Annotated in this window: 51 protein-coding genes and 7 pseudogenes; 28 read left to right on the forward strand and 30 right to left on the reverse strand. The window is 68.7% G+C overall.

Features of this window, described 5'->3' with window-relative positions; all coding sequences use genetic code 11:
• Positions 1–356, forward strand: a 356-nt coding sequence (locus Y694_RS02875; protein ID WP_036229674.1) for a TonB family protein, incomplete at its 5' end; no start/stop codon positions are given.
• A 205-nt stretch (positions 357–561) separates the two neighbouring features.
• Here the strand turns inward: Y694_RS02875 and Y694_RS02880 are convergent.
• The 9 genes and pseudogenes from Y694_RS02880 to Y694_RS24640 form a co-directional block, all read right to left on the reverse strand.
• Positions 562–993, reverse strand: coding sequence for a group 1 truncated hemoglobin (locus Y694_RS02880; RefSeq protein ID WP_036229676.1), 432 nt, complete (start codon positions 991–993; stop codon positions 562–564).
• A 29-nt stretch (positions 994–1022) separates the two neighbouring features.
• On the reverse strand, positions 1023–1967 hold the full coding sequence (locus Y694_RS02885) for a DUF3034 family protein (protein WP_173402792.1): 945 nt from the start codon (positions 1965–1967) through the stop codon (positions 1023–1025).
• A gap of 141 nt (positions 1968–2108) precedes the next feature.
• Positions 2109–3298: pseudogene (dinB, locus tag Y694_RS02890) on the reverse strand (DNA polymerase IV).
• 39 nt (positions 3299–3337) lie between these two features.
• Positions 3338–3691 carry a TIGR01244 family sulfur transferase gene (locus tag Y694_RS02895; RefSeq protein ID WP_011828834.1) on the reverse strand — a complete coding sequence of 118 codons (354 nt, stop codon included), beginning with the start codon at positions 3689–3691 and terminating at the stop codon, positions 3338–3340.
• Between the two features lie 40 nt (positions 3692–3731).
• Positions 3732–4184 carry a GatB/YqeY domain-containing protein gene (locus Y694_RS02900; RefSeq protein ID WP_036229678.1) on the reverse strand — a complete coding sequence of 151 codons (453 nt, stop codon included), beginning with the start codon at positions 4182–4184 and terminating at the stop codon, positions 3732–3734.
• A gap of 83 nt (positions 4185–4267) precedes the next feature.
• Complete coding sequence (rpsU, locus tag Y694_RS02905) at positions 4268–4480, reverse strand: 30S ribosomal protein S21 (protein ID WP_011828836.1); 213 nt, start codon at positions 4478–4480, stop codon at positions 4268–4270.
• A 145-nt stretch (positions 4481–4625) separates the two neighbouring features.
• Complete coding sequence (locus tag Y694_RS02910; RefSeq protein WP_036229737.1) at positions 4626–5870, reverse strand: NAD(P)/FAD-dependent oxidoreductase; 1245 nt, start codon at positions 5868–5870, stop codon at positions 4626–4628.
• Between the two features lie 8 nt (positions 5871–5878).
• On the reverse strand, positions 5879–6484 hold the full coding sequence (locus Y694_RS24635) for a substrate binding domain-containing protein (protein WP_231497512.1): 606 nt from the start codon (positions 6482–6484) through the stop codon (positions 5879–5881).
• Entirely contained in the window at positions 6442–6807 is a 366-nt protein-coding gene (locus tag Y694_RS24640) for a LysR family transcriptional regulator (RefSeq protein ID WP_051495528.1), read from the reverse strand. Before Y694_RS24640 ends, Y694_RS24635 begins: the two co-directional genes overlap by 43 nt.
• A gap of 127 nt (positions 6808–6934) precedes the next feature.
• Here Y694_RS24640 and Y694_RS02920 point away from each other — a divergent pair, with 127 nt between their 5' ends.
• Positions 6935–7960 carry a zinc-binding alcohol dehydrogenase family protein gene (locus Y694_RS02920; protein WP_036229681.1) on the forward strand — a complete coding sequence of 342 codons (1026 nt, stop codon included), beginning with the start codon at positions 6935–6937 and terminating at the stop codon, positions 7958–7960.
• A gap of 39 nt (positions 7961–7999) precedes the next feature.
• Here Y694_RS02920 and Y694_RS02925 read toward each other — a convergent pair whose 3' ends face one another.
• From Y694_RS02925 to Y694_RS25380, 6 genes are all read right to left on the reverse strand, one after another.
• Positions 8000–9088 (reverse strand): mechanosensitive ion channel family protein, encoded by a 1089-nt coding sequence (locus tag Y694_RS02925; RefSeq protein WP_011828840.1) that lies wholly within the window; start codon positions 9086–9088, stop codon positions 8000–8002.
• A 46-nt stretch (positions 9089–9134) separates the two neighbouring features.
• Positions 9135–10190, reverse strand: coding sequence for a lytic murein transglycosylase B (gene mltB / locus Y694_RS02930; protein ID WP_051495529.1), 1056 nt, complete (start codon positions 10188–10190; stop codon positions 9135–9137).
• Between the two features lie 40 nt (positions 10191–10230).
• Positions 10231–12249 (reverse strand): DUF3488 and DUF4129 domain-containing transglutaminase family protein, encoded by a 2019-nt coding sequence (locus tag Y694_RS02935; protein WP_231497509.1) that lies wholly within the window; start codon positions 12247–12249, stop codon positions 10231–10233.
• Positions 12250–12328: 79 nt separating this feature from the next.
• The gene (locus Y694_RS02940) at positions 12329–13339 is read right to left on the reverse strand and encodes a DUF58 domain-containing protein (RefSeq protein ID WP_036229686.1); all 1011 of its coding nucleotides are present in this window, start codon (positions 13337–13339) and stop codon (positions 12329–12331) included.
• Positions 13340–13355: 16 nt separating this feature from the next.
• Positions 13356–14276: a MoxR family ATPase gene (locus tag Y694_RS02945; protein ID WP_036229688.1), complete on the reverse strand. Its 921-nt coding sequence runs from the start codon at positions 14274–14276 to the stop codon at positions 13356–13358.
• Positions 14277–14286: 10 nt separating this feature from the next.
• The gene (locus Y694_RS25380) at positions 14287–14511 is read right to left on the reverse strand and encodes a hypothetical protein (RefSeq protein ID WP_231497513.1); all 225 of its coding nucleotides are present in this window, start codon (positions 14509–14511) and stop codon (positions 14287–14289) included.
• Between Y694_RS25380 and Y694_RS02950 the strand changes: the two are divergent.
• Both Y694_RS02950 and Y694_RS02955 read left to right on the forward strand, forming a co-directional pair.
• A pseudogene (locus Y694_RS02950) lies at positions 14434–15272 on the forward strand (histone deacetylase family protein). The gene Y694_RS25380 and the pseudogene Y694_RS02950 sit on opposite strands and share 78 nt — an antisense overlap.
• Before the next feature lie 125 nt (positions 15273–15397).
• Positions 15398–16624 carry a mechanosensitive ion channel family protein gene (locus tag Y694_RS02955; protein WP_231497510.1) on the forward strand — a complete coding sequence of 409 codons (1227 nt, stop codon included), beginning with the start codon at positions 15398–15400 and terminating at the stop codon, positions 16622–16624.
• A 3-nt stretch (positions 16625–16627) separates the two neighbouring features.
• On the opposite strand, the gene Y694_RS02960 is transcribed toward Y694_RS02955, so the two are convergent.
• The 4 genes from Y694_RS02960 to Y694_RS02975 all read right to left on the reverse strand — a co-directional run bounded on the left by Y694_RS02960 (position 16628) and on the right by Y694_RS02975 (position 21839).
• Positions 16628–18934, reverse strand: coding sequence for an ATP-binding protein (locus Y694_RS02960; RefSeq protein ID WP_051495531.1), 2307 nt, complete (start codon positions 18932–18934; stop codon positions 16628–16630).
• 35 nt (positions 18935–18969) lie between these two features.
• Complete coding sequence (locus tag Y694_RS02965) at positions 18970–19707, reverse strand: response regulator transcription factor (protein ID WP_011828848.1); 738 nt, start codon at positions 19705–19707, stop codon at positions 18970–18972.
• Positions 19708–19753: 46 nt separating this feature from the next.
• On the reverse strand, positions 19754–20716 hold the full coding sequence (gene phnD, locus Y694_RS02970) for a phosphate/phosphite/phosphonate ABC transporter substrate-binding protein (RefSeq protein ID WP_152543388.1): 963 nt from the start codon (positions 20714–20716) through the stop codon (positions 19754–19756).
• Between the two features lie 145 nt (positions 20717–20861).
• A complete protein-coding gene (locus Y694_RS02975; RefSeq protein WP_036229696.1) occupies positions 20862–21839 on the reverse strand; it encodes an NADPH:quinone oxidoreductase family protein in 978 nt (325 codons plus the stop codon).
• Positions 21840–21943: 104 nt separating this feature from the next.
• On the opposite strand from Y694_RS02975, the gene surE reads away from it, so the two are divergent.
• Genes surE through rlmD form a run of 5 tightly spaced genes read left to right on the forward strand, consistent with a single transcriptional unit; the run spans position 21944 to position 26935 of the window.
• The gene (gene surE / locus Y694_RS02980; protein WP_036229698.1) at positions 21944–22708 is read left to right on the forward strand and encodes a 5'/3'-nucleotidase SurE; all 765 of its coding nucleotides are present in this window, start codon (positions 21944–21946) and stop codon (positions 22706–22708) included.
• Positions 22705–23514, forward strand: a complete 810-nt coding sequence (locus tag Y694_RS02985; protein ID WP_011828852.1) for a protein-L-isoaspartate(D-aspartate) O-methyltransferase — start codon at positions 22705–22707, stop codon at positions 23512–23514. Before surE ends, Y694_RS02985 begins: the two co-directional genes overlap by 4 nt.
• Before the next feature lie 19 nt (positions 23515–23533).
• On the forward strand, positions 23534–24472 hold the full coding sequence (locus Y694_RS02990) for a peptidoglycan DD-metalloendopeptidase family protein (RefSeq protein WP_231497511.1): 939 nt from the start codon (positions 23534–23536) through the stop codon (positions 24470–24472).
• A gap of 17 nt (positions 24473–24489) precedes the next feature.
• Positions 24490–25521, forward strand: a complete 1032-nt coding sequence (gene rpoS, locus Y694_RS02995) for an RNA polymerase sigma factor RpoS (RefSeq protein WP_011828854.1) — start codon at positions 24490–24492, stop codon at positions 25519–25521.
• A 49-nt stretch (positions 25522–25570) separates the two neighbouring features.
• On the forward strand, positions 25571–26935 hold the full coding sequence (rlmD, locus tag Y694_RS03000; RefSeq protein WP_036229704.1) for a 23S rRNA (uracil(1939)-C(5))-methyltransferase RlmD: 1365 nt from the start codon (positions 25571–25573) through the stop codon (positions 26933–26935).
• A gap of 107 nt (positions 26936–27042) precedes the next feature.
• Here rlmD and Y694_RS03005 read toward each other — a convergent pair whose 3' ends face one another.
• A complete protein-coding gene (locus tag Y694_RS03005; protein WP_011828856.1) occupies positions 27043–27738 on the reverse strand; it encodes a Bax inhibitor-1/YccA family protein in 696 nt (231 codons plus the stop codon).
• 185 nt (positions 27739–27923) lie between these two features.
• On the opposite strand from Y694_RS03005, the gene Y694_RS03010 reads away from it, so the two are divergent.
• On the forward strand, positions 27924–28328 hold the full coding sequence (locus Y694_RS03010) for a heme-binding protein (protein WP_036229706.1): 405 nt from the start codon (positions 27924–27926) through the stop codon (positions 28326–28328).
• Between the two features lie 41 nt (positions 28329–28369).
• Here Y694_RS03010 and hemP read toward each other — a convergent pair whose 3' ends face one another.
• From hemP to bfr, 3 genes are all read right to left on the reverse strand, one after another.
• Positions 28370–28582: a hemin uptake protein HemP gene (gene hemP / locus Y694_RS03015; RefSeq protein WP_049820777.1), complete on the reverse strand. Its 213-nt coding sequence runs from the start codon at positions 28580–28582 to the stop codon at positions 28370–28372.
• Positions 28583–28663: 81 nt separating this feature from the next.
• A complete protein-coding gene (locus Y694_RS22355; RefSeq protein ID WP_011828858.1) occupies positions 28664–28885 on the reverse strand; it encodes a bacterioferritin-associated ferredoxin in 222 nt (73 codons plus the stop codon).
• A 100-nt stretch (positions 28886–28985) separates the two neighbouring features.
• Positions 28986–29465 carry a bacterioferritin gene (gene bfr / locus Y694_RS03025; protein ID WP_011828859.1) on the reverse strand — a complete coding sequence of 160 codons (480 nt, stop codon included), beginning with the start codon at positions 29463–29465 and terminating at the stop codon, positions 28986–28988.
• Between the two features lie 252 nt (positions 29466–29717).
• Here bfr and carA point away from each other — a divergent pair, with 252 nt between their 5' ends.
• The 6 genes and pseudogenes from carA to Y694_RS23115 all read left to right on the forward strand — a co-directional run bounded on the left by carA (position 29718) and on the right by Y694_RS23115 (position 35894).
• On the forward strand, positions 29718–30869 hold the full coding sequence (carA, locus tag Y694_RS03030; RefSeq protein WP_011828860.1) for a glutamine-hydrolyzing carbamoyl-phosphate synthase small subunit: 1152 nt from the start codon (positions 29718–29720) through the stop codon (positions 30867–30869).
• 1 nt (position 30870) lies between these two features.
• Positions 30871–34141 (forward strand): annotated as a pseudogene (gene carB, locus Y694_RS03035) (carbamoyl-phosphate synthase large subunit).
• Positions 34142–34220: 79 nt separating this feature from the next.
• A pseudogene (gene greA, locus Y694_RS03040) lies at positions 34221–34695 on the forward strand (transcription elongation factor GreA).
• Entirely contained in the window at positions 34692–35150 is a 459-nt protein-coding gene (locus Y694_RS03045; protein WP_011828863.1) for a DUF4149 domain-containing protein, read from the forward strand. The pseudogene greA and the gene Y694_RS03045 overlap by 4 nt, the downstream one beginning before the upstream one ends.
• A 67-nt stretch (positions 35151–35217) precedes the next feature.
• A complete protein-coding gene (locus Y694_RS24645) occupies positions 35218–35523 on the forward strand; it encodes a hypothetical protein (protein ID WP_051495532.1) in 306 nt (101 codons plus the stop codon).
• Complete coding sequence (locus tag Y694_RS23115) at positions 35442–35894, forward strand: DUF502 domain-containing protein (RefSeq protein ID WP_197028720.1); 453 nt, start codon at positions 35442–35444, stop codon at positions 35892–35894. Before Y694_RS24645 ends, Y694_RS23115 begins: the two co-directional genes overlap by 82 nt.
• A 1-nt stretch (position 35895) precedes the next feature.
• Here Y694_RS23115 and Y694_RS03055 read toward each other — a convergent pair whose 3' ends face one another.
• Entirely contained in the window at positions 35896–36366 is a 471-nt protein-coding gene (locus Y694_RS03055) for a YhbY family RNA-binding protein (RefSeq protein ID WP_036229709.1), read from the reverse strand.
• A 20-nt stretch (positions 36367–36386) separates the two neighbouring features.
• Here Y694_RS03055 and Y694_RS03060 point away from each other — a divergent pair.
• The 4 genes and pseudogenes from Y694_RS03060 to glmM all read left to right on the forward strand — a co-directional run bounded on the left by Y694_RS03060 (position 36387) and on the right by glmM (position 41495).
• A pseudogene (locus Y694_RS03060) lies at positions 36387–37059 on the forward strand (RlmE family RNA methyltransferase).
• A gap of 177 nt (positions 37060–37236) precedes the next feature.
• Complete coding sequence (gene ftsH / locus Y694_RS03065) at positions 37237–39159, forward strand: ATP-dependent zinc metalloprotease FtsH (RefSeq protein WP_011828867.1); 1923 nt, start codon at positions 37237–37239, stop codon at positions 39157–39159.
• Between the two features lie 82 nt (positions 39160–39241).
• Positions 39242–40078 (forward strand): dihydropteroate synthase, encoded by an 837-nt coding sequence (folP, locus tag Y694_RS03070; RefSeq protein WP_036229710.1) that lies wholly within the window; start codon positions 39242–39244, stop codon positions 40076–40078.
• 43 nt (positions 40079–40121) lie between these two features.
• A complete protein-coding gene (glmM, locus tag Y694_RS03075; protein ID WP_036229713.1) occupies positions 40122–41495 on the forward strand; it encodes a phosphoglucosamine mutase in 1374 nt (457 codons plus the stop codon).
• Positions 41496–41538: 43 nt separating this feature from the next.
• Here the strand turns inward: glmM and Y694_RS03080 are convergent, their stop codons facing one another.
• Positions 41539–42024 carry a fasciclin domain-containing protein gene (locus Y694_RS03080; RefSeq protein ID WP_036229716.1) on the reverse strand — a complete coding sequence of 162 codons (486 nt, stop codon included), beginning with the start codon at positions 42022–42024 and terminating at the stop codon, positions 41539–41541.
• 219 nt (positions 42025–42243) lie between these two features.
• Between Y694_RS03080 and pstS the strand changes: the two genes are divergently transcribed.
• The 7 genes and pseudogenes from pstS to phoR all read left to right on the forward strand — a co-directional run bounded on the left by pstS (position 42244) and on the right by phoR (position 48927).
• Complete coding sequence (pstS, locus tag Y694_RS03085) at positions 42244–43284, forward strand: phosphate ABC transporter substrate-binding protein PstS (RefSeq protein WP_036229718.1); 1041 nt, start codon at positions 42244–42246, stop codon at positions 43282–43284.
• A gap of 129 nt (positions 43285–43413) precedes the next feature.
• Positions 43414–44391 carry a phosphate ABC transporter permease PstC gene (gene pstC, locus Y694_RS03090; RefSeq protein ID WP_049820778.1) on the forward strand — a complete coding sequence of 326 codons (978 nt, stop codon included), beginning with the start codon at positions 43414–43416 and terminating at the stop codon, positions 44389–44391.
• Positions 44388–45272 (forward strand): phosphate ABC transporter permease PstA, encoded by an 885-nt coding sequence (gene pstA / locus Y694_RS03095; protein WP_036229721.1) that lies wholly within the window; start codon positions 44388–44390, stop codon positions 45270–45272. Before pstC ends, pstA begins: the two co-directional genes overlap by 4 nt.
• A gap of 13 nt (positions 45273–45285) precedes the next feature.
• Positions 45286–46071 carry a phosphate ABC transporter ATP-binding protein PstB gene (gene pstB / locus Y694_RS03100; protein ID WP_011828874.1) on the forward strand — a complete coding sequence of 262 codons (786 nt, stop codon included), beginning with the start codon at positions 45286–45288 and terminating at the stop codon, positions 46069–46071.
• A gap of 16 nt (positions 46072–46087) precedes the next feature.
• Positions 46088–46795, forward strand: coding sequence for a phosphate signaling complex protein PhoU (gene phoU / locus Y694_RS03105; RefSeq protein ID WP_011828875.1), 708 nt, complete (start codon positions 46088–46090; stop codon positions 46793–46795).
• Positions 46796–46814: 19 nt separating this feature from the next.
• A pseudogene (gene phoB, locus Y694_RS03110) lies at positions 46815–47515 on the forward strand (phosphate regulon transcriptional regulator PhoB).
• 29 nt (positions 47516–47544) lie between these two features.
• Positions 47545–48927: a phosphate regulon sensor histidine kinase PhoR gene (phoR, locus tag Y694_RS03115; RefSeq protein WP_036229726.1), complete on the forward strand. Its 1383-nt coding sequence runs from the start codon at positions 47545–47547 to the stop codon at positions 48925–48927.
• Here the strand turns inward: phoR and Y694_RS03120 are convergent.
• From Y694_RS03120 to trxA, 5 genes are all read right to left on the reverse strand, one after another.
• Positions 48870–50249: an MATE family efflux transporter gene (locus tag Y694_RS03120; protein WP_051495534.1), complete on the reverse strand. Its 1380-nt coding sequence runs from the start codon at positions 50247–50249 to the stop codon at positions 48870–48872. The two genes, phoR and Y694_RS03120, sit on opposite strands and share 58 nt — an antisense overlap.
• A complete protein-coding gene (locus tag Y694_RS03125) occupies positions 50246–51913 on the reverse strand; it encodes a hypothetical protein (RefSeq protein ID WP_036229729.1) in 1668 nt (555 codons plus the stop codon). Before Y694_RS03125 ends, Y694_RS03120 begins: the two co-directional genes overlap by 4 nt.
• Positions 51914–52082: 169 nt before the next feature.
• Positions 52083–52343 (reverse strand): type B 50S ribosomal protein L31, encoded by a 261-nt coding sequence (locus Y694_RS03130; RefSeq protein WP_036229732.1) that lies wholly within the window; start codon positions 52341–52343, stop codon positions 52083–52085.
• 124 nt (positions 52344–52467) lie between these two features.
• On the reverse strand, positions 52468–53730 hold the full coding sequence (gene rho / locus Y694_RS03135) for a transcription termination factor Rho (protein ID WP_036229752.1): 1263 nt from the start codon (positions 53728–53730) through the stop codon (positions 52468–52470).
• A 238-nt stretch (positions 53731–53968) separates the two neighbouring features.
• Entirely contained in the window at positions 53969–54298 is a 330-nt protein-coding gene (gene trxA, locus Y694_RS03140) for a thioredoxin TrxA (protein WP_011828882.1), read from the reverse strand.
• Positions 54299–54468: 170 nt separating this feature from the next.
• Between trxA and Y694_RS03145 the strand changes: the two are divergent.
• Positions 54469–54907, forward strand: a pseudogene (locus Y694_RS03145) (hypothetical protein); the annotation flags it as partial.

Raw genomic sequence — 54907 nt, forward strand, 5'->3', positions numbered from 1 at the left:
GTGGGGGAGGCGGCGGCGGTGGGGCAGGGGCCGGCGGCACGCTCACCAAGAGCGGCAGCGGCAAGGCCTCGCGCTCGATCGAGGAGATCAAGCTCGTGTTCGAGCGCAACAAGGGCGCGATCTATGCGCTCTACAACCGCGCGCTGCGCGAGGACCCGTCGCTGCAGGGCAAGGTAGTGCTCGAACTGAAGATCGCGCCGGCCGGCGACGTGGTGGGCGTGCGCATCGTGTCGAGCGAACTGCATGCGAGCGAACTGGAAGGCAAGCTGCTGGCGCGCGTGCGGCAGTTCGATTTCGGCGCGAAGGATGTGGAGCAAATGGTGGTGTCCTGGCCGGTGGATTTCCTGCCGTCGTGACCTCGTTGCTCCGTGCGGAGGTCTGTCTGTCGAGTGGTGGAGGGGGCGCCGTGACGGGCCGCTGTGTTGCGCTCGTGTCCCCCGCGGTCCGCCCTGCGGGCCGACCGCTCCTCCTTTACCTCGCTCCACACAGCGGCCCGTCACGGCGCTTCGATACGCCCTGGTCAGCAGCGCGCAGTCAAAGCACGCAGGAGCAATGCGAACCTCAGCGTGTGTTGACGATGTCGCGATACATCGGCGCCAGCCGCGCGAGCAGGCGGTTCTGCACGGAGAAGGGGATGCCCTGCCGGTCCATCGACTCCTGAAGCACCTCGACCAGCGCGTTGAAGTCGGCCTTGCGGATCTTCATCTCGGCGTGGGAGTTCTTCATCGTCTCGCCCTCGTAGACACAGGAGCCGCCGGACACCACACAGAACTGGTCGACGAGCTGCTTCTGCAGCTCCGACAGCTTGGTTTCCTTGAAGAATTCGCCGATGCGCGGATCGGCCGCGAGACGGGGCACGAAGTCGGCCATCAGTTTCGTCAGACCAGGCGTGCCGCCGAGGGCACGGTAGAGCGCATCGTCGGGGGGCGTGGATTGCGCGGCGGCGGAGAGCGCCGCCATGGCGCAGCTCAGGGCGATCAGGAGACGCTTCATGGGGAGGCTCATGAGTACGGGCGGGGTTGTCAGAACGCCACCTGGGCCGACAGGTAGGCGCCGCTCTGGCGCCGGTCGACGACGGCCGGCACGATGCGGCCGAGATCGACCCAGGCCAGCGTCAGCGACAGGTTCTTGTCCGGGGCCCAGGCGATGAACAGGTCCTTCCAGTCGTCTTCGGCCAGGCCGTCGCCGAGCAGCGAGGGGTTCAGGTTGTCCGGCTTGAAGCGGTACTCGGCGCCGATCGCCAGATTGCGGCGCAGCAGCCAGGCCACGGAAAACTCCGGCAGCAGCTTGTAGCGGTCGCGCGCCGTGCCACCGAAGCCGAGCAGGCCGTTCTGGTTGGCCTTGGTGGCCCGCAGCGTCGTGTTGAGCAGCACCCCCTGCGCGAGCAGGAGCTTGGTGGCACTGAGGTAGACGTCGGTGCCTCGGTCGTCGGCGCCCAGGGCCTGCAGCGTCGGTGCCAGGCCGCCGGCGTCGAGCCGCTTGCGCTCGAGGCCGATGGCGATCTGCGGCATCCACGTGTCGCTGTCCAGCACGGCATCGCCGGCGATTCTGAGCTTCACCGCGAAGATGTCCTGCTTCAGCCTCAGGCCGGGCAGGCCGAGCGCGGTGCCAGTGCGTCCGGTGTCGAAGTCCTGGCGGGCCAGCGACAGTTCGATGCGCTCGTCGAAGCTGGCGGCCACGCCGTAGCCGGTGAGCCCGTAATCCTGCGTCCTCAGGCGCGTCAGGTAGGCGCTGGCGCCGAACTGTCCGACGCTGGCATAGCTGCCGGTCAATGCCCAGGGTGTCAGGCCGCCACCGGCGGCGCCATCGATGCTGCTGACGCCACCGGTCAACAGCAGCTTGCCCTCGCGCGCCGGTGCCGGGGCGGCAGCAGCCAGGGCCGATGCCGCCAGCAGGAACAGCGCGGTCACGCGGCCGCCGACCCCGACGGTCGATCGGAACTCGTGACTCAGGACTTCGAATGACATGGAGGCTCCCACCACCGACGAAAGAGGCCGCGCGGCGGCGGCGGTTCGTGACGTCCTGGGCACGGCGGTGCGTGCGGACGTCGCCGCGGACCCCCGGCTGCAAGTTGCGCGCCTGACAGGTTGCGGCATGTCAGTGGCGCCTCAGTCGTCGAACAGCGATCGCGTATGCGGCTGCGCGGCCGGCTTCGCTGCGGCGGGTGGGACAAGCTCGCCGGGGCGCGACAGCGAGCCGACCCGCACGCCCAGCAGGCGCAGGCGTCGCTCGAGCGGGGCGCGCTTGAGGCATTCGCCGGCCGCCCGACGGATCGCCGCGAGGTCGTCGACCGGGGCCGGCAGCGTGAGGTCGCGGGTCACCGTCCTGAAGTCGTCGTAGCGCAGCTTCAGCCCGATGGTCCTGCCGACGTAACCCTTGCGCTGCAGGTCGTCGGCCACCTGCTCGCACAGCCGCGTGAAGATGGCCGACAGCGCTGCGCGGTCGTTGCGCGGGTGCAGGTCGCGGTCGAACGTGGTCTCGCGGCTCAGGCTGACCGGTTCGCTGTGCGTCACCACCGGCCGTTCGTCGCGGCCGTGGGCGGCGGCATGCAGCCAGGCGCCGTAGTGGGCGCCGAAGTTCTTCAGCAGCCAGGCCGGGTCGGCGGCGGCCAGCTCGCCGATCGTGCGGATGCCCAGGGCCTCGAGCTTCGCCGAGGCCTTCGGCCCGATGCCGTTGATGCGCCGGGCCGGTAGCGGCCAGATGCGTGTCTCGATGTCGGCCTCGCGCAGGATCGTCAGGCCGTCGGGCTTGTCGAGTTCGGAGGCGAGCTTGCTCAGCAGCTTGTTGGGCGTGACGCCGATCGAGCAGCTGAGGCCGGTGGTTTCCAGCACGCGGGCCTTGATGGCGCGCGCCAGCGTCGCGCCGCGGTCGACCGCGACACCGGGCAGGGCCGAGAGATCGATGTAGATCTCGTCGACGCCGCGGTCCTCGATCAGCGGTGGCGTGTTGCCCACGATCTCGGCCACCGCCGCCTTGAACAGGCGCGAGTAGCGCCGGTACTCGTCGAAGTCGACCGGCAGCAGCACCGCGTCGGGCGCCAGGGCGGCCGCTTCATCAGTCCCATGCCGGAGTTCACGCCGTAGCGGCGCGCCGCATAGGTGGCGGTGGTGACGACGCCACGGCCGGCGTAGTGGCGCAGCGTCGCGTAGCGGCGGCTGCCGTCGGCCAGCACCTCCGGTTCGTGGCGCCGGCCCCCGCCGATGACCACCGGCTCGCCTTTCAGTTCCGGATAGCGCAGCAACTCGACCGACGCGTAGAACGCGTCCATGTCGAGGTGGGCGATGTAGCGTTCTGGCATGTGCCGAGCCGCCGGCCGGGAGGCGGCCCTGGCGGGGGCTCAGTGCGTTTGGCGGTGTTCGAGCGACAGTGCGTACAGCCGGCCGCTGCGGGCGCCGCTGCGGCAGAACGCCAGCACCGGCTTGGGCAGGCGCTCCATCAGCGCGGCCATCGCCTGCGCCTGTTCGGGCGTCTGGAAACCGCCGGCAACCGGCAGGTGGGCGTACTCGAGGCCGGCGGCCCGTGCGGCGGCCTCGATCGCGGCGCTGGTCGGCTGGTCCGGCCCGCCTTCGAAGTCGGGGCGGTTGTTGACCACACTGCGGAAGCCGGCGGCGGCCGCGGCGGCCATCGCGTCGGGGGTCAGCTGGGGGGCCGTGGCGATCTCGGCATTCAGGCGGGTGGCGGGCAGATCCATCGGGGCGTCCTCGTGATGCGGGTGGCGTGCCGGAGCGAGCTTACTTCGACAGCGCCTGCTTCACCGCGGCCGACGCCAGGCCCATGTCGGCCTTCCCGGCCAGGCGGGTCTTGACGGCGCCCATCACCTTGCCCATGTCGCCCGGGCCGCTGGCGCCGAGCTCGGCGACGATCGCGGCCACCTCGGAGGCCACCTGCTCGGCGCTCAGGCGCGCCGGCAGGTAGGCCTCCAGCACGGCCAGTTCGGCGGTCTCCTTGTCGGCGAGGTCGGTACGGCCGGCGGCGCTGAACTGGCTGATCGAGTCCTTGCGCTGCTTGATCAGCTTGTCGACGATCGCGATCACCATGGCGTCGTCGAGCACCACGCGCTCGTCGACCTCCTTCTGCTTCAGCGCGGCCAGCAGCAGGCGGATGGTGCCGAGGCGTGCTGCGTCCTTGGCGCGCATCGCGCTCTTCATGTCTTCGGTGATGCGGTCTTTGATCGGGCTCGTCATGAGGCTCTCTCCGGTCTCCAGAAACGACCAAGCCCGCTTGGGCGTCCCCGCGCGGGCTTGATGTGGTGCCGACTGAGGGGTGGTCAGTACAGCTTCTTGGGCAGCTGCATGCTGCGCACGCGCTTGAAGTGGCGCTTCACGGCGGCCGCCTTCTTGCGCTTGCGCTCGGCGGTGGGCTTCTCGTAGAACTCGCGGGCCCGCAGGTCCGTCAGCAGGCCGATCTTCTCGATCGTGCGCTTGAAACGACGCAGAGCCACATCGAAGGGCTCGTTTTCTTTGACGCGAACGGTGGTCATGAAACGGTGGATCCTTGAATTTGCGCACCGGGTTCCGGGGAATCTTTCCGGATGACTCGGGCCGGGTTCGGCGCGCGGTTTGCCAGCAAAGACGAAGATTATAGACCGGCGGCGAGGACCGGCGCAATGCAGCCTGCGCCGGGCGTCAGGGGTGCGGAACCGGTGTCTCCGCGCGGCCGGCGGCGGCCAGGGCCTCGGCGCAGGCGTGCCCGCTGGCCCAGGCCCACTGGAAGTTGTAGCCGCCGAGCCAGCCGGTCACGTCGACCACCTCACCGATGAAATGCAGGCCGGGCACACGCCGGCTTTCCATCGTCTGTGAACTGAGCTCACGCGTGTCCACGCCGCCGGCGGTGACCTCGGCCTTGCGGTAGCCCTCGGTGCCGGCCGGCGTCAGCATCCAGTGCTGGAGCGAGGCGGCGAGGGTGGCCAGATCCTTGTCCTTGACCTCGGGCAGTGGCCGTGCGGCCAGGTTGCCGAGCGGTGCGCACCAGGCCTCGGCCAGGCGGGCCGGCAGGCGGGTCGCCAGTTCGTTGCCGAGCTGGCGCCTGGATACCGCCTTGGCCTCGCGCAGGGCGGACGCCAGGTCCTGGCCCGGCGCCAGGTCCAGCGCGATCGGCGTGCCAGGCTGCCAGTAGCTGGAGATCTGCAGCACCGCCGGGCCGCTGAGCCCGCGGTGCGTGAACAGAAGGTCCTCGAGGAAGCGTCCAGCCGCGGAGCCGCTGCCGGTGCTCACCGTCACCTCGAGCGACAGGCCCGCCAGGGCCGCGAACGGCGCCCAGGCGGTGGCATCGAAGGTCAGCGGCACCAGCGCGGGTCGAGGCTCGACCACGCGGTGGCCGAACTGCCGCGCCAGCCGGTAGCCGAAGTCGCTGGCGCCGATCTTCGGGATCGAGAGCCCGCCGGTGGCGACCACCACGCGCCTTGCGCGCACGCTGCCGCGATCGGTGTCGAGCTCGAAGCCGCGGACAGCGGCCCGCCGCACGGTGGCGACGCGGCAGGGCTGCCAGCGCGTCACGCCGCCGGCCTCGCACTCGCGCAACAGCATGGCGATCAGGTCCTCGCTGGACTCGTCGCAGAACAGCTGGCCCTTGTGCTTCTCGTGCCAGGGAATGCGGTGGCGCTGCACCAGGGCGATGAAGTCGCGCGGCGTGTAGCGTGCCAGCGCCGAGCGGCAGAACGCCGGGTTGCCGGACAGGAAGTTCGCCGGCCCGGTTTCGAGGTTGGTGAAGTTGCAGCGCCCGCCGCCGGAGATGCGGATCTTCTCGGCCAGCTTCTCCGCGTGATCGACCAGCAGCACGCGCAGGCCGCGCTGGCCGGCGACGCCGGCACAGAAGAGGCCGGCTGCTCCCGCGCCGATCACCACGACGTCGAAGGGGGAAGCGGCCTGCATCGGCACGATTATCGGGGCGCGCGCCACGCGTCCATGCGCCGCTGCAGGTCGGCGAAGCGCTCGACCAGCTGGTCCAGCACCACGCGCACGCGCGCCGGCACATACTCGCGGCTCGGCAGCAAGGCGTGCACCGGCACCTCGTCGCCGCGGTGGCCCGGCAGCACCTGCACCAGGCGGCCGGCCTCGAGATCGGCGAGCACGTCACACAAGGCTTTCGACGCGATGCCGCGACCCTGCAGTGCCCATTGCCGTGCCAGCGAGCCGTCGCCGCACAGCGCCCCGCCCACGCGCACCGGTTCGCCCTCGCCACGCACGCTGCGGCCCCGCCAGAAACGCCAGTCGCGGTTCGCGCGGCCCCCCAGCATCCACAGCAGGCAGTCGTGCCCGGCCAGATCGGCGGGCGTCTGGGGCGTGCCGCGTCGGCGCAGATAGGCCGGCGATGCGACCGCGATGCGCGGGCCGCTGCACAGCCGGCGAGCCACCAGGCCGGAGTCGGGCAGGGTGCCGTAGCGCACGGCGATGTCGACCGACTCACGCCGAACGTCGTGCAGGCGGTCGCTGACGTGCAGGCTCAGGCGCAGGCCGGGGTGGGCGACCAGCAGGGTGCGAGCCAGGGCGACAGCAGCTGGTAGGTGGTGTCTGCGGGGGCTGCAAGCTGCACCTCGCCGTCCACCGCGCCGGGGTCGGAGCGCAGCGCTGCCGTGCCCTCGGCCCACCGGGCCGTCAGGGCTTCGCAGGTGTCGAGGAAACGCTCGCCTTCGGGGGTGAGTCGCAGCGCGCGGGTGCTGCGCTCGATCAGCCGTCGCTGCAGCGAGGCCTCGATGCGCTTGATGGTTGCGCTCACCGCCGCCGGCGTCAGCGCCAGCTGCCGCGCAGCGGCGCTGAACGATCCGCTGCGGGCCACCTGAATGAAGAGGTTCAGGTCGTCGAGATGCATGGGTGGGGATCAAGTTTCAAATATTGATTGAAAGTATTGTCGATTGATAAGCGTTGATTCACTCTCACGGTCTTTCGACAATGCCTCATCCCGCCTCGGGTCCCGTTCCCCCTGCAAGGAGTTCCGCATGAAAGCCGTCGCATTCACCCGCAGTCTGCCGATCGATGCTGCCGGCGCCCTGGTCGACATCGACCTGCCCGTGCCCGAGCCGCTGCCGCACGATCTGCGGGTCGCGGTGCGGGCGGTGTCGGTCAACCCGGTCGATACCAAGGTGCGCCGCAACGGCGCCCATGCCGACGGCACGCCTCGTGTGCTGGGCTGGGACGCGGTCGGCGTGGTCGAGGCGGTCGGCAGTGCCGTCACGCGCTTCCAGCCCGGTGACCGGGTCTGGTATGCGGGCTCGATCGCGCGCAACGGCAGCAATGCCGAACTGCACCTGGTCGACGAGCGCCTTGCCGGTCGCGCGCCCGCGTCCCTGACGGATGCGCAGGCCGCGGCTTTGCCGCTCACCGGCATCACCGCCTGGGAACTGCTGTTCGACCGCCTGCTGGTCCCGCCCGGCAAGCGCGGCCGCGACAGCGCGGCTGGCGAATCCCTGCTGGTGATGGGTGCGGCCGGCGGCGTGGGCTCGATCCTGGTGCAGTTGGCGCGTCGCCTGACCGGGCTCACGGTGATCGGTAGCGCGTCGCGACCCGAGACCCAGGCCTGGGTGCGCGAGCTCGGCGCCCACCACGTGATCGATCATGGCCGCCCCTTGGGCGAGGAGCTGCGGCGCATCGGCCGGCCGGAGGTCACGCACGTGGCGAGCCTCACCCACACCGACGTGCATTTCACGCAGCTCGTCGAGGCGCTGGCGCCGCAGGGGCGCATCGCGCTGATCGACGACCCGGAGCCGATCGACGTGCGCCTGCTCAAGCGCAAGAGCGCGTCATTGCATTGGGAGCTGATGTTCACCCGCGCGCTGTTCGGGACGCCCGACATGGTGGCGCAGCACCACCTGCTGAATGACCTGGCGGCGCTGGTCGACGACGGCGTGGTGCGCAGCACGCTGGGCGAGCACTACGGGCGCATCACGGCGGCCAACCTGACGCGCGCGCACGCGCTGATCGAAAGCGGCCGGGCGCGGGGGAAGATCGTGCTCGAGGGGTTCTGAGGCCCGAGGGTCCGGTGCGCGAGCAGGCCGCTGTCGGCTTCAGCCGACCGCCGCTGGCGGAACGTCATCGCCGGTCATCCTCGCCTCCGCGCGAAGGCGCGGCAGGTACTGCGGGTACTCGCGCTGGATGAAGTCGACCAGGTACTCGCGCACGTGGCAGCGCAGGTCCCAGCCAGCCGGTGCCGAGGCCGAGGTCACCAGGCAGCGCAGCTGCATCGCGTGCTCGCCGGCCTCGGTGACCTGCAGCAGCGCGAAGCGGCCGTCCCAGTGCTCGGTCGATTCGCAGGCGCGCTGCAGCGCCGCGCGCAGCGGGGCGAGCGGCATGCGGTAGTCGACCCACAGGAACACGGTGCCGATCAGCTCCGAGGTCTTGCGCGTCCAGTTCTGGAATGGCTTCTCGATCCAGTACTGCAGCGGTACCACCAGGCGCCGCTGGTCCCAGATGCGCACGACGACGTAGGTGCCGGTGATCTCCTCGATCACGCCCCATTCGCCCTCGACGATCACCACGTCGTCGATGCGGATCGGCTGACTCAGGCCGATCTGCAGACCGGCGATCAGGTTGCCCAGCACCGGCCGCGCCGCGAAGCCGGCGATGATGCCCACCACGCCGGCCGATGCCAGCAGGCTGGTGCCGATCTGCCGCACCGCCGGAAACGTCATCAGCATCAGCGACGCGCCGATCAGCACGGCGAGGCCGGCCACGGTGCGCGACAGCACGCGGGTCTGGGTGTGGATGCGGCGCGCCTCCAGGTTGTCGGCCACCGTCACGGGATGGGCCGCGATCACCGCCTTGGCGAGGCCGTTGACGGCGCGCACCAGAAGCCAGGTGAATGCGGCGATCAGCAGCAGGCCGGTCAGCCGCTGCACCGAGGCCAGGCCGGCCAGTGTGTCGGGCGCCGCCTCGTGCCACACCAGGTTCAGCGCCAGCAGCGGCAGCGCCCAGCGCGCCGGGCTGCGCACCGCCTGCGCCACGGTCGAAGCCAGCGGTGTGCTGCGGGTGGCGCGCCGCACCACGCGCTCGCCGACATGGAACACGAGTTCAGCGAGCAGCATGGCCGCCGCCGCGATGCCCAACGCGGGCAGCCAGTCGGCGATCGACGGGGGGAGCCAGTTCGGAAAGTTCATCCCTGCTTGAGCACCGACTGGCGCGGAGGTTCCATCGTGCGCCGCCTCAGCGCGTGGCCTCGACCACCGTGGCGACCGCCTGGCCCAGCTCGATCACCGCCAGCGCGTAGTAGCTCGACCAGTTGTAGCGCGTGATCGCATAGAAGTTCTGCGTGCCGGCCACGTAGCTCGGTGCCGCGTTGCCGTTCTGCAGTTCGACCAGCGCCAGCGGGCCCTCGTGCTGCCGGCCCGCGGTTTCCAGAGCCGCGCCGTGCTCGGCGAACTGCGCTGCGCTGAAGCTGGGCAGGATGTCGGGCGCCAGCAGCACGGCGCGCTCGGCCACGTCGACCGGCGCGCCCACCGCGTAGTGGGTCGGCTGGCCGCGCTGCCAGCCGAACTCGGCCAGGTAGTTCGCCACCGAGCCGATCACGTCGGCAGCGCTGGCGTGCAGATCGACACGGCCGTCGCCGTCGAAGTCGACCGCGTACTTCAGCCAGGAGCTCGGCATGAACTGCGGCATGCCGATCGCACCGGCGTAGCTGCCCTTGAGCGCCAGCGGGTCGCTGCCCTGCTGCCGGCACAGCAGCAGGAAGCTCTCCAGCTCGTCGCGGAAGAAGGGGCTGCGGTCGCGCCGCGCGTCGCGCGGGAAGTCGAAGCTCAGCGTGGCCAGCGCGTCGAGCACGCGGAAGTTGCCCATGTGCTGGGCGTAGATGGTCTCCACGCCGACGATGCCGACGACGATGGCCGCCGGCACGCCGTAGCGCGCCTCGGCCTCGCGCAGCCAGCGCTCGTTGTCGCGCCAGAACGCCACGCCGGCGCGGATGCGCACCGGCTCGACGAAGCGCGCGCGGTAAGCCGCCCAGTTCTTGGCCGTGCCGGCCGGCGGCGGCTGGATCAGCCGCACCACGCCCGGGATGTAGCGCGCCTGCGCCAGCGTCTCTTCGACCCAGGCGCGGTCGAGCCCGCGCCGTTCGGCAATGCCGGCGGCGAGCGCCACCACGTCGTCGCGGCGGCCGTAGGTCACGGCGTCGGGCGCGTTGTCGTCCTGCAGGGCGACGGGCTTCTTGCGGGTCCGCGCGGCCTCGGCGTCGGAGGGCGGGCAGAGCGTGCCGAGCGCGACCAGGGTCGCGGCGAGGACAGGAAGGAGGGGCGGGGTTTCGTCATCATCGGGAAGCGGCGACCGGCATCTTGGACGGGGAAGTGTGAGGCTTCAGGGGACGCAGGGCAGCCACGGCGGTGGCGGCGAGCCGGCGCGCCTGCACGGCCTGCCGGCGCCTGGAGGCCGGTGCGTCGGCACGGGCGTAGCGCAGGCGGTCGAGCGCGTCCAGCACCCGCGCAGCGGGTTCTGCCGCACTGCCATGGCGTGCCCGAAGGGCCGCGGCCAGGGTGCGCGGCGGCATGCCGTCGTGCACTGGGATGCCCCGCTTCGCAGTGGCCTGCCGCACGCGCGCATAGGCGCGCAGCCAGGGGTCGGTCCGGTGGTGGCCCCACCAGGCCCAGCCGGCGACCGCCAGGCTCAGGCCGCTGGCGACGACGATCAGCAGCAGGGCCAGGTCCTCCCAGCTCGGCGAGGCATAGCCCAGACGCTTGAGCAGGTCGAACTGCGTGCCGCGCGAATAGTTCAGCACCCACTGGTTCCAGGCGTTGTTGGCCGACTCCCACAGCGCACGCAACTGCAGCAGCGCGTCGGGCGCCACGCCGCCGAAGGCGGTGGCCACGAAGCCGGGGGCTGGCGCCAGCGGACGGCTGCGGTCGATGCGCTCGGGCGCCACCGCCGCCGTCGGATCGGCGCGCACCCAGCCCTGGCCGGGCTGCCAGTATTCCGCCCAGGCGTGCGCGAAGCTGTTGCGCACGACCAGCGTGCCGTCGATCGGGTTGCGCTCGGCGCCCTGGTAGCCGGTGACCACGCGCGCGGGCACGTCGAGCGCGCGCAGGATCACCACGAAGGCGGTCGCGAAGTGTTCGCAGAAGCCGGCCTTGCCGTCGAGCCAGAACTCGTCGATCGCGGTGCCGCGCTGCGCTTCGTCGTAGAGGCCCGGGGCCAGCGTGTAGCTGTAGTTCTCGCGGCGGATGTGCTGCATCAGCGCGGCGGCGAGGGTGTTGCCGTCGGCCTGGGCATAACGCGGGTCGCGCCGCAGCGCCGCGGCCCATTCGAGCGTGCGGGGGTTGAAGCCGGGCGGCAGGTCCAGCGCATCCTGGAGGCCGAGCGTGGGCTCGGTCGGGCCGTGGGCGAAGCGCGGCCACGAAGGGGCGGTGTAGCGGATGCGCTCGGCCAGCGGGCGGTTCGTGATCCAGTGCAGGTCGTCGAGCAACTGCGTGCGCAGGTTCTCCTCCAGCGCCGGCAGGGCCGGCGTGGCTTCCAGCGCCGGGATGGTGGACAGCCGCGATGGTTCCACCGTGACCTCGAGCTCCACCGGCTCGCCGATCGGCCGCAGGTTGCGCGCCAGCGTCGCGCCCGACGCGAAGCGTGGCGAACCGACGCGCCACGTCGTGCCATCGAAGCCGGTCAGCACCGGCCCGCGGAAGTACAGCTGTTCCGGCGGTGGCGGCGTGCCCGAGAGCACGCGCACGCGCAGCGCGATGCTGTCGTCGGCGGCCAGCTCGGCGATCATGCCCACGCGCATCTCGCCGGACAGGCCGGTCTTCGCGCCGGCGTCGTTCGGCACGCCCCACAGCGGACCGATGCGCGGGAACAGCAGGAACAGCAGCAGCATGACCGGCGCGCCGAGCAGCGCGAAGCGGCCGGCCAGCGCACCGGCCCGGTCCAGGCCGGGCTGGCCGACCGGCATGTGCGCGAGCACCAGCGCGGTCATCAGGCCCCACACCGACACCAGCATGGCCGCGGCGATGACCATCGACTGCGAGCTCAGGAAGTGGGTCAGCACCAGGAAGAAGCCGAGGAAGAACACCGCGAAGGCATCGCGCCGCGCGCGCAGCTCCAGCGTCTTCAGCGCCACCAGCACCACCAGCAGCGTGATGCCCGACTCCTTGCCGAGCAGCGTGCGGTGCGTCATGAAAGTCAGCGCCAGTGCCAGCAGCAGCACGCCGGCCAGCACCCAGCGGCTCGGCAGCGCCGCGCCACGCACCGCCAACGCCCCGCGCCACAACAGTACGGCGGCCGTCAGCGCAGTGCACCAGACCGGCAGCTGGCCGACGTGCGGCAGCACCGTCCAGGCAATCACCGCCAGCAGGAACAGCGTGTCGCGTGCCTCGCGCGGCAGGTGTCGCCAGCCGGGCCACGCGATCGTCGCGGGTCGCGCATCAGGCCCACAGCGTCAGTGCCTCCAGCGCTGCGCGCCGATGCGCCTCGCCTGTCGCCGGCGGCCATTCACGGCCGGGCAGGCGCAGCCCCCACGCCGCGCCGCTCTGCTCGACGGCGAGCACCCAGGCCGCCAGCCGCGAGAGCCGGGCCTCGGGCGACAGACCCCCGGTCGCCGCCCAGTCCAGCCAGAGTTCCTGGCGGGCCGCGCTGCGGGTGTCGCGGCTGACCAGCTCGCCGCCGGTGTCGAGCGCACGCGCGGCCTTCTTCCAGACCACCAGCTTCAGCGGGTCGCCGCGCCGGTAGGCACGGATGCCCTCGAGCTCGCCGCCCTCGCTGCTGCGCGCCGTGCTCGCCTCGCCACCGGCGGCCCGGGCCGGAGGCAGTGGAGGCGTGGGCCGCTCTGGTTGCGGGTAGGCGAGCACGGTTGCCTGCGGGCGCCATTCGCTCCAGGCGCGGAACAGCCCCAGCGGGAAACGCGTTTCCAGCACCACGTGGGGCAGGGGCAGCCGGCCGCGGCGCGGTGCGACGAAACTCAGCTGCATGGCGGACTGGCCGCCCGCCGGCACGTCGGTCCAGCTCCAGTGTGGCGGTCGCTCCGGCCCGGCCAGCCGCAGGCCGATGCCGTGCCGGGTGCGAGTGGCGGTGGACGCCAGCACGCACTCGACCACCGCCGCCTCACCCGCGAACACCGGCTGGGGTGGGCGCAGGTGCAGGCTCAGGCCGCGCAGCGTGGCATGCGTGACGTGCATCGACACCAGGCCGCTGCCGGCCAGCAGGAAGGTCAGCAGGTAACCCAGGCTGAGCTGGTAGTTGATCGACGCGACCAGCAGCACGCCCAGCGTCAGCGCGAACACCCAGCCGGCGCGCGTGGGGAGGATGTAGACGTTGCGCTGCGTGAGCTGCAGCGTGTCGCTGCGCGGATGGCGGGCGTCCCACCAGGTGCGCCAGCGCGTGCGCAGCGGCGCGAGCGGGCCGCTGCGCGCCGTCGGGTCGTCGAGCACCGCGCTCACGTCGGCTCCGTGGCCTTCAGGGCAGCGCGATCGCGTCGATCATCGCGCGCACCTGTTCGCGCCGACCCCGGCCGGCCCCGGCGACAGGCAGCAGGCGGTGCGCCACGGTCTGCGGCAGCACGGCCTGCAGGTCGTCGGGCGCCACGTAGTCGCGCGCATCGAGCAGCGCGTGGGCCTTGGCGGCGCGCAGCAGCGAGATGCCGGCGCGCGGCGACAGGCCCTCGACGAACCAGCGGCCGTCGCGCGTGGCGGCGATCAGCGCCTGCAGGTAGTCGAGCAGCGGTTCGCTGGCGTGCACGGCCAGCACCGCCTGCTGCGCGGCCTGCAGGTCGGAGGGGCTCATCACCGCGTGCAGCTCGTGGATGGCCTCGCGGCGGTCGCGGCCGGACAGCAGCGCGCGTTCGCTGGCGCGGTCGGGGTAGCCGAGCGTGATGCACATCAGGAAGCGGTCGAGCTGGCTCTCCGGCAGCGGGTAGGTGCCGAGCTGGTCGCTCGGGTTCTGCGTGGCGATCACGAAGAAGGGCGCGGGCAGCGCCCGGGTCTCGCCCTCGACGCTGACCTGGTGCTCCTCCATCGCCTCGAGCAGCGCGCTCTGGGTCTTGGGGCCGGCGCGGTTGATCTCGTCGGCCAGCAAGACCTGGGCGAACACCGGCCCGGGGTGGAACACGAAGCGCTCCTTGCCGCGCTCGTAGACGCTGACGCCCACCAGGTCGGAGGGCATCAGGTCGGCGGTGAACTGCACGCGCGAGAAGCGCAGGCCGAGCGAGACGGCCAACGCGTGGGCGAGGGTGGTCTTGCCGACGCCGGGCACGTCTTCGATGAGCAGATGACCGCCGGCCAGCAGGCAGGCGAGGCTGTCTTCGATCTGGGGGCGCTTGCCGACGATAATCGTGGCGATCTGATCGACGAGCTGGTGAAGCCGGGTGTGCAGGGTCATGGCGCACACCTTAGCCGAAAGCCGCCGTTCCCGAGACCTCGCACCGCCAAGACGGATGGCCACCGCCTACTACTCCCACCCCGCCTGCCGCACCCATGACATGGGCGATGGCCACCCCGAGTGCCCGCAGCGGCTCGACGCCATTGCCGACCACCTGATCGCCACCGGCCTGGACATCGCGCTCGAGCAGCGCGAGGCGCCGCCGGTCGACGAGGGCACCTTGGCGCTGGCCCATGAGTCGCTGTACGTCGCCAACCTGCGCGGCTTCATGGAGCAGGTGGAGGCCACCGGCCAGCGCCGCGCGCTGGACCCCGACACCGTCGCCGGCCCCGGCACCTGGCTGCGGCGCTGCATGCGGCCGGGGCCGCGGTGGCGGCGACCGATGCGGTGCTCGATGGCGAGATCGAGAACGCCTTCTGCGCGGTGCGCCCGCCGGGCCACCATGCCACCCGGCGCCAGGCCATGGGTTTCTGCTTCTTCAACAACGTCGCCGTCGCGGCACGCCATGCACTCGACCGGCGCGGGCTGGAGCGTGTGGCGATCATCGATTTCGATGTCCACCACGGCAACGGCACCGAGGACATCATCGCCAACGACGATCGCGTGCTGATGTGCAGCTTCTTCCAGCATCCGCTGTACCCGAACTCCGGGGCCCAGCCGCTGGGCGACAACATGGTGAACCTGCCGGTGCCGGCCTATACCAAGGGATCCGAGATCCGCGAACTGATCGACCGGCACTGGTTGCCGCGGCTCGAGGCCTTCCGGCCGCAGATGCTGTTCATTTCGGCGGGTTTCGACGCTCACCGGGAGGACGATCTCGGTCAACTCGGGTTGGTGGAGAGCGACTACGCCTGGATCACGCGGCGCCTCAAGGGTGTGGCCGAACGCCATGCCGACGGTCGCATCGTCTCGTGTCTGGAGGGGGGCTACGCACTGAGTGCGCTGGCGCGCAGCGTGGCCAGCCACGTGCGAGTGCTGGCCGGACTGACCGATTGACGGCGCTCGCACGCCGCATTCCGCACCGAACCCGAAGGACCCGATGGCCCGACCGATGACCCCCCGACGAGCTGAGTGCGCTGGGCAGCGCGCTGCTCACCACCAATGCCGCGCTGGAGCTCGCCGTGCTCGGTGGCTGCCTGCTGCTGGCGTGGGCGCTGGCTCGCACGCTGCGCGGTCGGCGCGAGGATCCCCATTCGGTGCTGTTCGGTCGCCGACTGGTCGACGGCGCGCTGTTTCCGTTGCTCTCGCTGGGACTCGTGCTGGCCGCGCAGCACCTGCTGCTGGCGGTGCTGCATCTGCCGCCGGCGGTACTGCGCATCGCGGTCGCGCTGCTGCTGTCGCTGGCGCTGATCCGCGTGTTCGTGCGGGTGCTGCGAGCGGCGTTCCCGGCGTCGGCCTTCGTGCGCATCGTCGAGCGCTGGCTGTCGTGGGCAGTGTGGATCGGCATGATCCTTTGGTTCACCGGCGTGCTGCCGATGCTGATGGAAGAGCTGGAAGGCATCAGCTGGAAGGTCGGCAGCGATCGCATCTCGCTGCGGGCCCTGCTCGAGGGCGCGTTCAACGCGGTGATCGTGCTGATGCTCGCGTTGTGGCTCAGCGCGGCGATCGAGGCGCGGCTCCTGAAGGGGAGATTGACCGACCTGTCGCTGCGCAAGATCGCGGCGAACGCCACCCGCGCGCTGCTGCTGTTCGTCGGCCTGCTGATAGCCCTGTCGGCGGCCGGCATCGACCTCACCGCGCTCAGCGTCTTCGGGGGGGCGATCGGGGTCGGGCTCGGCTTCGGCCTGCAGAAGCTCGCGTCCAACTATGTCAGCGGCTTCGTGGTGCTGGCCGAGCGCTCGCTGCGGATCGGTGACCTGGTCAAGGTCGACAACTTCGAGGGCCGCATCACCGACATCAACACGCGCGCGACGATCATCCGCGCCGCCAACGGCCGCGAGTCCATCGTGCCGAACGAGCTGCTGATCACGCAGCGCGTCGAGAACGCTTCGCTGACTGAGACCTGTGTCATGGCCTCGACGGTGGTTCAGGTCGCCTACGGCACCGACGTCCTGAAGCTGCGCCCCAAGCTGCTCGCGGCACTCGGAAGCATCGAGCGCGTGATGAAGGACGACAGTCACTCGGCGGCGGTCCACCTGACCAACTTTGCGGCCGACGGTCTGGAGCTGACCATCTGGTACTGGGTGCCGGATCCGCTGAACGGCCAGTCCAACCTGCGCTCCGAAGTGAATCTGGCCATCCTGGCCGTGCTCGACGCCGAGGGCATCGAGATCCCGTTCCCGCAGCGTGTGCTGCGGCGCGTGCCGCCCGCCCACAAGCCGCCATCGGCGGCCTCGCAACCGCCCTGATCGTCAGGCCGACGCGCTCTGCGACCAGTTCGGGAAGCGCACCCGGCACTCGATGCCGGCCGGCAGCAGTTCGCGCCACTCGACCTCTCCGCCGAGCTGCTTGACTCGCTTGCGGATGCCGCCGAGGCCCAGGCCATGCGCCCACGCCTGCGGATTGCGGCCGTGGCCGTCGTCGTGCACACGCAGCTCGAGCCGATCGTCGGCCAGTTGCAGCGAGATCGCCACCCGCGTGGCCCGGGCGTGTGCGATGGTGTTGCTGACCAGCTCGCGCAGCACGCGCGTCAGGGCCGACCACTGCACCACCGTGAGTTCCGCGTCGCGATCGAACTGCGTGTGCCAGTCCAGCACGACGTTGGCGATCTGCAGCCGTTGCTGCACATCGGCCTTCCATTCGGCCGCGGCATGGGACAGGCGGTGGCTGCTGACCGCGAGGCCGCGCGTGAGCGTCTTCAGATCCTGCAGCGTGTGGCGGATGTAGTCCTCCTGCTCCGGGCTCTGGGCCTGGTACATCAGCGTCAGCAGCCGCGCGCCGATGTCGTCGTGCAGGTCCTGCGCCAGGCGGCTGCGCTCCTCGCTGCGACCCCGCTCGACGGCCTGGTCGAAGGCGACCGCGCGCTTGAGCTGCTCGACGATGCGGTCCGCCAGACGCGCGTCCTCGCGCGTGAACAGGCGCCGGCCGCGCTGCGAGTAGCGCAGCACCAGCGTCTCGTCGGCGCGACCGCTGATGCGGCTGAGGTCGGGCACCGGCACGGTCAGCGCCGAGCCGTCACCGCTGGCACGTGCATGCTGGGTGGATTTCGGCGCAACCGCGGCCTCCAGCGGTTCGAACAGCTCGCGCAGCAGGCTCAGCAACGAGGTCGACGCGCGTTCGGGGTGGGCCTCCACCTCGCGTGCCATGCGGTATAGGCGCTCGAACAGGCGTTCCATCGTGACCATGCCGGTGCCGCGCAGGTGGTTCAACAGCCACTGCCGCACGCTGACGTACAGGCCGATCGACAGGAACACCGACAGCGTGATCGACGTGAACTGACCGAAGGAGAAGGCCGTGACGAACAACAGGTCGAGCGAGGTGGCGACGGTGCTGACGCCGGCCAGCAGCGAGAACTCGCGCAGCATCTGCTGCGACTTGGCGAGAAACGGCACCAGCAGCATTAGCGAGGCGAGGAAGACCACCCAGATCATCGAACCGACGGTGGCGATCCCCTGTTGCGCGCCCGGGGTCTGGCCGACGGCGGCGATCGCGGCGGTCAGCAGGATCCAGGTGCCGGCGGTCACGATGCCGAATCGGCGTTGCACCAGGGCATAGGGGTGCGGCTCGATGCGGTAGGACCAGCTCAGCAGGCCGATTGCCGAGAGACCGAGCGCGGCACCGATGCCCTGGGTCCACCACCAGGCCTGCGGCAATGCGGACCGAACATCGAGCGCCAGCAGGCCGCCGACCAGGCCCCACACCAGCAACGCGATCGCCGGGCCACCGGGCAACCGCCTCGGGTGCAGGCAGGCAGCGTGGACGATGGCCGCAGCGGTGACCAGATCGAAGGCCATGCGGGCATGCACTTCCAATCCCGCGTAGCCCCGAGGCAGCGTCAGCTCCGACACCCCCGCCGCAGCGATGAACAGCAGATTGCCGCACTGGCTGAGCGCCATCAGCGCAAACAGGGCGTTGGCGAGCATCGGTCGCACCAGCACCACCACCATCGCGATCAGGTAGAGCACCAACGCCAGGCCGGCGAGCAGCCAGTACATCAGCCCCAGCCGGAAACTGCCGCGAGGCTGGAGCTGCAGCTCGGCCGTGCCGCCTTCGGCGAAGTAGAAACGCACATGGCCCTGGGACAGCGCCCGCTCGAGCTGGTCGTGCAGTTCGTGGTGGCGGGCCCGCTCGGCATCGCCAGGCAGCCAGCGCGGCGAACGCTGCAGGGCCAGCGCGTCGAGCACGGCGACCTGGCTGTCGCCGCCGATGATGCCGAGCAGCGCGTGGCCGACGAAAGGCTGCAGCGCCGGCTCGTTGCTGGCCGCCAGCAGCAGCTGGCCGTGCTCGTTGCCGCGCCAGCTGGCGTCCAGGCGTGGTTGCTGCGCGAGTTCGCGCGTCAGCAGGAACAGCGCCAGGCAGCCCAGCAGCGCCAGCACGACCAGTGCCCGCAGCCGCCAGCCGAGCCAGCGCGAGCTGCGCAGCCGCGACGGCAGCCATTGCTCGAGGACCGTGGTGTCGATGCCGGAGTCGTTGTCGTCGAGCCGCGACGTGGGCGGGCCGGAAGTGTGCGCGTCGCGCCGCGACGGCCTAGTGGGATGGCGCTCGGCCGGCGCGTTCATCGACAGGCCGCGTTGTCAGCGCACCGAACGCGGGCTCACACGAGACCTTGCTTGCTGGCCAGCACGGCGGCCTCGGCGCGGCTGGAGACATTGAGCTTGCGGTAGATGGCCTTGATGTGGTCGTTGACGGTAAACCACTTGATGCCCATCAGACCGGCGATCTCCTTGATCGTGAAACCTTTGCTGAGGTAGGTCAGCACCTCGGTCTCGCGCGGCGTCAGGCGCTCGTGGTCCGGCTCCGCGTAGACCGCGGGGGCAGCCGGGCGGGCGGGCTGGAAGTCGCCCGGCGCGTGGGCGCTGTCGAGCGCCATCGAGCCCGAATCGCCGAGACGGAAGTGCGACAGCAGACGCCGCGCGATCGCCGGCGACAGCGGCGGCTGGCCCCGAACGATCTTCTGCAGCTCCTCGACCAGCACCTCGAAGCGGTCTTCCTTCAGCAGGTAGCCGTCGGCGCCGCACTGCAGCGCGGGGAAGAGATGGTCGTCGTCCGAGTACAGCGTGGTGACGATCTTCGTCGCACCGTGTCCGGCCAGTTCGGTGAGCAACTCGAGGCCATTGCCGTCGGGAAGCTCCAGGTCGACGAGCACCAGCTTGAACGGCTCGCTGCCCGCCGGCAACGGCGGGGCACCGCCGATGCCGAGCTGGCGGCGGGCGGATTCGAGGTCCCCGGCCTCGGCCATGCCCGTCACGTCGGAAAAGCTCTCGCGCACGACGCGCGCCAGGAAGTGGCGTGCGACGGGGTTGTCTTCGACGATCAGTACCTTGACGGCCATCGGATTCTCCAGAAAGGGGGACGAACGTCGTGGACCCGGCGCGGCGTCATCGCGGCGGATCCGCGTCGGCCTGGACAGCGCGCGACAGGCGCACATAGCGCTCGCGCAGGTCGGAGAGCCGTTCGTTCTTGGCGGACTCGCTCATCCTGGCGTCGAGCAGCACTTCGGAGCGCTGCTTGAAGTCGTCGACGTCGAGCACGAACTTGAGCTGCTGGTTGCTGGAACGCTTGAAACCGGCGAGGTCGAACATGCGCTTGAGCATCAGCTTCTCGTCATCGGTCCGACCCACACCGAAGATGTATTCCGCGATGCGCTTGCGCACCGACAGGGGCAGGTCGCGACGCCACAGCAGTGGATCCTTCGGGATCATCGCCGACTCCCACAGGATCCGCAGCTGCATCGCCTGAGCGGGCGACTGCTCGCGCAGGCGATGCAACTCCTCGGTGTTGTACGTGCCGGCATGGACCTGGCCGCCGAGCACGGCCGCGAGCGTCTGTGCATGGGTGCCGCGGCGCAGTGCCTGGAAGTGTTCTTCCGGCTTGATCCCGCGCGGCACGAACAGCGCGTACTCCAGCATCACGGCACCGGAGGTCGAGCTGGGCTCGCCCATCGCGAAACGCCAGGTGCGTGGGCGGTTGAGCAGAGGGTCGATCGACAGCAGTGCGCTGTCGCGACGCGTGACGATGATCGAGCGATAGCCGAGCGAGCCCGCGGAATCGACCAGCTGAGCGAACACTTCCACGTTGGTGCGCTCGATGCAATCGAGCGCGGCCTTGTTAGAGACCCAGGCCAGCTGCACCAGGTTGCGAACCACCGCGTCGACGGCTTCTTCGTAGGTGGCGTGGTAGACGCCGTGCACGTCGAGTCCGGTGCCGCGGCGCATGGCGGCGAAGAAGGGTTCCCAGGCTGCGCGGGTCTCGGCGACGGTGGTGGTGGTGATCACGCCGAAGGCCAGCGACGGAGCGTCGGCCGCAGCCACCCGGCCAGCCAGGCCGACGAGGACGAGCATGAGCAGCTTCAGCAGCAAACGGCGCACAGAGGGCTCGCGTTGAATGGGCACGCGAATTTAGCACCGGGGCCGGGCGGACCCGACCCATCAAGAGGGCCCCCCGACGGGGGGCCGCAGCGCCGAAGGCCCTGCGGTAAGAGTCGCTTCAGTCGACGCTGAGCACGATCTTGCCGCGCACCTGCCGTGACGCCATCAGCTCGAAGGCGCGTGGCAGGTCGCGCAGCGCGTAGCGGTGCTCGATCACCGGCTTGATGCGGCCCTGGGCGTACCAGCTCGCCAATTCGTTCAGGGCCCGCGCGTTCTGCTGCGGCTCTCGCTTGGCGAACTCGCCCCAGAACACGCCGACCAGCGAGGCGCCCTTGAGCAGGGCCAGGTTCAGCGGCAGCGCCGGGATGGCGCCGGCGGCGAAGCCGATCACGAGGTAGCGGCCGCGCCAGGCGATCGAGCGGAACACCGGCTCGGCCATCGCGCCGCCGACGGGGTCGTAGACCACATCCGGCCCCTTGCCCTCGGTGGCGGCCTTGATCTGCTCGCGCAGGTCGGCGCTCGTGTAGTTGATCGACGCGTCGGCCCCGAGCGTGCGGCACAGCGCGCACTTCTCGTCGCTCGAGGCGGCGGCGATCACGCGCGCACCCACCGCCTTGGCGATCTGGATCGCGGCGGTGCCGACGCCGCCCGCCGCACCCAGTACCAGCACGGTCTCGCCGGCCTTCAACTGTGCGCGGTCCACCAGCGCGTGATGGCTGGTGCCGTAGGTGCACAGGAAGGCGGCAGCGTCGTCGAACGCGAAGCCCGACGGCAGCGGCATCACCTGCCGGGCGTCGACGCACACATGGCTGCCGAACCCGCCGATGCCGCCGAACGAGGCGACGGCCATGCCGACGTGCAACTGCGTCACGCCGGGACCGACTGCCTCGATCACGCCGGAGAACTCTGCTCCCGGCACGAAGGGCAGCGGGGGCTTCAGCTGGTACTTGTTCTGCACGATCAGCAGGTCGGGGAAGTTCAGGCTGGCGCAGCGCACCGCCACGCGCACTTCGCCGGCCTGCGGTTCGGGCGTGGGCAATTCGGTCCACTTCAGCGCCTCGGGGCCGATCGGGTTGTCGCAGAGCCAGGCGTGCATGTCGTCTCCTTGCTGCCGCAGTCAGCCGCGGCGACCGATGATAGGTAGAGGGCCGCGGGAACTCCGTCGCCGAGGCGACGTGGGGGCTCCCTACAATGAGTCGGATGCGCATCCTTGTTGCCAACGACGATGGTTATCTCGCCCCTGGACTGGCGGCGCTGGTCGAAGCGTGTCGCGGATTGGGCGAACTCGACGTGGTCGCGCCCGAGCAGAACTCGAGCGGCACCTCCAACGCGTTGACGCTGCAGCGTCCGCTATCGGTCTGGACCGCGGCCAATGGCTATCGCTACCTGAACGGCACGCCGTCGGACTGCGTGCACGTGGCGCTGACCGGGCTGCTGCCGCGGCGGCCCGACCTGGTGGTCTCGGGCATCAACAACGGCGCGAACATGGGCGACGACACGCTCTATTCCGGTACGGTGGCCGCGGCGATGGAAGGCTATCTGTTCGGCATCCCGTCGATCGCCTTCTCGCTGAGCGAGAAGGGGTGGACGCACCTCGACACGGCCGCGCGCGTGGCACGCCGTCTCATCGAGCAGGTGATCGCGCTGCCTCCGGTGCCCGGTGCCTGGCTGCTCAACGTGAACATTCCCGACCGGCCCTACGAGGACTTGCGCGGTCTGCGCACCACCCGGCTCGGTCGCCGCCACGCCAGCGAACCGGTGATCCGCCAGAGCAATCCCCGCGGCGAGCCGATCTACTGGATCGGTGCAGCCGGTGACGCTCGCGAGGCCGGTGCCGGCACCGATTTCCATGCCGTGGCTCAGGGCCACGTGTCGGTCACGCCGCTGCAGGTGGACCTGACCGATCACACCCGCCTGCCGGCTTGGGGCTCGTGGCTGGAACGAGCTGGCGAGGGCGGGCGATGAGCGCCGGCCAGCGACCGGCCCCGAAGTTCCCGCTGCGGCTCGACCAGGTCAAGCCGGCAGGTCGCTCAGGCGCCGCACCCTTGCTGCGGCCCCAGCGGCCATTGCACCAGGCAGCCACGGAGCGCGGCCGCGGCACCACGCCGGCCGGTCTGGGACTCGATTCGCACCTGGTGCGCGAGCGCATGCTGGCGCGCCTTCAGGCCGAAGGTGTGCGCGACGCGCGCGTGCTCGCGGCGATGCGGGCCGTGCCGCGGCACAGCTTTGTCGATACTGCGCTGGCCAACCAGGCCTACGAGGACACCAGTCTGCCGATCGGACTCGGGCAGACGATCTCCAAGCCCTCGGTGGTGGCGCGAATGATCGAGTTGATGCTCGCCCTGCAGCCGGCCGGCGCGCGACCGAGGCTGCTCGAGATCGGCAGCGGCTGCGGCTACCAGGCGGCCGTGCTGGCGCAGTTGGCGCGCCAGGTGGTGTCGATCGAGCGGCTGCGACCGCTGTATGACAAGGCGCGGGAGAACCTCGCGCCATTGAACTTCGGGAACCTGCGGCTGGTCTATGGTGACGGCCGTATCGGCCATGCACCGAACGCGCCCTACGACGGCATCATCGCGGCGGCGGGCGGTGAAGACATCCCGCAGCCCTGGATCGACCAACTTGGCCCGGGAGGACGGCTCGTCGCGCCGATGCTCGACGCGCGCAGTGGAGGGCAGGTGCTGGTGGTGATCGACCGTCATGCCGATGGCAACCTGGTGCGCTCGCTGCATGAGGCTGTCAGATTCGTCCCCCTAAAATCCGGCACCGACTGAACGAATGCGACGCAACCTCATGTTTTTTCCTGTCCCCGGTCGCATGCTGTCGCGCGGTCTGACGACCGCGCTGCTGGTGTTCCTGCTCGCGGCCTGCGTGCAGGCGCCACGGCGTGCACCCCCTGTCGAGGATCGCAGCACGCGCAGCCCGGCCGCAGCAGTGGCCGTTCCGGCGGGCGCGGCCGTGGCCTCGGCCGCCAGCGCGCCCGACGCCGGCAAGCCGCTGCCTGGCGCAGAGAACGCCGGCAAGCCGGGCTACTACACCGTCAAGCCGGGCGACACGATGATCCGCATCGGTCTCGAGACCGGCCAGAACTGGAAGGACATCGCTCGCTGGAACGGCATGGAGAACGTGAACGCCATCGAGGTCGGTCAGGTGCTGCGCGTGCTGCCGCCGACGGTCGACCCGACGGTGGTCGCGGCCAAGCCGGTGGCCAGCACGAAGGTCGAGGCGCGGCCGCTCGAGACCAAGCCGGGCGCCGCTGCAGCGGCGGCACCGGGAGGCAGCGCGTCGGGCAGTACCGTGGCAGCGGCCCCGCAGGCACCGGTCATCACCCAGACTCCCGCGGCCTCGTCGAACCGGGACGACGACGAACTGAACTGGGCCTGGCCCGCTTCGGGTGCCGTGCTGGCAAACTACGACGAGGCGCGCAACAAGGGGCTCGCGATCGGCGGCAAGGCCGGCGATCCGGTGACCGCGGCAGCGGACGGGCGCGTCGTGTATGCCGGGTCGGGGCTGCGCGGTTACGGCAATCTCGTGATCGTGAAGCACAACACCACCTACCTGACCGCCTACGCGCACAACCAGACGCTGCTGGTCAAGGAAGACCAGCCGGTCAAGCGGGGCCAGAAGATCGCCGAGATGGGCTCGACCGACGCCGAGCGGGTACAACTGCATTTCGAGATCCGCAAGCTGGGCAAGCCGGTCGATCCGGTCAAGCTCCTGCCACCACGCTAGCGACGCGCCCGACCATCATGAACCACAGGAAGCACTCTCCGCCCGGCAACGGACACGCGCTTCCTGATGCGAGGGCCCTGCCGCACGGGGCCTGGCCGGTCGAGCCGACGCATGGTGGTGGAGATCCGCCGAATGGTGCGGACGACCTGCCGGAGCCGGTGCAGGAGCACCTGCCGATCGCTGCCGGCGAAGGCGAGGTCGGCAACACGCTGCAGACCTATCTGCGCGAGATCCGGCGAGCGCCCCTGTTCACGCCCGACGAGGAATTCGCGATGGCCACGCGCGCCCGGGCCGGCGACTTCGCGGCGCGGCAGCAGATGATCGAGCGCAATCTGCGGCTCGTGGTCAGCATCGCCAAGAGCTACCTCAGCCGCGGCCTGCCGATGACCGACCTGATCGAGGAAGGCAACCTCGGCCTGATGCACGCGATCGGCAAGTTCGAGCCTGAACGCGGCTTTCGCTTCTCGACCTACGCCTCGTGGTGGATCCGCCAGAGCATCGAGCGCGCGATCATGCACCAGGCCCGCCTGGTGCGGCTGCCGGTGCATGTGGTGCGTGAACTCAACCAGGTGCTCAAGGCGCGCCGTGCGCTGGAGGGCGAAGCCGCAGCGAGCGCCGACGGGCGGACCGTCCGCGTCGACGAGATCGCTGCAGCGTTGGGGCGCCCGGTGACCGAGGTGTCCGAACTGCTGCGATTTGCCGAGCAGCCCACGTCGCTCGATGCGCCGCTCGAGCGCCAGGCAGGCAATGGGGCCGAGACGCTGGGCGACATGGTGGCCGACGAGCAGGCCACGGACCCGCTGGGCCACACGCTGAACCATGAACTCGACGTGCTGCTGGAGCATGGTTTGGGCGAACTGAGCGAACGCGAGCGCGAGGTGCTGGCTGGGCGCTATGGATTGCACGACAGGGAACCCGAGACGCTGGAGGTGCTCGCCGAGCGGCTGGGCCTGACGCGCGAGCGTATCCGCCAGATCCAGCAGGAGGCGCTGCTCAAGCTCAAGCGCCGGATGGCACGCAACGGCGTCAACCGCGACTCGATCTTCTGAGTGGGAGGGTTGCCGGCAGCGCCGGCCATGGCCCCGGATAATCTGTGGCATGACAGCAGGCGATGAATGGCTGACGGTCGAGTCGCTCGACCTCGAGGCACAAGGCGTGGCGCACAACGCCGAAGGCAAGGTGGTGTTTGTCGAGGGCGCCTTGCCGGGTGAGCAGGTTCTGGTGGCCGTGGGACGGCGCAAGAACAACTGGGAGCAGGGCACGATGACGGCGCTGCGCCGCGAGAGCTCGCAACGCGTCACGCCGCGTTGCGAGTACTTCGGACTCTGCGGCGGCTGCAAGATGCAGCATTTCCATGTCGGTGCTCAGGTCGCGGTGAAGCAGCGGGTGCTGGAGGACAACCTCTGGCATCTGGGCAAGGTGAAGGCCGGCCAGATGCTACGGCCCATCGAGGGGCCGACCTGGGGCTATCGCTACCGGGCGCGCCTGTCTGTGCGGCATGTCGTCAAGAAGGGCAAGGTCCTGATCGGCTTCCACGAGCGCAAGTCGAGCTACGTGGCGGACATGAGCCGCTGCGAGATCCTGCCGCCGCACCTGAGTGCGATGCTGCTGCCACTGCGCGCCCTGATTGCCGCCATGGACGGCCGCGACCGGCTGCCGCAGATCGAGGTGGCGATCGGCGAGGCGCCCGACGGGCTCGTGACGGCGCTGGTGCTGCGCCACCTCGAGCCCCTGAGCGCGGACGACCTGCAGAGGTTGCGGGCTTTTGGCGCCGAGCACGGCGTGCAGTGGTGGCTGCAGCCCAAGGGGCCCGACACCGTGCAGCGGCTCGACGACGGCGGGCCTCAGCTCGCCTACACGTTGCCGGAATACGGCGTCGTCATGCCCTTCAAGCCGACCGATTTCACCCAGGTCAACCACGCCATCAACCGCGCGCTGGTGGTGCGGGCGCTGCGGCTGCTGGACGTGCAGGGCGACGAGCGTGTGATCGACTGGTTCTGCGGGCTCGGCAATTTCACGCTGCCGCTGGCCACGCAGGCGCGAGAGGTGCTCGGGATCGAGGGCAGCGAAGCATTGGTGGCGCGCTCACGCGACAACGCGGCGCTCAACGGCCTGTCGCACAAGACGCGCTTCGACGCGCGCAACCTGTTCGAACTGCTGCCGGCGGATCTGGTGGCCTACGGCAGCGCGACAAAGTGGCTGGTCGACCCGCCGCGCGAGGGCGCATTCGCCCTGGCCAAGGCCGTGGCCGATGCGGTGCAGGACCCGGGGCAGGCGCCCGGCTGGGTGCCACCGGCGCGCATCGTGTACGTGAGCTGCAATCCGGCCACGCTGGCGCGCGACGCCGGCCTGCTGGTGCACCAGGCCGGCTACCGCTGCGTGCAGGCCGGCGCAGTGAACATGTTCCCGCACACCGCGCATGTGGAAAGCATTGCGGTCTTCGACCGCAATGCTTCGGCTTAGGCGCATGTCGCAGAGCGACGTGATGCCGTAGCCAAAGCATCTGCGTTGAGCCAGGTACAAAGAAAAAGGCCCCGCGGAGCGGGGCCTTGTCGATCCGGCGAGGCGACTTACTCGCGTTCGCCGCCGAAGATGCCCAGCAGGCTCAGCAGGCTCTGGAACACGTTGTAGACGTCAAGGTAGATGGCCAGCGTCGCGGTCACATAGTTCGTTTCGCCGCCATCGATCACGCGCTTGATGTCGTACAGCATGAACGCCGAGAAGATCACGATGGCGAGCACCGAGACCGTCAGGAACAGCGCCGGCATCTGCAGCCAGATGTTGGCGACGCTGGCCACGATCAGGCCGATCACACCCACCATCAGCCACTTGCCCAGCCCGGACAGGTCTCGCTTGATGGTGGTCGCCAGCGTGGCCATGCCGAAGAACACCAGCGCGGTGCCGCCGAAGGCCATGCCGATCAGGGTGGCGCCGTTGCTGTAGTTGCCCAGCACGCCACCGATCAGGCGCGACAGCATCAGGCCCATGAAGAAGGTGAAGCCCAGCAACAGCGCTACGCCGATGCCGGAGTTCTTGAACTTCTCGATCGCGAAGAAGAAGCCGAACGCGATGCCCATGAACAGCAGGAAGCCGATGAAGGGGCTGCCGGCGAAGAAGCTGAAGCCGGTCGCGACCCCCACCCAGGCACCCAGCACGGTCGGCACCAGCGACAGCGCCAGCAGCCAGTACGTGTTGCGCAGGACGCGATTGCGCTCGCCGCCGACGGCGGCCGAGCCGGGGTAGGCGGTTTGCAGGGTGTCGTTCATTCGATAACCTCCGTAGGGAAGAATAGGCTTGCTTGGAGCTGACGTCCGGATTCTAGTTCCGTTGTGCGAGTGATGCGCAGGCTGCCCCGGTTCCAATGGCGGGCTGATGCGGAATTGGCCGCAGTCTCTTTGCCACGGGGCCCGGGTCGCCTTAGAGTCGGGTTAACCCATAGTCGGAGGATTCCATGCAGACCAAGCCCGTGCTGTCCCTCGAGGATGTCAAGCGCATCGCGGCCGCAGCCGAAGCCGAGGCACTGGCGCACCAGTGGCCGGTGACGATCGCGATCGTCGACGATGGGGGGCATCTGCTGTGGCTGCAGCGTCTGGACGGCGCGGCGCCGGTCTCGGCGCATATCGCGCCGGCGAAGGCCCATACCGCCGCGCTGGGCCGGCGAGAAAGCCGGGTGTACGAAGAGGTCATCAACCAGGGGCGCACGTCGTTCCTGAGCGCACCGACCATCGCGGGCATGCTGGAGGGGGGCGTTCCCATCCTGCTGCAGGGTCAGTGCGTCGGCGCGGTGGGCGTCAGCGGCGTGAAGTCGAACGAGGACGCACAGGTGGCCAAGGCGGGGATCGCCGCGCTGGGCTGACCGGCAGGCCAGACGAGGACGGGGCGTTCCCGACTGCGGGGTCACTTGGTGAGGATGAGCTTGCCGAGCCGCGTGCTGCGCAGTTGGTAGAGCGCTCCGTTGTGCTCGATGTGCACAACATTGCGGCCCTGGAGCAGCGCCGCGCTATGAACCTGGGGCGCGGGCGGGGCGGTCGCCGCAGTACAGGGCACCGCGGGTCCAAGGCCGCCGGAACGCAGGGAAGGCAGGTCGAGAGTCGGGTTGGCGATGTTCATCAGGCATCCCTCAACGTGGTGAACGCAGCGCCCACCAGGCGCCCAGGACAACGACGGACAGGCTGGCCAGCCACCACATGTTCAGGCGAGTGCCGCAGCCGGTTGAGCCACGCGCAGGCGGCCCACCAAGCCGCAAGCGGGTTGCTGGCGGGCCTCGTCGAACACGGAGCGGGCGCAGTCACCGCAGCGGCCGCAACCGGTGGCGACACCGGTGTTCAACTGCAATTCATCGAAGCTGTCGCAGGCCGTTGCATGGCGCTCGATCTCGCGATGAGAGATGCGGTGGCAGACACAGACGATCATGGTGCGGCAGTCCGGGTTCAGAGTGCCTTCACTATAAATAGGAATGATTCGTAATACAAGCCCCTGTTGACCCAGGGGCTTGTGCTGACCGTGCCGTCGCTCAGGAGCCGATCTCGCCCATCTGCGACTGCAGGTAGTTCTGCGGACCGACCTGGTCGACCAGGCCGAGCTGCGTCTCAAGGAAATCGATGTGCTCCTCGGTGTCGTCGAGGATGCCCTGCAGCAGGTCGCGCGAGACGTAGTCGCGCACCGTCTCGCAGTGCGCGATGCCATCCTTGATCGTGAGTTGCGCGGTCTGCTCCAGTTGCAGGTCGCTGCGCATCGCCTCGACGACATCCTCGCCGATCAGCAGCTTGCCCAGGTCCTGCAGGTTCGGCAGGCCGTCGAGCATCAGGATGCGGTCCATCAGGCGGTCCGCGTGCTTCATCTCGCCGATCGACTCTTCGTATTCCTTCTTCGCGAGCTTGTCGAAACCCCAGTGCTTCATCAAGCGGTAGTGCATGAAGTACTGGTTGATCGCGGTCAGCTCGTTCTTGAGCTGCGCGTTCAGGTATTCGATGACTTTGGCGTCGCCTTTCATGGCCCTCTCCGTGGTGTGATTCGCTGCATTATCGAAGCGCAGAGGCGGCTTTCCAGCGCTCCGCCTGCCAAGGCCCCGCCGATTCGCTCTTGACGCGCATGCGACTGACTCGCAGTCCCGGAGCGGGCGCGAAGCCAGCTACAATTCAAAGGTTTACCCGCACCCACCTGCCGCCCACCGAAACTTCCGCTGTTTCCCGCCGGACTCAGGCCCGAAGAGCCGAGCTGGGCGCGCGCAAATGACGGAGTTCCCGTGCTGCCAGATCTGCCCCTCGCTCTACTTGCTCTCGCAGACGGCACGGTCTTTCAAGGTACCTCGATCGGCGCGGCCGGTCGCACGGTCGGCGAGGTGGTGTTCAACACCGCGCTCACCGGCTACCAGGAAATCCTCACCGACCCGAGCTACTGCCGGCAGATCGTCACGCTGACGTATCCGCACATCGGCAACACCGGCGTCAACGAGGAGGATGTCGAAGCCTCGAAAGTCCATGCCGCCGGCCTGATCATCAAGGACCTGCCGGTCCTCGACTCGAATTTCCGCAAGACCCGCACGCTGTCGCAGTATCTGCGCGACGAAGGAACGGTGGCGATCGCCGACATCGACACCCGCAAGCTCACCCGCATCCTGCGCACCGGCGGGGCCCAGAACGGCTGCATCGTGGCGCTGCCGCGCGGGGAGACCTTCACCGAGGCGCTGGTCGCCGACGCGGTGGCCCGGGCGCGCAGTGCGCAGAGCATGGCAGGCCTGGATCTCGCCAAGGTCGTGAGCACTGCGATGCCCTACGGTTGGACCGAGACCGAGTGGTCGCTGGGCACCGGCTACGGCACCCAGGCGGCGCCGAAGTTCCACGTCGTCGCCTATGACTTCGGCGTCAAGCGCAACATCCTGCGCATGCTGGCCAGCCGCGGCTGCCAGGTCACGGTGGTGCCGGCCAAGACGCCGGCCGCGGAGGCGCTGCTGCTGAAGCCGGACGGCATCTTCCTCAGCAACGGCCCGGGCGACCCCGAGCCCTGCGACTACGCGATCGAGGCAACGCGCACGCTGATCGACACCGGCCTGCCGGTGTTCGGCATCTGTCTGGGTCACCAGATCATGGCGCTGGCTTCGGGGGCGAAGACCTTCAAGATGAAGTTCGGGCACCACGGCGCCAACCACCCGGTAAAGGACCTGGACGACGGCCGCGTCAGCATCACGAGCCAGAACCACGGTTTCGCGGTCGACGAGAAGTCCCTGCCGGCCACCCTGCGCCCCACGCACGTGAGCCTGTTCGACGGCACGCTGCAGGGGCTGGCGCGCACCGACAAGCCCGCCTTCTGCTTCCAGGGCCACCCGGAAGCGTCTCCCGGGCCGCACGACATCGGCTACCTGTTCGACCGCTTCATTGCGCTGATGGAAAAGAACTGACATGCCCAAGCGCACCGACCTTCAAAGCATCCTCATCATCGGCGCCGGCCCGATCATCATCGGTCAGGCCTGCGAGTTCGACTACTCCGGCGCTCAGGCCTGCAAGGCGCTGCGCGAGGAGGGCTATCGCGTCATCCTCGTCAACAGCAATCCGGCGACGATCATGACCGACCCGGAGATGGCCGATGCCACCTACATCGAGCCGATCACGTGGTCGGTGGTCGAAAAGATCATCGCCAAGGAGCGCCAGGCGCATCCCGACGAGAAGATGGCGATCCTGCCCACGATGGGCGGCCAGACCGCGTTGAACTGCGCCCTCGACCTGCACAAGCACGGTGTGCTGTCCAAGTACGGCGTCGAGATGATCGGCGCCAACGAGCACGCGATCGAGAAGGCCGAGGACCGCCTGAAGTTCAAGGACGCGATGACCGGCATCGGCCTGCATTCGGCCAAGAGCGGCATCGCGCACTCGATGGAGGAGGCGCTGGCCGTCCAGCGTCGGATCACGAGCGACATCGGCGGCACCGGTTTCCCGATGGTGATCCGCCCGAGCTTCACGCTCGGCGGCACTGGCGGCGGCATCGCCTACAACCCCGAGGAGTTCGAGGAGATCTGCAAGCGCGGCCTCGACCTCTCGCCGACCAAGGAACTGCTCATCGAGGAGAGCCTGATCGGCTGGAAGGAGTACGAGATGGAGGTGGTCCGCGACAAGGCGGACAACTGCATCATCGTCTGCTCGATCGAGAACCTCGATCCGATGGCATCCACACCGGCGACTCGATCACCGTGGCGCCGGCCCAGACGCTGACCGACAAGGAATACCAGCTGCTGCGCAACGCCAGCATCGCGATCCTGCGCGAGATCGGCGTCGACACCGGCGGCTCCAACGTGCAGTTCTCGATCAACCCGGACAACGGCCGCATGGTCGTGATCGAGATGAACCCGCGCGTGTCGCGGTCGTCGGCCCTGGCTTCAAAGGCCACCGGATTCCCGATCGCGAAGGTGGCCGCCAAGCTGGCGGTCGGCTACACGCTCGACGAACTGCGCAATGACATCACCGGCGGCGCGACGCCGGCGAGCTTCGAGCCCAGCATCGACTACGTCGTCACCAAGATCCCGCGCTTCGCGTTCGAGAAGTTCCCGGCCGCCGACTCCCGCCTGACCACGCAGATGAAGTCGGTGGGCGAGGTGATGGCGATGGGCCGCAGCTTCCAGGAGAGTTTCCAGAAGGCGCTGCGCGGTCTCGAGACCGGCATCGACGGCCTGTCCGAGCGCAGCACCGACCGCGAGGAGATCGTCCAGGAGATCGGCGAGGCGGGTCCGGAGCGCATCCTCTATGTCGCCGACGCCTTCCGCATCGGCCTGAGCCGCGACGAGATCTTCGAGGAAACCGCGATCGACCATGGTTCCTGGCACAGATCGAGCAGCTCGTGCAGGCGGAGCTGGCGCTGAAGGGCCGCACGCTGGCCAGCCTGTCGACGGACGAGCTGCGCTTCCTCAAGCGCAAGGGCTTCTCCGACAAGCGCCTGGCCAAGCTGCTCGGCACCCACCAGCATGAGGTGCGCGCCGCGCGCCACGCACAGGGCGTGCGGCCGGTCTACAAGCGCGTCGACACCTGTGCGGCCGAGTTCGCCACGCAGACCGCCTACATGTACTCGACGTACGACGACGAGTGCGAGGCGCAGCCGACCGACCGCAAGAAGATCATGGTGCTCGGCGGCGGCCCGAACCGCATCGGCCAGGGCATCGAGTTCGACTACTGCTGCGTGCACGCCGCGCTGGCGATGCGCGAGGACGGCTACGAGACCATCATGGTCAACTGCAACCCCGAGACCGTGTCGACCGACTACGACACCTCGGACCGGCTTTACTTCGAGCCGGTGACGCTGGAAGACGTGCTGGAGATCGTCGACAAGGAAAAGCCGGTCGGCGTGATCGTGCAGTACGGAGGCCAGACGCCGTTGAAGCTGGCGCTCGACCTGGAGCGCGCCGGCGTGCCGATCGTCGGCACCTCGCCGGACAGCATCGACATCGCGGAAGATCGCGAGCGCTTCCAGCAATTGCTGCACAAGCTCGGTCTGAAGCAGCCTCCGAACCGCACCGCGCGCACCGAGGAGGCCGCGCTGCAGCTGGCGCAGGAGATCGGCTACCCCCTGGTGGTGCGCCCGAGCTACGTGCTGGGCGGCCGTGCGATGGAGATCGTGCATGGCGACAAGGACCTCGAGCGCTACATGCGCGAGGCGGTCCGCGTGTCCGAGAAGTCGCCGGTGCTGCTCGACCGCTTCCTCGATGACGCGGTGGAGGTCGATGTCGACTGCATCTCCGACGGCCACGACGTGATGATCGGCGCGATCATGGAGCACATCGAGCAGGCCGGCGTGCACTCCGGCGACTCGGCGTGCTCGCTGCCGCCGTATGCGCTGAGCCCGGCGCTGCAGGATGAACTGCGGCGCCAGACCGCGGCGATGGCGAAGGCGCTGCAGGTCGTGGGCCTGATGAACGTGCAGTTCGCGATCCAGGGCGAGGGCGATGAGGCGGTCGTCTACGTGCTCGAGGTCAACCCGCGCGCGTCGCGCACCGTACCCTTCGTCTCCAAGGCCACCGGCCAGCCGCTGGCCAAGATCGCGGCGCGCTGCATGGTCGGCCAGAAGCTGGCCGCGCAGAAGGCCCTGAGGGGCGAGGCGCCGCGCGAGATCGTGCCCTCGTACTACAGCGTCAAGGAAGCGGTGTTCCCGTTCAACAAGTTCCCCGGCGTCGATCCCATCCTCGGCCCCGAGATGCGCTCGACCGGCGAGGTGATGGGGGCGGGCCGCAGCTTCGGCGAGGCCATGCTCAAGAGCCAGCTCGGCGCCGGCTCGCGCCTGCCGTCCAGGGGCACGGTCGTCATCACGGTGAAGAACGCCGACAAGGATCGCGCGGTCAAGATCGCCGGCGATCTGGTCGATCTCGGCTTCAACGTCGTCGCCACCAGGGGCACGGCAGCGGCCATCTCGGCGGCCGGCGTGCCGGTGAAGGTGGTCAACAAGGTCAAGGACGGTCGGCCGCACATCGCCGACATGATCAAGGCCGGCGAGATCCAGCTGGTATTCACGACCGTCGACGAGACCCGTACCGCGATCGCGGATTCGCGCTACATCCGCACCGCGGCGATCGCCAACCGCGTCAGTTACTACACGACCATGGCCGGCTGCGAGGCCGCGGTCGAGGCACTGAAGCATCAGGACGATCTGACCGTGCTTTCCCTGCAGGAACTGCACGCGGAACTCCACTAAACTGCGCGCTTCACACGGCCGCCCCGGAGCCCCGGGGCGGCTGAGTTTTTTGCACGCACCGATTCGACGAGAAGAGATCATGGCCACCATCCCGCTGACCAAACGCGGCGCCGAGAAATTGAAGGAAGAGCTCCACCGCCTGAAGTCGGTGGAGCGGCATGCCGTGATCCAGGCGATCGCAGAGGCGCGTGCGCAGGGTGATCTGTCGGAGAACGCCGAGTACGAGCCGCCAAGGACAAGCAGGGCTTCATCGAGGGACGCATCCTCGAGATCGAAAGCAAGATGGCGGCGGCACAGATCATCGATCCTGCGATGCTGGACGCTGGCGGGCGGGTGGTGTTCGGCGCGACGGTCGAGCTGGAGGAGGAGAGCTCGGGCGACAGCGTCACGTACCAGATCGTCGGTGACGACGAGGCCGACCTGAAGCAGGGCTGATCTCGGTCAGCTCGCCGATCGCGCGCGCGATGATCGGCAAGGAAGCCGGCGACGTGGCGGAGTTCCAGGCGCCCGGCGGCACGCGCCGCTACGAGATCGTCGAGGTCCGCTACCTGTGAGCGGCGCCAGCCTGGTGGCCGTGCCTGAACGGCTGCGGCGCCTGATCCCCGGCCTGTGGTTCGGCGTGTTGCTGGCCATTGCCCTCATCGCCGCCCCCAGCCTGTTCAGCTTGCTGGACCGGCCGTCGGCCGGGCGGGTGGCGGCGCGGCTGTTCGCGCTCGAGGCCCAGCTCAGCTTGGCGCTGTGCGTGCTGCTCGGGCTGCTGGAGCGCCTGCGGGCCGGCCGCCGCGCGAAGGCCGGGCAGGGCTCGCCGGTCAGCGCCGAACTGCTGCTGCTGCTGGGTGTGCTGTTCTGCACCGTGCTCGGCCACTACGCGCTGCAGCCGATGATGGAGGCCGCACGCGCCGGGGAGGGGCGCTGGTCGTTCGGCGCGCTGCACGGCGTGTCGACGACCCTCTACGCCGTGAAGAGCCTGTTGGTCGCTACATTGGCTTGGCGGGCGGCACGGGGCTGACGTCCCGGTTCGGTGCTTCCGCAGCGTGCGGAGGCCGATTGTTTGCCGCCCCGAGGAGAGTCGCTTCATGACGTCCATGCCGCCGCCGCTGAAACGGACGCTGACGAGCATCTTCCTCGCCGGCTTGCTGGCTGCGCTGCCATTGGCTGCCACGCTTCTGGTCATCGTGTGGGTGCTGCGCCTGCTGTTCGCCTATGTCGGGCCGGGCAGCTTCATCGGTCAGCGACTGGTGGCGCTGGGCCTGGGCGGCGGCAGCTCCGAGGTGCTGGGCTACCTGATCGGCGTTGCCTGGTGCTGGCGGCGATCTTCGCGCTCGGTGTCGTGGTCCAGACGCGCCTGCGCGGCTGGCTGGCACGCAGCGTCGACGCGCTGATCCAGCGCATTCCGGTCGTGCGCAGCATTTACGGCATCACCCAGCGCTTCGTCGAACTGCTGTCGCCGCGCGGGGCCGACGGCGGCGGGCTTCAGTCGATGCGGCCGGTCTGGTGCCACTTCGGCGGACCGGGCGGCGTGGCGGTGCTGGGCCTGCTGTCGGCCGCCGAGACCATCGACCTGGGCGGTGCGCGTTACCACGCAGTGCTGGTGCCGACCGCCCCGGTGCCGGTCGGCGGCGGGTTGCTCTACGTGCCGCAGGCGTGGATCACGCCGGCCGAGATCGGCATCGACGCGCTGACGAGCATCTACGTTTCCATGGGCGTCACCTCGGCCCAGTACCTGCCGCAGACGCCGGCAGACGGCCGATGACTCAGTCGCCCAGTTTCTTCTTGCTTGGCAGCCGCTCCTTGGCCCGCTTGACGATGCCGCCGGAGGTGATGCGCTGGTTGCCCAGCACGGTGAGCTTCTTCACCTGGGCACGGTGGTTGCCGCTCTTGGAGAACTTCAGGATCTTCACCACCCGCGGGCCGGCCTGGCGGTGTTCGTCCGGCGTCTTTTCCTTCGGCTCGACCGGGCGCCACAGCACCAGCAGCTTGCCGATGTGCTGGACGGGCGCCGCGCCGAGCTGTTCGCACAGCGTGGCGAAGATCGCTTCGCGGGTCTCGCGTTCGTCGGAGAACACGCGTACCTTGATCAGGCCATGGGCCTTCAGCGCGGCGTCTGCCTCCTTGGTGACGGCGGGAGTCAGGCCCTCGCCGCCGATCATCACGACCGGATCGAGGTGGTGCGCATCGGCACGGTGGGCCTTGCGCTCGGCAGGCGTGAGTTGAATGGCAGGCATCCCCGTATTATCGACGCGACATGAAAGTCAAAACCAAGAGCAAGAAGGTCAACAAGGCGTGGCTCAACGATCACATCAACGATCCCTACGTCAAGCTGGCCCAGAAGGAGGGCTACCGGGCCCGTGCCGCCTACAAGCTCAAGGAGATCGATGAGGCGCTGGGGCTGATCAAGCCGGGCCAGGTCGTCGTCGACCTCGGCGCGGCACCCGGCGCCTGGAGCCAGTACCTGCGCCGCAGGTTCGCACCCAAGGAGGCCGGCGCCGGCGGCGCCGCGGCCGGTGCACTGAACGGCCGCATCATTGCACTCGACCTCCTGGATTTCGAGCCGATCGAGGGCGTGCAGTTCATCCAGGGCGATTTCCACGATGAGGCGGTGCTTGCGGAATTGAGCGCCGCGATCGGCGGGCGCGGCGTCGACGTGGTCGTGTCGGACATGGCGCCGAACCTCTCTGGCATCGCTCCTCAGATTCCGCGCGCATCGCGCTGCTGGTGGAGCTGGCGGTCGAATTCGCCGAAACCCACCTCCATCCGCACGGCGCGCTGGTCTGCAAGGTGTTCCACGGCAGCGGCCACAGCCAGCTGGTCGAGCTGTTCAAGAAGCGTTTCCGGGTCGTGAAACCGATCAACCCAAGGCATCTCGTGACAAGTCGTCGGAAACCTTTCTGGTCGGCATCGGTCTCAAATCGAGGTGAAACCGGCGGAAATTCCCGCGAATCCAGGCCTTGACCTATCGCAGCCGATGACAAAGCCGATCGGCGTCCCGGGGTTGACTGGACTAAACTCGGCCCCATATCCCGCGAGAGTGAGACATATCCCGTGCAGCAAGTGAGTGACGCCCATTTCGGGCAGGATTCGGTGAAGGAGCCGCGGTGAACAATCAATGGTTCTCGAAGGTCGCTGTCTGGCTGGTGATCGCCCTGGTGCTGTTCACCGTGTTCAAGCAGTTCGACCGCACGGCGGCCGCGGGCGGGCAGATCGGCTATTCCGACTTCCTCGAAGAGGTGCGCAGCAAGCGCATCTCGACCGTTACCCTGCAGGAGAGCGGCAACGGTGCGACGGAGATCCGGGCGGCCACCACCGATGGCAAGACGCTGCGCACCACCGCCACTTACCTTGATCGGGGGCTGGTCGGAGACCTGATCAACAACGGCGTGAAGTTCGACGTCAAGCCGCGGGAGGAGCCGTCGATCTTGATGAGCATCCTGCTCAGCTGGGGTCCGATGTTGCTGCTGATCGGCGTGTGGATCTATTTCATGCGACAGATGCAGGGCGGCGGCAAGGGCGGCGCCTTCAGTTTCGGCAAGTCCAAGGCGAGGATGCTGGACGAAGCCAACAACTCCACCACGTTTGCCGACGTTGCCGGTTGTGACGAAGCGAAAGAGGAAGTCAAGGAGTTGGTCGACTTCCTGAAGGACCCGCAGAAGTTCCAGAAGCTCGGTGGGCGCATCCCGCGCGGCGTGTTGCTGGTCGGCCCGCCAGGCACCGGCAAGACCCTGCTCGCCAAGGCGATCGCCGGCGAGGCGAAGGTGCCGTTCTTCTCGATCTCGGGTTCCGACTTCGTCGAGATGTTCGTCGGTGTCGGCGCGGCGCGTGTGCGCGACATGTTCGAGCAGGCCAAGAAGAGCGCGCCCTGCATCATCTTCGTCGATGAAATCGACGCGGTCGGGCGCCACCGCGGCGCTGGCCTGGGCGGCGGCAACGACGAACGCGAGCAAACGCTGAATCAGATGTTGGTCGAGATGGACGGCTTCGAGACCAACCTCGGCGTCATCGTGATGGCGGCCACCAACCGGCCCGACATCCTGGATCCGGCTCTGCTGCGTCCGGGCCGTTTCGACCGCCAGGTCTACGTGACGCTGCCCGACGTGCGGGGCCGCGAGCAGATCCTGAACGTGCACATGCGCAAGGTGCCGATCGGCCAGGACATCCGCGCCGACATCCTGGCGCGCGGCACGCCGGGCTTCTCGGGTGCCGACCTGGCCAACCTAGTCAACGAGGCGGCCCTGTTCGCCGCGCGGCGCAGCGCCCGCGTGGTCGAGATGGCCGACTTCGAGAAGGCCAAGGACAAGATCATGATGGGCCCCGAGCGCAAGTCCATGGTCATGCCAGAGGAGGAGCGCCGCAACACCGCCTACCACGAGGCTGGCCACGCACTGGTGGCGCGTCTGATGCCCAAGACCGACCCGGTGCACAAGGTCACCGTGATCCCGCGTGGCCGCGCGCTGGGCGTGACCATGCAGTTGCCGGAGACCGACCGCTACAGCATGGACAAGGAGCGCATGCTGAGTACGATCTCGGTGCTGTTCGGCGGACGAATCGCCGAAGAGGTGTTCATGAACCAGATGACCACCGGCGCCAGCAACGACTTCGAGCGCGCGACCCAGATCGCCCGCGACATGGTGATGCGCTATGGCATGACCGACGAACTGGGCCCGATGGTCTACTCCGAGAACGAAGGCGAGGTCTTCCTCGGCCGCTCGGTCACGAAGACGACCAACATGTCCGAAGAGACGATGCGCAAGGTCGACTCGGTGATCCGCCGCATCATCGACGAGCAGTACACCACCGCCCGCAAGCTCATCGAGGACAACCAGGACAAGATGCACGCGATGGCGAAGGCGCTGCTGGAATGGGAAACCATCGACGCGGAGCAGATCGACGACATCATGGGCGGCAAGCCGCCGCGGCCGCCGAAGGACTGGACGCCCAGTAGCGCGGCCGGCGTCAACGGCGGCAGCGGCAACGGCGGCACGCCGGCCGTCAGCACCGACGGTGCTCCGGCCGCGGTCTGACGTTCCGCTCGTTTGTCGATCGCGCAACGGGGCTTCGGCCCCGTTTGCTTTGAGCGGATCTCTTTTCCCCACTGACCCCACGATGTTCTGGCAGACCACGCGATTCCGCATCGATCTCGTCGCCCCGCGCGTCATGGGCATCGTCAACGTCACGCCGGACTCCTTCTCCGATGGCGGGCTGCATGGGGGCGCCGCCGGGGCGCTGGCCCACTGCGAGCAGTTGCTGAAGGACGGCGCCGACATCCTCGACATTGGTGGCGAATCGACCCGCCCGGGCGCGGAGCCGGTGCCGCTGCAGGACGAACTGGCACGCGTGCTGCCGGTGCTGCGCGGCGCGATGGCGCTCGGCGTACCTGTGTCGCTCGACAGCTACAAGCCCGAGGTGATGCGCGCCGCGCTCGACCTCGGTGTGGACATCGTCAACGACATCAAGGCGCTGCGCGAACCCGGGGCTCTGGACGTGGTGACCGCGCATGCGAACTGCGGCGTCTGCCTGATGCACATGCGCGGCGACCAGCCGAAGACCATGCAGGACGGCGATCCGCAGTACGACGACGTGGTGACCGAGGTGCGCTCCTTCCTGCGGGCGCGCGTTGAAGCGCTGCGAGCGCGGGGCGTCGACGACGCCCGGATCACGCTCGACCCGGGCATCGGCTTCGGCAAGCGCACCGAGCACAACGTGGCGCTGCTGGTCCGTCAGCAAGAGCTGCTGGGCCTGGGGCTGCCGCTGCTGGCGGGCTGGTCGCGCAAGGGCGTGCTGGGCCGGCTGACCGGCCGCGAGCTCGGCGACCGCCTGGTGCCCAGCGTCGCGGCGGCGCTCGCCTCGGTGCAGCGCGGGGCGCGCATCGTGCGCGTGCACGACGTGGCCGCCACCGTCGATGCGTTGAAAGTGTGGCGGGCTGCCGGTCTTTGCCCCTGAGCGCAGGGTTCGCCTCGCCGGGCGCCCGGCACAATGGCACCCCATGAGCAGAACCTATTTCGGCACCGACGGCATCCGTGGCGCCGTCGGCCAGGCACCGATCACGCCCGACTTCGTGTTGCGCCTCGGTCATGCGGTCGGTCGGGTGCTGAAATCGCAACAGACCTCCCCGGCGTCGCGGCCCACGGTGCTGATCGGCAAGGACACGCGCATCTCGGGCTACATGCTGGAGTCGGCCCTGGAGGCGGGCTTCGCGTCGGCCGGCGTCGACGTGTTGCTGACCGGCCCGCTGCCCACCCCCGGCGTGGCCTACCTCACCCGGGCACTGCGGCTCAACCTGGGTGTCGTCATCAGTGCCTCGCACAATCCCTACGGCGACAACGGCATCAAGTTCTTCTCGTCCAAGGGGGAGAAGCTGCCCGACCGCTGGGAGCAGCAGGTCGAGGCCACCGTCGAGGAGCCGGCGCAGTGGGTCGACTCCAGTGGGCTCGGCAAGGCGCGCCGGCTCGACGATGCCCAGGGCCGCTACATCGAGTTCTGCAAGAGCACGGTGGCCGGTGAGCTGAGCCTGAAGGGCCTGAAGCTGGTGGTCGATGGCGCCCACGGCGCCGCCTACCAGGTGGCGCCCGCGGTGTTCCACGAACTCGGTGCCGAGGTGATCTCCATCGGGTGCAACCCGAACGGGCTCAACATCAACGACGGCTTCGGGGCCACCCATCCCGAGGCGCTGGTGAGCGCCGTGCAGGCCCATCAGGCCGACTACGGCATCGCGCTCGATGGCGATGCCGACCGACTGCAACTGGTCGATGCCACGGGTCGTCTCTACAACGGCGACGAACTGCTGTACCTGATGACGCTCGACCGACTCGCGGCCGAGCCGTCGGAAGACGCTGCGCCGTCGCGCGTCGGCGTGCCCGGCGTGGTCGGGACGCTGATGACCAATCTCGCGGTGGAGCAGGCCCTCGCGGCGCGTGGCGTCGCATTCGTGCGCGCCAAGGTCGGGGACCGCTACGTGCTCGAGGAATTGCTGGCGCGCGGCTGGCAGCTCGGCGGCGAGGGCTCGGGTCATCTGATCGCGCTGGACAAGCACACCACCGGCGACGGGCTCGTCAGCGCATTGCAGGTGCTGCAGGCGGTGGTGCGCAGCGGGCGCACCCTGGCGCAACTGCTGGAGGGGTTGACGCTGTTTCCGCAGGTGCTGCTCAATGTCCGGCTGCAGCCGGGTCAGGACTGGAAGGCCAGCGCCGCGCTCGCCGAGGCGCAGCGCGAGTCGGTGGCTGAACTGGGCGACCGCGGCCGCATCCTGATCCGGCCGTCCGGCACCGAGCCGCTGCTGCGCGTGATGGTCGAGGCCAGCGACGCAGCCCTGGCGCAACGCTGCGCCCAGCGCATGGCCGACGCGGTGCGCCGAGCTTGATCCGACGTGCGCGGGCCGCCTTGGCTCGGGCACGCCGCCCACGTCACTTCTTGACCGGCGGGATCAGCACCTTGTCGATCACATGCACCACGCCGTTGCTGGCGAGCACGTCGCTCTGGGTCACCAGCGCTTCATCGACCGTCAGGAAGGTTCCGGCCTTTGCTACCGCCAGGTTGGCGCCTTGCGCGGTCTTCAGGTTGCCCGGTTGCACGTCGGCCGCCAGCACCTTGCCCGGGGCCACGTGGTACAGCAGCACCGCCTTGAGCTGTTCCTTGTCCTTGCTCAGGGCGTCCAGGGTCTTGGACGGCACGGCCTTGAAGGCGTCGTCGGTCGGCGCGAACACGGTGTAGGGGCCGGTGCCGCTCAGTGTCTCGGCGAGGCCCGCCTCGGCGATCAGCTTGTTCAGGGTCGACAGCGAGGGCGTCGCGGCCGCGGTGCCGGCGATCGTCTTCGGCGCTGGGGTCGAAGCGCAGCCGGCCAGGGCCAGCCAGGCGGCCGAGGTGGCGAGCAGCAGGGTGCGTTTGTTCATGGAAACTCCTGTTTCTGTGAAGGGGCGGCGGAGGCTCAAGCCCACCAAGCCGATCGCCGCGGAGCATAGAAGTCGATCGTGACACTCCGGTGACGGATCGGCGAGGGCGCTGTCACGAAAAAGTCCAGGCCCGCCACTGTCGGCGGCGCGTCATGGCTCTGTCACAAAGCCCACCTAGAGTGCGGCCCATCGATCCACCAAGCTTCGAAAGGGCTGCTCATGAACGTTTCTCTCCTCCGCTCCACCCTCGCGGCGGTCGCGCTGATCGCCGTGGCCGGCACTGCCTCGGCGCAGGACATCACCGGCGCCGGCGCCTCCTTCCCGGCCCCGGTCTATTCGAAGTGGGCCGATGCGTACAACAAGGCCACCGGCGCGCGCCTCAACTACCAGTCGATCGGTTCGGGCGGCGGGATCAAGCAGATCAAGGCCAAGACGGTCGATTTCGGTGCGTCCGATGCGCCGCTGAAGGACGAAGAGCTGGCCAAGGACGGCATGGTGCAGTTCCCGACCGTGATCGGCGGCGTGGTCCCGGTCGTCAACATCAAGGGCATCGCCCCAGGCCAGATGAAGCTGACCGGCCAGGTGCTGGGTGACATCTATCTGGGGAAGATCACCAAGTGGAACGACCCCGCGATCGCCGCGCTCAACGCCGGCGTGACGCTGCCCGATGCCTCGATCGCCGCGGTGCGCCGCGCCGACGGTTCGGGCACCACCTTCCTGTTCACGAACTACCTGTCCAAGGTCAACGCGGAATGGAAGACCAAGGTCGGTGAAGGCACCGCGGTCAACTGGCCGACCGGCGCCGGCGGCAAGGGCAACGAGGGCGTGTCGGCTTTCGTGCAGCGTCTGCCGAACTCGATCGGCTATGTCGAGTACGCGTACGCCAAGCAGAACAAGATGTCGCACGTGATGCTGAAGAACAGGGACGGCCAGTTCGTCGGTCCGGACGAAGACAACTTCAAGGCCGCCGCTGCCGGCGCGGAATGGGCGAAGAGCTTCTACCAGGTGCTGACCGAGCAGCCGGGCAAGGAAGCCTGGCCGATCACCGGCGCGACCTTCATCCTGATGCACAAGTCTCAGGACAAGCCCGAGAGCGCCGCCAACGCGCTGAAGTTCTTCGAGTGGGCCTACAGCAGCGGCGACAAGATGGCGGCCGACCTCGACTACGTGCCGATGCCCGACACCGTCAAGACGATGATCCGCAAGCTGTGGGCGGACAACATCAAGGACGCCTCCGGCAAGGCCGTCGCCTACAAGTGACCTGCCACGCCGACCCTGGGAGGGGTCGGTTCGAGGGGAGGCGCGCATGCGCCTCCCTGTTGCTGCAACGAAGGAGGAGGCGACGTGGCCGCTACACTGCCTGCAACCCCGTACCCCGATCAAGACAAGATGGAACGATCCGACCCGCAGGATCGGCCGCCGGTCGTGCGCAAGGCGGCGCCCTGGGCCGACACCGTGTTCTCGGTGCTTGCACACGCGGCCGCCATCCTGACCCTCGGCCTGCTGGTCGGCATCATCGTGTCGCTGATCATCGGCGCCGGACCGGCCATCCAGGAATACGGCCTGAGTTTCCTGTGGCGCAGCGAATGGGATCCGGTCCAGAACCAGTATGGCGGGCTGGTGATGATCTACGGCACCGTGATGACCTCGTTCATCGCGTTGCTGATCGGCGTGCCGGTGAGCTTCGGCATCGCGCTGTTCCTGACCGAACTCTCCCCCGGCTGGCTGAAGCGGCCGCTGGGCGTGGCGATCGAACTGCTGGCCGCCGTGCCGTCGATCGTCTACGGCATGTGGGGGTTGCTGGTGTTCGCCCCCATCCTCTCGACCTACGTGCAGCAGCCGCTGCAGGGCGCCTTCGATGGCGTGCCGGTGCTGGGCACGCTGTTCAGCGGCCCGCCGGTGGGCATCGGCATCCTGTCGGCCGGGATCATCCTGGCGATCATGATCATTCCCTTCATCGCCTCGGTGATGCGCGACGTGTTCGAGGTCACGCCGCCGATGCTCAAGGAGTCGGCCTACGGTCTCGGCTCCACCACCTGGGAGGTGGTGTCGAAGGTCGTGCTGCCGTACACCAAGACCGGCGTCATCGGCGGCATCATGCTGGGGCTGGGGCGTGCACTGGGCGAGACGATGGCGGTCACCTTCGTCATCGGCAACTTCAACCAGCTCAATTCGTTGTCGCTGTTCGAGGCGGCGAACAGCATCACCTCGGCCCTGGCCAACGAGTTCGCCGAGGCCGGCGAGGGCCTGCACCAGGCGTCTCTGATCTACCTGGGCCTGGTCCTGTTCTTCATCACCTTCGTGGTGCTGGCCTGTTCGAAGCTGCTGCTGGCGCAGTTGAAGAAGGGTGAAGGGAGTCGCTCATGAGCAGCATTGCAAGTCCTTCCGCAGCCGCGTTGCAGGCCTCGCGGCTGAGCAAGCACGCCAGCCGCAAGCGCATCAACGCGATCGCGTTGATGCTCTCGCTGGCGGCCATGTCCTTCGGTGTGTTCTGGTTGATCTGGATCCTGATCGAGACGGTGCGTCTGGGGGTCGGCGGCCTCGCGCTGTCACTGTTCACCGAGATGACGCCGCCGCCGCAGGCCGAGACCGGTGGTCTGGCGAACGCGATCTTCGGCTCGCTGTTGATGGTGTCGCTCGCGACGGCCATCGGCACGCCGGTCGGCGTGCTAGCCGGGGTCTACCTAGCCGAGTACGGCCAGAAGACATGGCTGGGCAGCGTCACGCGCTTCATCAACGACATCCTGCTGTCGGCGCCGTCGATCGTGATCGGCCTGTTCATCTACGCCGTCGTCGTGGCGCAGATGAAGAGCTTCTCCGGCCTGGCCGGCGTGATGGCGCTGGCGCTGATCGTGATCCCGGTGGTGATCCGCACCACCGAGAACATGCTGAGCCTCATCCCGAACTCACTGCGCGAGGCAGCGTATGCGCTGGGCACGCCGAAGTGGAAGGTCATCATGACCGTGACGCTGAAATCGGCTCGCGCTGGCGTGATGACGGGCGTGCTGCTCGCCATTGCCCGCATCGCCGGCGAAACCGCGCCGCTGCTGTTCACCGCGCTGTCCAACCAGTTCTGGACCACCGACCTGAACCAGCCGATGGCCAGCCTGCCGGTCACGATCTTCAAGTTCGCGCTGAGCCCGTACGAGAACTGGCAGAAGCTGGCGTGGGCCGGGGTGTTCCTGATCACGATCGGCGTGCTGGTGCTCAACATCCTGGCGCGCGTGCTGTTCCGCAACAAACACTGACCAAGGACTCGACATGGACGTCAAAGTCGAACTGCCCGTGACCGAGAAGCCCAAGCTCGCGGTGCGCAACCTGAATTTCTACTACGGCCACTTCCATGCGCTGAAGAACATCCACCTCGACATTCCCGAGAACAAGGTCACGGCCTTCATCGGGCCGTCGGGCTGCGGCAAGTCGACGCTGCTGCGCACCTTCAACCGCATGTTCGAGCTCTATCCGGAGCAGCGTGCCGAAGGCCAGATCCTGCTCGACGGCGACAACATCCTGACCTCGAAGGACGATGTCTCGCTGATCCGCGCCAAGATCGGCATGGTGTTCCAGAAGCCCACGCCGTTCCCGATGTCGATCTACGACAACATCGCCTTCGGTGTGAAGCTGTTCGAGACCCTGCCGCGCGTGGAGATGGACGAGCGCGTCGAGTGGGCCTTGAAGAAGGCGGCGCTGTGGAACGAGGTCAAGGACAAGCTGGGCCAGAGTGGCTCCGGCCTGTCGGGCGGTCAGCAACAGCGCCTGTGCATCGCGCGCGGCATCGCGATCAAGCCCGAGGTGCTGCTGCTCGACGAGCCCTGTTCGGCACTGGACCCGATCTCTACCGGCAAGATCGAGGAACTGATCCACGAACTGAAGTCGGATTACACCGTGGTGATCGTCACGCACAACATGCAGCAGGCTGCCCGCTGTTCGGACTACACCGCCTACATGTACCTGGGCGACCTGATCGAGTTCGGCCCGACTTCGGAGCTCTTCATGAAGCCGAAGAAGAAGGACACCGAGGACTACATCACCGGCCGCTTCGGCTGAGCCAGGGGGAACGAACATGAGCGACAAGCATCTCTCGACGCAGTTCGACAGCGAACTCAGCGGCATCTCCACGCGCGTGCTCGAGATGGGCGGCCTGGTGGAGTCCCAGGTGGCACAGGCGATGTACGCCTTGACCAACTTCAGCAGCGAGACGGCGAGCCAGGTGCTGCTGCAGGAGGAGAAGGTCAACCAGATGGAACTGGACATCGACCGCGATCTCTCCAGCATCATCGCGCGGCGCCAGCCGACCGCGCGCGACCTGCGCCTGCTCACCGCCGTGAGCAAGACCATCGGCAACCTCGAGCGTGTCGGCGACGAGGCGGCGCGCGTGGCACGCACCGTGCAGCGACTGGTCAACACGGGCGTGTCGAGTCGCCTGCGGCTGCCGGTCTCCGACGTGTCCTTCGAGGCCACGCTGGCGATCGCGCTGCTGCGCAAGTCGCTCGACGCCTTCGCGCGCCTCGACGTGGAGAAGGCGATCGAGGTGATCAAGCAGGACGACCAGATCGACCAGGAGTTCGAAGGCCTGATGCGCAAGCTGATCACCTTCATGATGGAAGATCCGCGCACCATCTCGTCGAGCATCGACCTGGTGTTCGTGGCGAAGGCGATCGAGCGCGTGGGCGACCATGCCAAGAACCTGGCCGAGCAGATCATCTACATCGTCAAGGGCATGGACGTGCGCCACAACCCCGTCGAGACCGTGGAGTCGATGGTCAAGTGACTCTCATAAGGAGCGAACGATGAGCCGAGTGCTGGTGGTGGAAGACGAGTCGGCGATCGCCGAACTGATTTCGATCAACCTGCGGCATGCCGGCTACGAAGTGACGATCGCGGCCACCGCCGACCAGGCGCAGCTCGCGATCGACAGCGTGCTGCCCGATCTGGTGATCCTGGACTGGATGCTGCCAGGCCAGTCGGGTCTGGCGCTAGCGAAGCGCTGGCGCGGCGAGAGCCGCACCAAGGAGCTGCCGGTCATCATGCTGACCGCGCGCGCGGAGGAGGGCGACAAGGTCGCCGGCCTCGACGCGGGCGCCGACGACTACCTGACCAAGCCGTTCTCCACCCACGAGCTGATGGCGCGCATCCGTGCCGTGCTGCGCCGCAAGGCGCCGGAGGCGCTCGACAGCGCTGTCGAACTCGGCGTGCTGAGGCTCGACCCGTCGACGCGCCGCGTGGCGCGCGGCGAGCAGGAGGTCAAGATCGGCCTACCGAGTTCCGTCTGTTGCATTTCCTCATGACGCACCCCGAGCGGGTGCACAGCCGTGCCCAGTTGCTCGACCGCGTGTGGGGCGACCATGTCTTCATCGAGGAGCGCACGGTCGACGTGCATGTGAAGCGTCTGCGAGAAGCGCTGGCGCCGGTGGCCTGCTCGACGATGATCGAGACGGTGCGGGGCGCCGGCTACCGCCTGACGCAGCAGATGGCGGCCGCCGCGGCCTGATCGGCCGGCCACCCGCGGGGTGAGTCCACTTGACCTGGCTGTTTCCGCGCCTCTTCTCCTGCCTTGTCGCGCTGCTGCTGGGCGGGACGGTCGGCTATGTGACCGGCGCAGCGGTGCGCGCGCCGATCCTGGGTGCCTTGCTGGGTGGCGCGCTGGCGATCGGTTTGATCGCCGCCGTGGACACCCTGCGCGGCGCGCGGCTGATCGCCTGGTTGCGCGGCTCGCAGGACACCGACGCGCCGCGTGACGCCGGCTTCTGGGGCGAGATCGCCTACCGCGTCGAACGCGGCATCCGGGCGCGTGAGCGCAGCACGGTGCAGGAGAAGGCGCGGCTCGCACAGTTCCTCGACGCGATCGAGGCCTCGCCGAACGGCGTGCTGATGCTCGACGTCAACGGGCAGATCGACTGGTGCAATTCGGTGGCGGCCTCGCACTTCGGTCTCGACCCGCGGCGCGACCGGCTGCAGCGCATCACCAACCTCGTACGCGCGCCGGCCTTCGTGGCCTACCTGCAGGCCGGCGTCTACCGGGAGGCGGTGGTCTTCCCCAGCCCGAACGGCCTGGGCACGCTGTCGGTCCTGGTGCGCGACTATGGTGAAGGCATGAAGCTGGTGCTGTCGCAGGACATCACCGAGCGCGAACGGGCCGACGCCATGCGCCGTGATTTCGTGGCCAACGTGTCGCACGAGATCCGCACGCCGCTGACGGTGCTTTCGGGGTTCATCGAGACCATGAGCACGCTGCCGCTGACCGAGGTGGAGTCGCGTCGCGTGCTCGTGTTGATGAGCCAGCAGGCTCAGCGCATGCAGACGCTGGTGAGCGACCTGCTGACGCTCGCGCAGCTCGAGGGCAGCCCGCGTCCGGCCGCCGACCGCTGGATCGCGGTGTCGCGGCTGCTGCAGCTGGTCGAGGCCGACGCCCGCACGCTGTCGCAGGGCCGGCACACGCTGACGCTGGCTGGCGACGACAGTGCACAGATCGCCGGAGCCGAAACGGAGCTGCTGAGCGCGCTCACCAACCTGGCGAACAACGCCGTGCGCTACACACCCGAAGGCGGACGCATCGACATCAGCTGGCGCCGGCTGGCCGACGGCAGCGGCGAGTTCGCCGTCAGGGATACCGGCCTGGGCATCGAGCGTGAGCACCTTCCGCGCTTGACCGAGCGCTTCTACCGGGTCGATGGCAGCCGCTCGCGCGACACCGGCGGCACCGGCCTGGGACTGTCGATCGTGAAGCACGTCGCGCAGCGCCACGGCGGCGAACTCGACGTGCAGAGCGAGCCCGGCAAGGGCTCGACCTTCCGTCTCGTCTTTCCGGCCGCGCGCCTGCGCTGCGTGGCGGCGCCGACGACACCTCAGCCGGCCAGCGACCCGGAGGTCCCCGTGGGCGACCTCACGGCCGACACGCGCTGAAGCAGGGCCAGCAGCAACGCGCTGACGCAGCCGAGCGCCACCACGTTGGCCAGCCAGAATGCGGCCGGGCCCGCCAGCGCGTTCGGCCAGACCGGCGGCGGGCTGAAGGCGAGCCAGGCCCCGCCGGCCAGGCCGATGCCCCACAGCCCGATCGCATAGCTCAACGCCGGGAGCAGCGCGATGCGGTAGGCGCGCAGCGCGAAGGAGGCAATGCATTGAGTGGCGTCGGCGAGCTGGCTCGCGGCGACGAACAGCAGCAGCTGGGTGGCCACGGCCTGCACGGCCGGGTCCGGGCTGTAAGCGCGCGCGAGCGGGCCGCGCAGCCCGGCCAGCAGTGCACCGAGCATCGCCACCAGCGCCAGCGCGAGCCACAGGCCCTGCCGCCAGATGCGCCGCGCCTGCGTGCGGTCGCCGGCGCCGAGGGCCTGCGCAGTCTGGGCGCCGGTGGCGATGCCGATCGACAAGGGCAGCATGTACAGCACCGCCGCCACGTTGGCGGCGATCTGGTGTCCCGCCAGCGGCGTGGTGCCCAGGCGGGCGATGAACACCGCCATCAGCGCGAAGCCGGTCACTTCGAAGAACAGTGCCGCCCCGCTGGGCAGGCCGAGCCGCAGCAGTTCGCGCTGCGCGTCCCAGCGCGGCCGTGACCAGCGGGCGAACAGCTGCAGTTCGCGATAGGCCGGATGATGCATCAGCATCAGCGCGGCCACGCCGGCCAGCGTGCACTGCACGATCAGCGTGGCGATCGCGCATCCGGCCACACCGAGCGCCGGCACGCCGGCGCCTCCGAAGATCAGCCAGGCGTTGAGCGGCAGCTTGAGGCCCAGCGCCATCAGCTGGAGCAAGGTGACCAGCAGCGGCCGCGACAGGCCCTGGTTGAGGCCGCTGTAGACACGGAACAGCAGGCCCGCCGGCAGCGACCAGGCCAGCCAGCCGAGGTAGGACTGCACGCGCTCGAGCACCGCCGCATCCGTCCGGGCCCAGCTCAGCGCCAGGCCGGGGAAGAGCAGCACGGTCATGCCCGGCAGTGCGATCGCCAGCGCCAGCCACACGCCCTGCTGGAAGCTGCCGCGGACGCCTTCGTGGTTGCCCGCACCGTGATGGTGGCCCACCACCGGGATCAGCGCCTGGAGCACGCCGGTCAGCGCGATGTAGACGCAGATGTAGACCGCTGCTCCGATCGACAGCGCGGCCAGATCGGTGCTGTCGTGGCGACCGGTCATCACCGTGTCTGCCACGGTGTAGCCGATCACCGCCACCTGGCCGACCAGGATCGATGTGGCGTGGCGCGCGATGCGTCCGGTGGTCCCCGCGCCGCTCACCGGCCGGCGCTCGCGAGATCGCGTCGGTAGACGACGGTCTGCTCGGCGCGATCGGTCGGTCGGCGCTCGCGCGCCAGCAGCTTCCACCCGGGCCGCGCCAGCGTCTCGGTCACGGCGTTCGCGCGCGCCGTGGTCAGCAGGAACTCGCAGCCGGTTTGCGGCGGGACCGGGTGCGTCTCGACACGCCAGCCACCGTGGTACTCCAGCGCGGCCAGCTGGGCCCGTGGCAGGCCGACCGTGGCGATGCAGGCGTCGCTCGGCACATGCTGGGCGATGCGCTCGACCAGCGGGCGGTCGCTGCGCGCGTAGTCCAGAACCGGCAGCAACAGTGTCATGGCCAGCAGCCAGCACAGGCTCAGGCCGCCGGCCGGCAGCACGAGGCTCTTCCAGAGCACGGGACGATGGCGACCGGTGCGCCAGCGCACCAGCAGCAGCCACGCTAGGGTGCCGGCCACGGCCGCCAGCAGCGGGAACCACGCGAAGCTGCTCTGGTAGCCCGGCACCAGCCGGGCAACGTTGGAGGCGGTCTTGGCCGGCACCCCGGTCTGCAATGCGGCGTAGACGACCCACACCGCGATGGCGGCGATGCTGAAGAACGCGACCGAGAACCAGTCGATCGCGGCCGACACGCTGCGCTGCAGGGTCGGCAAGGCGAACGCGGCCAGCGCGGCCAGCGGCGGGAGGGCCAGCATCAGCGCCCGGTCGGAGCCGCCCATGCCGATGCAGGCGAGCAGCGCGACGGCTGCCGCGGTGGCGGGCACCGCGATGTGCCGATGCATCAGGTGGCCCCGCCAGCGCCACAGCGTCCAGCCGGCCATCGCCCAGGCCGGCCAGGCGAACCAGGCCAGCAACTGCACCACCTGGCTGACGTCGGGCGTGCCGAGCCGCCAGCTCCAGGCGCCGATCGCCAGCGCGATGGTGGACGCCAGCGCGGCAGCCCCCGCGATCCAGAGCGAGAACAGCCGGGCCAGCGGATAGCTGGACCGCAGGCAGACGACAGCGCCGGCCAGCGCGTAGCCCAGTCCGATGGCCGGCGCGCCGCTGGCGGCCAGTACCGGCAGGGCCAGCAGCACGGCCCCGCGCGACGCCCAGCGGCGCGAGACACTCGCCGCCATGGCATAGAAGAACAGCGCTGCCGCGAACAACTGCATCAGCTCCGGCGTGGTTTCGTGCCCCAGCTGCAGCAGGCCGAGCGTGGCCATCAGGGCCAGCAGGGCGCCGTCGGCGATGGCCCGCGCGTAGTCGACCGGGCTGGCCTCGCCGCCGAAGGCGAACGGCAGCGGCTGGGCGTTGTCGGTCCTGGCCAGGTGGTAGGTGCCGTACCAGGTGAAGACCAGCACGCCGACCAGCAGCAGCGCGAATGGCAGGCGGGCCGCGAGCGCCGGATCGAGCAGACCGCCGAACAAGTGGATGCCCAATGCACCGAGCCAATACGGCAGCAGGGCGCCGTCTGCCGGCAGCCCGGCAATCGAGGGCGACAACAGGTCGGCCCCACCCTGCGCCAGGCTGAACATGTAGCCGAAGGCGGTGATGTCGGCATTGCGCCAGGGATCTCTCCCGAACAGACCGGGCAGCACATAGGCGGCACAGAACAGCAGCAGCGCGCTGCGTGGCAGGCGCTCGACGGCACGCTGCGAGACAAGGGCGGGAGTGGGGGTGCTCAAGACGGAAGGGGCGGTGGCGACGACGCGGCATCTTGCAGCAAAAGCCGCGACCGCGAACGTAAAGCAGGCGCACCGAACGTGGCGGTGCCCCGGCAGGTCGCGGTCCCGGGGCCCGAGTCGGCAACAAAAAAGGCAGCCGAGGCTGCCTTTGCACGTGTGCGAACCGCCGTCACTTCTTGGCGCCGAGGTGCGCGAACTTGTTGCGGAACTTCTCGACGCGACCGCCCAGGGAGTCGACGCTCTTCTGGGTGCCGGTGTAGAACGGATGCGATTCGCTGGTGGTCTCGAGCTTGAACAGCGGCAGTTCGCGGCCGTCGTCCATCTTGACGGTTTCGCGGGTCTGGGCGCACGAACGCGTCACGAACTTGAAACCGTTGGAGAGGTCCACGAAGCACACGTCGCGGTAGCTGGGGTGAATGCCGTCTTTCATCTCGAATCCTCGCAGGGTCTGGGTGCGGGAGCCACGCTGAGTCGCCACTGCGGCCATACAACGCACTTTCCGCCATGGCGAAAGCCTGAAATTATGCCATGCATCAACGACTTAGGCCAGGGGCTCAGCCGCCGCGGCGCATCATGTCGAAGAAGTCGAGGTTGGTCTTCGTGGCCTTCATCTTGTCGAGGATGAACTCCATCGCCTCGATCTCGTCCATCGAATAGAGCAGCTTGCGCAAGATCCAGGTCTTCTGCAGGATCTCTGGCTTGAGCAGCAGCTCCTCGCGGCGGGTGCCCGACTTGTTCAGCAGGATCGACGGGTAGACGCGCTTCTCGGCCATGCGGCGATCCAGGTGGATCTCGCAGTTGCCGGTGCCCTTGAACTCCTCGTAGATCACCTCGTCCATGCGGCTGCCGGTGTCGACCAGCGCGGTGCCGATGATGGTCAGCGAACCGCCTTCCTCGATGTTGCGCGCGGCGCCGAAGAAGCGCTTGGGGCGCTGCAGCGCATTGGCATCGACGCCACCCGTCAGCACCTTGCCGGAGGAGGGAAGCACGTTGTTGTAAGCGCGCGCCAGGCGGGTGATCGAGTCGAGCAGGATCACCACGTCCTTCTTCAGCTCCACCAGCCGCTTGGCGCGCTCGATCACCATCTCGGCCACCTGCACGTGGCGTGCGGCGGGCTCGTCGAAGGTGGAACTGATGACCTCGCCGCGGATCGTGCGCTGCATCTCGGTCACTTCCTCGGGCCGCTCGTCGACCAGCAGCACGATCAGGTGCACTTCCGGGTAGTTGGCGGTGATGGCGTGCGCGAGGTTCTGCATCATCACCGTCTTGCCACTCTTCGGGGCCGACACCAGCAGCGCCCGCTGGCCCTTGCCCAGCGGGGCGATCAGATCGACGATGCGGCTGGTGATGTTCTCCTCGGCCTTGATGTCACGTTCGAGCTTGAACTGCTCCTTGGGGAACAAGGGCGTCAGGTTCTCGAACATGATCTTCTGCTTGTTCTCCTCCGGCGTGATGCCGTTGACGATGTCCACCTTCACCAGGGCGAAGTAGCGCTCGCCGTCCTTGGGGACGCGCACCTCGCCTTCGATCATGTCGCCGGTGTGCAGGTTGAAGCGGCGGATCTGGCTGGGGCTGAGGTAGATGTCGTCGGTGCTCGCGAGATAGCTCGCCTCGGGGGAGCGCAGGAAGCCGAAGCCGTCGGGCAGAACTTCCAGCACGCCGTCGCCGAACACCTGCTCGCCCTGCTTGGCGCGCTTCTTCATGATCGCGAACATCAGCTCCTGCTTGCGCATGCGGGCGCTGTTCTCGATCTCCAAGGTTTCGGCGACCTTGATCAGTTCGGATATGTGCTGGGCTTTGAGTTCGGATAGATGCATGAAGCGCACCTCGGGGGCAAGCGTGACCACCCGGAAAACGGGCGCCACCGGAGTCGGGCGATCGCAGGCTCTGGATAGGGCCCGGACCGCTCGCGGTCGGTGCCGATCGACATGCGATCGACGGTAGGACAGGTGTTCTGGGAGGGGGTGCCGGCTCCACGCGCTGGATGCAGCGTGGCGGCAATCTCGCTGGTGCTCGGGGCAGGCGGGTGGCCTCGCCCCGGCACGTTTGCAGCGATTATAGGTGGCCGTCGAGGAATGCGGTCAACTGCGACTTGTTCAGGGCGCCGACCTTGGTGGCGGCCAGTTGCCCGCCCTTGAACAGCATCAGCGTCGGAATGCCGCGGATACCGAACTTCGCCGGCACGTCGCGGTTCTCGTCGACGTTCATCTTCGCGATCTGCAGCTTGCTGCCGTAATCCTTGGCGACTTCGTCGAGGATCGGGGCAATCATCTTGCACGGGCCGCACCACTCGGCCCAGTAATCGACCAGCACGGGAGTACCGGACTTGAGCACGTCGTCGTCGAACGACGCATCGGAGACGTGTTTGATCAGTTCGCTGGCCATCATGGGTCCTTCAACTGCCGCCTGTCGTGCGCAGTTCGCACGAGCTTCCAGGGCACAATGATTTTGACACAAGGCCCCCTGGCGCGCCGCGCGGCGCCGGCCCTGCACGCTATGGGGACGATAGAAGGATCCCGCCCCTGAATCCGACACCGGACCCTGCCGCCAAGGACATGCCACCCGAGGCCGACCTGGCGGTCGCCGCATGCTGGACGCGCCTGGTGCGCGAGATCGCGGCGTTTTCGCGCCGCGAGGCCCTTGCATCGCGGGATGTCGTCGTGCTGCTGCCCTTTGCTCAGCATCTTTCGTTGGCGCGGGCCGCCTGGCTGGCGCTCGACCACGCGCCCTGGATACCGCGTTTCGAGACGACGCAGACCTTGCAGCGTTCGCTCGGTCCACCGCAGCCGGCCGCACCAGGCGAACTGGCTTTCGATCCGGTGGCCGATCCGCTGCAGGCCGCACAACTGCTGCGCGAGCAGGTTCCGGATTGGCCGCATCGCGATCCGCGCGGCTTCGCGCTCGCCGTCGCGCGCCTGAACGAGACGGCGCAGGTGCTGGCGCGCGCCAGGCTGGCGCTGCCGCCGGCCCAGCGCGCGGCCTGGCTCGAGAAGG

The sequence above is a fragment of the Methylibium sp. T29-B genome (assembly GCF_000576225.1).
In the GTDB taxonomy this organism is placed as follows: Bacteria; Pseudomonadota; Gammaproteobacteria; order Burkholderiales; family Burkholderiaceae_C; genus Methylibium; species Methylibium petroleiphilum.

Bases quoted from the DNA above. Each gene is read 5' to 3' on its own strand.
- Y694_RS02880 (WP_036229676.1), bottom strand. From the start codon at position 993: ATGAAGCGTCTCCTGATCGCCCTGAGCTGCGCCATGGCGGCGCTCTCC.
- Y694_RS02885 (WP_173402792.1), bottom strand. From the start codon at position 1,967: ATGTCATTCGAAGTCCTGAGTCACGAGTTCCGATCGACCGTCGGGGTC.
- Y694_RS02895 (WP_011828834.1), bottom strand. From the start codon at position 3,691: ATGGATCTGCCCGCCACCCGCCTGAATGCCGAGATCGCCACGGCCCCC.
- Y694_RS02900 (WP_036229678.1), bottom strand. From the start codon at position 4,184: ATGACGAGCCCGATCAAAGACCGCATCACCGAAGACATGAAGAGCGCG.
- rpsU (WP_011828836.1), bottom strand. From the start codon at position 4,480: ATGACCACCGTTCGCGTCAAAGAAAACGAGCCCTTCGATGTGGCTCTG.
- Y694_RS02910 (WP_036229737.1), bottom strand. From the start codon at position 5,870: ATGCAGGCCGCTTCCCCCTTCGACGTCGTGGTGATCGGCGCGGGAGCA.
- Y694_RS24640 (WP_051495528.1), bottom strand. From the start codon at position 6,807: ATGCATCTCGACGACCTGAACCTCTTCATTCAGGTGGCCCGCAGCGGA.
- Y694_RS02920 (WP_036229681.1), top strand. From the start codon at position 6,935: ATGAAAGCCGTCGCATTCACCCGCAGTCTGCCGATCGATGCTGCCGGC.
- Y694_RS02925 (WP_011828840.1), bottom strand. From the start codon at position 9,088: ATGAACTTTCCGAACTGGCTCCCCCCGTCGATCGCCGACTGGCTGCCC.
- Y694_RS02945 (WP_036229688.1), bottom strand. From the start codon at position 14,276: ATGACCCTGCACACCCGGCTTCACCAGCTCGTCGATCAGATCGCCACG.
- Y694_RS25380 (WP_231497513.1), bottom strand. From the start codon at position 14,511: ATGGGCCAGCGCCAAGGTGCCCTCGTCGACCGGCGGCGCCTCGCGCTG.
- Y694_RS02960 (WP_051495531.1), bottom strand. From the start codon at position 18,934: ATGAACGCGCCGGCCGAGCGCCATCCCACTAGGCCGTCGCGGCGCGAC.
- Y694_RS02965 (WP_011828848.1), bottom strand. From the start codon at position 19,707: ATGGCCGTCAAGGTACTGATCGTCGAAGACAACCCCGTCGCACGCCAC.
- phnD (WP_152543388.1), bottom strand. From the start codon at position 20,716: ATGCTCGTCCTCGTCGGCCTGGCTGGCCGGGTGGCTGCGGCCGACGCT.
- Y694_RS02975 (WP_036229696.1), bottom strand. From the start codon at position 21,839: ATGCACGCCTGGCTCTGCGACAACCCGATCGGCCCCGAGGCGCTGAAG.
- surE (WP_036229698.1), top strand. From the start codon at position 21,944: ATGCGCATCCTTGTTGCCAACGACGATGGTTATCTCGCCCCTGGACTG.
- Y694_RS02985 (WP_011828852.1), top strand. From the start codon at position 22,705: ATGAGCGCCGGCCAGCGACCGGCCCCGAAGTTCCCGCTGCGGCTCGAC.
- Y694_RS02990 (WP_231497511.1), top strand. From the start codon at position 23,534: ATGTTTTTTCCTGTCCCCGGTCGCATGCTGTCGCGCGGTCTGACGACC.
- rpoS (WP_011828854.1), top strand. From the start codon at position 24,490: ATGAACCACAGGAAGCACTCTCCGCCCGGCAACGGACACGCGCTTCCT.
- rlmD (WP_036229704.1), top strand. From the start codon at position 25,571: ATGACAGCAGGCGATGAATGGCTGACGGTCGAGTCGCTCGACCTCGAG.
- Y694_RS03005 (WP_011828856.1), bottom strand. From the start codon at position 27,738: ATGAACGACACCCTGCAAACCGCCTACCCCGGCTCGGCCGCCGTCGGC.
- Y694_RS03010 (WP_036229706.1), top strand. From the start codon at position 27,924: ATGCAGACCAAGCCCGTGCTGTCCCTCGAGGATGTCAAGCGCATCGCG.
- hemP (WP_049820777.1), bottom strand. From the start codon at position 28,582: ATGAACATCGCCAACCCGACTCTCGACCTGCCTTCCCTGCGTTCCGGC.
- Y694_RS22355 (WP_011828858.1), bottom strand. From the start codon at position 28,885: ATGATCGTCTGTGTCTGCCACCGCATCTCTCATCGCGAGATCGAGCGC.
- bfr (WP_011828859.1), bottom strand. From the start codon at position 29,465: ATGAAAGGCGACGCCAAAGTCATCGAATACCTGAACGCGCAGCTCAAG.
- Y694_RS24645 (WP_051495532.1), top strand. From the start codon at position 35,218: ATGACGTCCATGCCGCCGCCGCTGAAACGGACGCTGACGAGCATCTTC.
- Y694_RS03055 (WP_036229709.1), bottom strand. From the start codon at position 36,366: ATGCCTGCCATTCAACTCACGCCTGCCGAGCGCAAGGCCCACCGTGCC.
- folP (WP_036229710.1), top strand. From the start codon at position 39,242: ATGTTCTGGCAGACCACGCGATTCCGCATCGATCTCGTCGCCCCGCGC.
- glmM (WP_036229713.1), top strand. From the start codon at position 40,122: ATGAGCAGAACCTATTTCGGCACCGACGGCATCCGTGGCGCCGTCGGC.
- Y694_RS03080 (WP_036229716.1), bottom strand. From the start codon at position 42,024: ATGAACAAACGCACCCTGCTGCTCGCCACCTCGGCCGCCTGGCTGGCC.
- pstS (WP_036229718.1), top strand. From the start codon at position 42,244: ATGAACGTTTCTCTCCTCCGCTCCACCCTCGCGGCGGTCGCGCTGATC.
- pstC (WP_049820778.1), top strand. From the start codon at position 43,414: ATGGAACGATCCGACCCGCAGGATCGGCCGCCGGTCGTGCGCAAGGCG.
- pstA (WP_036229721.1), top strand. From the start codon at position 44,388: ATGAGCAGCATTGCAAGTCCTTCCGCAGCCGCGTTGCAGGCCTCGCGG.
- pstB (WP_011828874.1), top strand. From the start codon at position 45,286: ATGGACGTCAAAGTCGAACTGCCCGTGACCGAGAAGCCCAAGCTCGCG.
- phoU (WP_011828875.1), top strand. From the start codon at position 46,088: ATGAGCGACAAGCATCTCTCGACGCAGTTCGACAGCGAACTCAGCGGC.
- Y694_RS03130 (WP_036229732.1), bottom strand. From the start codon at position 52,343: ATGAAAGACGGCATTCACCCCAGCTACCGCGACGTGTGCTTCGTGGAC.
- rho (WP_036229752.1), bottom strand. From the start codon at position 53,730: ATGCATCTATCCGAACTCAAAGCCCAGCACATATCCGAACTGATCAAG.
- trxA (WP_011828882.1), bottom strand. From the start codon at position 54,298: ATGGCCAGCGAACTGATCAAACACGTCTCCGATGCGTCGTTCGACGAC.